The sequence below is a fragment of the Marinospirillum sp. genome (genome assembly GCF_035271045.1).
In the GTDB taxonomy this organism is placed as follows: Bacteria; Pseudomonadota; Gammaproteobacteria; order Pseudomonadales; family Halomonadaceae; genus Marinospirillum.
This window is the reverse complement of record NZ_DATESC010000030.1, coordinates 1-57,671: the sequence shown is the minus strand read 5'-3', so window position 1 is coordinate 57,671 and position 57,671 is coordinate 1. Positions and strand designations below refer to the sequence as shown.

48 protein-coding genes and 1 pseudogene (1 of these 49 running past the window's edge) are annotated in these 57,671 nt (G+C 43.4%); 30 read left to right on the top strand and 19 right to left on the bottom strand.

Annotated elements, in window-relative coordinates:
• From smc to ligA, 3 genes are all read left to right on the top strand, one after another.
• A protein-coding gene (gene smc / locus VJY63_RS10880; RefSeq protein ID WP_324050788.1) for a chromosome segregation protein SMC crosses the window boundary here: on the top strand, positions 1-3,084 show its 3' portion. Its footprint begins 471 nt before the window's first position; only the last 3,084 of its 3,555 coding nucleotides appear in the window; the start codon falls outside the window, past its left edge; its stop codon occupies positions 3,082-3,084.
• 70 nt (positions 3,085-3,154) lie between these two features.
• A complete protein-coding gene (locus tag VJY63_RS10875) occupies positions 3,155-4,423 on the top strand; it encodes a cell division protein ZipA C-terminal FtsZ-binding domain-containing protein (RefSeq protein ID WP_324050786.1) in 1,269 nt (422 codons plus the stop codon).
• A gap of 5 nt (positions 4,424-4,428) precedes the next feature.
• Positions 4,429-6,492, top strand: a complete 2,064-nt coding sequence (gene ligA / locus VJY63_RS10870; protein ID WP_324050784.1) for an NAD-dependent DNA ligase LigA — start codon at positions 4,429-4,431, stop codon at positions 6,490-6,492.
• Between the two features lie 8 nt (positions 6,493-6,500).
• Here ligA and VJY63_RS10865 read toward each other — a convergent pair whose 3' ends face one another.
• The 4 genes from VJY63_RS10865 to VJY63_RS10850 all read right to left on the bottom strand — a co-directional run bounded on the left by VJY63_RS10865 (position 6,501) and on the right by VJY63_RS10850 (position 12,025).
• Entirely contained in the window at positions 6,501-7,010 is a 510-nt protein-coding gene (locus tag VJY63_RS10865; RefSeq protein WP_324050783.1) for a hypothetical protein, read from the bottom strand.
• Between the two features lie 144 nt (positions 7,011-7,154).
• Positions 7,155-10,028 (bottom strand): valine--tRNA ligase, encoded by a 2,874-nt coding sequence (locus VJY63_RS10860; protein WP_324050781.1) that lies wholly within the window; start codon positions 10,026-10,028, stop codon positions 7,155-7,157.
• Between the two features lie 72 nt (positions 10,029-10,100).
• A complete protein-coding gene (locus VJY63_RS10855; RefSeq protein WP_324050779.1) occupies positions 10,101-10,529 on the bottom strand; it encodes a DNA polymerase III subunit chi in 429 nt (142 codons plus the stop codon).
• Complete coding sequence (locus tag VJY63_RS10850) at positions 10,526-12,025, bottom strand: leucyl aminopeptidase (RefSeq protein WP_324050777.1); 1,500 nt, start codon at positions 12,023-12,025, stop codon at positions 10,526-10,528. Before VJY63_RS10850 ends, VJY63_RS10855 begins: the two co-directional genes overlap by 4 nt.
• Before the next feature lie 121 nt (positions 12,026-12,146).
• Between VJY63_RS10850 and lptF the strand changes: the two genes are divergently transcribed.
• Genes lptF through VJY63_RS10835 form a run of 3 tightly spaced genes read left to right on the top strand, consistent with a single transcriptional unit; the run spans position 12,147 to position 14,757 of the window.
• A complete protein-coding gene (lptF, locus tag VJY63_RS10845; protein ID WP_324050775.1) occupies positions 12,147-13,205 on the top strand; it encodes an LPS export ABC transporter permease LptF in 1,059 nt (352 codons plus the stop codon).
• On the top strand, positions 13,202-14,269 hold the full coding sequence (gene lptG, locus VJY63_RS10840) for an LPS export ABC transporter permease LptG (protein WP_324050773.1): 1,068 nt from the start codon (positions 13,202-13,204) through the stop codon (positions 14,267-14,269). The genes lptF and lptG overlap by 4 nt, the downstream gene beginning before the upstream one ends.
• A gap of 41 nt (positions 14,270-14,310) precedes the next feature.
• Entirely contained in the window at positions 14,311-14,757 is a 447-nt protein-coding gene (locus VJY63_RS10835; RefSeq protein ID WP_324050772.1) for an RDD family protein, read from the top strand.
• Between the two features lie 7 nt (positions 14,758-14,764).
• On the opposite strand, the gene VJY63_RS10830 is transcribed toward VJY63_RS10835, so the two are convergent.
• Genes VJY63_RS10830 through VJY63_RS10810 form a run of 5 tightly spaced genes read right to left on the bottom strand, consistent with a single transcriptional unit; the run spans position 14,765 to position 21,645 of the window.
• Positions 14,765-16,426 (bottom strand): fatty acid--CoA ligase, encoded by a 1,662-nt coding sequence (locus tag VJY63_RS10830; protein WP_324050770.1) that lies wholly within the window; start codon positions 16,424-16,426, stop codon positions 14,765-14,767.
• Positions 16,427-16,475: 49 nt separating this feature from the next.
• Positions 16,476-17,663, bottom strand: a complete 1,188-nt coding sequence (bktB, locus tag VJY63_RS10825) for a beta-ketothiolase BktB (RefSeq protein WP_324050768.1) — start codon at positions 17,661-17,663, stop codon at positions 16,476-16,478.
• Positions 17,664-17,719: 56 nt separating this feature from the next.
• Positions 17,720-18,862 (bottom strand): acyl-CoA dehydrogenase family protein, encoded by a 1,143-nt coding sequence (locus VJY63_RS10820; protein ID WP_324050766.1) that lies wholly within the window; start codon positions 18,860-18,862, stop codon positions 17,720-17,722.
• Positions 18,862-20,397 carry a fatty acyl-CoA synthetase gene (locus VJY63_RS10815; RefSeq protein WP_324050764.1) on the bottom strand — a complete coding sequence of 512 codons (1,536 nt, stop codon included), beginning with the start codon at positions 20,395-20,397 and terminating at the stop codon, positions 18,862-18,864. The genes VJY63_RS10820 and VJY63_RS10815 overlap by 1 nt, the downstream gene beginning before the upstream one ends.
• A 30-nt stretch (positions 20,398-20,427) precedes the next feature.
• Positions 20,428-21,645: an ABC transporter substrate-binding protein gene (locus tag VJY63_RS10810; protein WP_324050762.1), complete on the bottom strand. Its 1,218-nt coding sequence runs from the start codon at positions 21,643-21,645 to the stop codon at positions 20,428-20,430.
• A gap of 197 nt (positions 21,646-21,842) precedes the next feature.
• Here VJY63_RS10810 and VJY63_RS10805 point away from each other — a divergent pair, with 197 nt between their 5' ends.
• The 3 genes from VJY63_RS10805 to VJY63_RS10795 all read left to right on the top strand — a co-directional run bounded on the left by VJY63_RS10805 (position 21,843) and on the right by VJY63_RS10795 (position 27,201).
• Positions 21,843-22,880 (top strand): AraC family transcriptional regulator, encoded by a 1,038-nt coding sequence (locus tag VJY63_RS10805; protein ID WP_324050760.1) that lies wholly within the window; start codon positions 21,843-21,845, stop codon positions 22,878-22,880.
• Between the two features lie 102 nt (positions 22,881-22,982).
• Positions 22,983-24,008 (top strand): efflux RND transporter periplasmic adaptor subunit, encoded by a 1,026-nt coding sequence (locus VJY63_RS10800; RefSeq protein WP_324050758.1) that lies wholly within the window; start codon positions 22,983-22,985, stop codon positions 24,006-24,008.
• Positions 23,998-27,201, top strand: a complete 3,204-nt coding sequence (locus VJY63_RS10795; RefSeq protein WP_324050756.1) for an efflux RND transporter permease subunit — start codon at positions 23,998-24,000, stop codon at positions 27,199-27,201. The genes VJY63_RS10800 and VJY63_RS10795 overlap by 11 nt, the downstream gene beginning before the upstream one ends.
• 110 nt (positions 27,202-27,311) lie before the next feature.
• Here VJY63_RS10795 and VJY63_RS10790 read toward each other — a convergent pair.
• The 4 genes and pseudogenes from VJY63_RS10790 to VJY63_RS10775 all read right to left on the bottom strand — a co-directional run bounded on the left by VJY63_RS10790 (position 27,312) and on the right by VJY63_RS10775 (position 30,808).
• Positions 27,312-28,539 (bottom strand): annotated as a pseudogene (locus tag VJY63_RS10790) (IS3 family transposase).
• A gap of 160 nt (positions 28,540-28,699) precedes the next feature.
• Positions 28,700-29,398, bottom strand: a complete 699-nt coding sequence (locus VJY63_RS10785) for an outer membrane beta-barrel protein (protein WP_324050754.1) — start codon at positions 29,396-29,398, stop codon at positions 28,700-28,702.
• Positions 29,399-29,441: 43 nt separating this feature from the next.
• Complete coding sequence (locus tag VJY63_RS10780; protein ID WP_324050752.1) at positions 29,442-30,545, bottom strand: hypothetical protein; 1,104 nt, start codon at positions 30,543-30,545, stop codon at positions 29,442-29,444.
• A gap of 113 nt (positions 30,546-30,658) precedes the next feature.
• Positions 30,659-30,808 (bottom strand): hypothetical protein, encoded by a 150-nt coding sequence (locus VJY63_RS10775; RefSeq protein ID WP_324050750.1) that lies wholly within the window; start codon positions 30,806-30,808, stop codon positions 30,659-30,661.
• 9 nt (positions 30,809-30,817) lie between these two features.
• On the opposite strand from VJY63_RS10775, the gene VJY63_RS10770 reads away from it, so the two are divergent.
• Positions 30,818-31,084 (top strand): efflux RND transporter permease subunit, encoded by a 267-nt coding sequence (locus VJY63_RS10770; protein ID WP_324050748.1) that lies wholly within the window; start codon positions 30,818-30,820, stop codon positions 31,082-31,084.
• Here VJY63_RS10770 and VJY63_RS10765 read toward each other — a convergent pair.
• From VJY63_RS10765 to VJY63_RS10750, 4 genes are read right to left on the bottom strand one after another with little or no spacing between them, the layout of a single operon-like run.
• On the bottom strand, positions 31,081-31,443 hold the full coding sequence (locus VJY63_RS10765) for a hypothetical protein (protein WP_324050746.1): 363 nt from the start codon (positions 31,441-31,443) through the stop codon (positions 31,081-31,083). The genes VJY63_RS10770 and VJY63_RS10765 overlap by 4 nt on opposite strands.
• 45 nt (positions 31,444-31,488) lie before the next feature.
• Positions 31,489-31,902: an alternative ribosome rescue aminoacyl-tRNA hydrolase ArfB gene (arfB, locus tag VJY63_RS10760; RefSeq protein ID WP_324050744.1), complete on the bottom strand. Its 414-nt coding sequence runs from the start codon at positions 31,900-31,902 to the stop codon at positions 31,489-31,491.
• Complete coding sequence (locus VJY63_RS10755; protein WP_324050742.1) at positions 31,899-32,792, bottom strand: hypothetical protein; 894 nt, start codon at positions 32,790-32,792, stop codon at positions 31,899-31,901. The genes arfB and VJY63_RS10755 overlap by 4 nt, the downstream gene beginning before the upstream one ends.
• Positions 32,785-33,018 carry a helix-turn-helix transcriptional regulator gene (locus tag VJY63_RS10750; RefSeq protein WP_324050740.1) on the bottom strand — a complete coding sequence of 78 codons (234 nt, stop codon included), beginning with the start codon at positions 33,016-33,018 and terminating at the stop codon, positions 32,785-32,787. The genes VJY63_RS10755 and VJY63_RS10750 overlap by 8 nt, the downstream gene beginning before the upstream one ends.
• A gap of 144 nt (positions 33,019-33,162) precedes the next feature.
• On the opposite strand from VJY63_RS10750, the gene VJY63_RS10745 reads away from it, so the two are divergent.
• The 18 genes from VJY63_RS10745 to VJY63_RS10660 all read left to right on the top strand — a co-directional run bounded on the left by VJY63_RS10745 (position 33,163) and on the right by VJY63_RS10660 (position 55,174).
• On the top strand, positions 33,163-34,506 hold the full coding sequence (locus tag VJY63_RS10745; RefSeq protein WP_324050738.1) for a DNA cytosine methyltransferase: 1,344 nt from the start codon (positions 33,163-33,165) through the stop codon (positions 34,504-34,506).
• A 95-nt stretch (positions 34,507-34,601) separates the two neighbouring features.
• Positions 34,602-35,651 (top strand): DUF2868 domain-containing protein, encoded by a 1,050-nt coding sequence (locus tag VJY63_RS10740; RefSeq protein WP_324050737.1) that lies wholly within the window; start codon positions 34,602-34,604, stop codon positions 35,649-35,651.
• Entirely contained in the window at positions 35,648-37,060 is a 1,413-nt protein-coding gene (locus VJY63_RS10735; RefSeq protein WP_324050735.1) for a DUF3482 domain-containing protein, read from the top strand. Before VJY63_RS10740 ends, VJY63_RS10735 begins: the two co-directional genes overlap by 4 nt.
• A gap of 89 nt (positions 37,061-37,149) precedes the next feature.
• Positions 37,150-38,775, top strand: coding sequence for an NAD(P)/FAD-dependent oxidoreductase (locus tag VJY63_RS10730; RefSeq protein ID WP_324050733.1), 1,626 nt, complete (start codon positions 37,150-37,152; stop codon positions 38,773-38,775).
• A 194-nt stretch (positions 38,776-38,969) separates the two neighbouring features.
• Complete coding sequence (gene glnA, locus VJY63_RS10725) at positions 38,970-40,376, top strand: type I glutamate--ammonia ligase (protein ID WP_324050731.1); 1,407 nt, start codon at positions 38,970-38,972, stop codon at positions 40,374-40,376.
• Between the two features lie 36 nt (positions 40,377-40,412).
• A complete protein-coding gene (gene glnL, locus VJY63_RS10720) occupies positions 40,413-41,519 on the top strand; it encodes a nitrogen regulation protein NR(II) (RefSeq protein ID WP_324050729.1) in 1,107 nt (368 codons plus the stop codon).
• 13 nt (positions 41,520-41,532) lie between these two features.
• Positions 41,533-42,951, top strand: coding sequence for a nitrogen regulation protein NR(I) (gene glnG, locus VJY63_RS10715; protein ID WP_324050727.1), 1,419 nt, complete (start codon positions 41,533-41,535; stop codon positions 42,949-42,951).
• A gap of 223 nt (positions 42,952-43,174) precedes the next feature.
• Positions 43,175-47,872 carry a glutamate synthase-related protein gene (locus tag VJY63_RS10710; RefSeq protein ID WP_324050725.1) on the top strand — a complete coding sequence of 1,566 codons (4,698 nt, stop codon included), beginning with the start codon at positions 43,175-43,177 and terminating at the stop codon, positions 47,870-47,872.
• Between the two features lie 15 nt (positions 47,873-47,887).
• Positions 47,888-49,342: a glutamate synthase subunit beta gene (locus tag VJY63_RS10705; RefSeq protein ID WP_324050724.1), complete on the top strand. Its 1,455-nt coding sequence runs from the start codon at positions 47,888-47,890 to the stop codon at positions 49,340-49,342.
• Positions 49,339-50,547 (top strand): LL-diaminopimelate aminotransferase, encoded by a 1,209-nt coding sequence (locus VJY63_RS10700; protein ID WP_324050723.1) that lies wholly within the window; start codon positions 49,339-49,341, stop codon positions 50,545-50,547. The genes VJY63_RS10705 and VJY63_RS10700 overlap by 4 nt, the downstream gene beginning before the upstream one ends.
• A 12-nt stretch (positions 50,548-50,559) precedes the next feature.
• Positions 50,560-51,825, top strand: coding sequence for a diaminopimelate decarboxylase (locus VJY63_RS10695; protein WP_324050721.1), 1,266 nt, complete (start codon positions 50,560-50,562; stop codon positions 51,823-51,825).
• 227 nt (positions 51,826-52,052) lie between these two features.
• Positions 52,053-52,340, top strand: a complete 288-nt coding sequence (locus VJY63_RS10690; RefSeq protein ID WP_324050719.1) for a hypothetical protein — start codon at positions 52,053-52,055, stop codon at positions 52,338-52,340.
• A 125-nt stretch (positions 52,341-52,465) separates the two neighbouring features.
• Positions 52,466-52,708, top strand: a complete 243-nt coding sequence (locus tag VJY63_RS10685) for a type II toxin-antitoxin system Phd/YefM family antitoxin (protein WP_324050717.1) — start codon at positions 52,466-52,468, stop codon at positions 52,706-52,708.
• Complete coding sequence (locus VJY63_RS10680) at positions 52,708-52,968, top strand: Txe/YoeB family addiction module toxin (RefSeq protein ID WP_324050715.1); 261 nt, start codon at positions 52,708-52,710, stop codon at positions 52,966-52,968. The genes VJY63_RS10685 and VJY63_RS10680 overlap by 1 nt, the downstream gene beginning before the upstream one ends.
• Positions 52,969-53,295: 327 nt before the next feature.
• Entirely contained in the window at positions 53,296-53,853 is a 558-nt protein-coding gene (locus tag VJY63_RS10675) for a GNAT family N-acetyltransferase (protein ID WP_324050713.1), read from the top strand.
• Between the two features lie 119 nt (positions 53,854-53,972).
• Positions 53,973-54,449 (top strand): GNAT family N-acetyltransferase, encoded by a 477-nt coding sequence (locus tag VJY63_RS10670; protein WP_324050711.1) that lies wholly within the window; start codon positions 53,973-53,975, stop codon positions 54,447-54,449.
• 89 nt (positions 54,450-54,538) lie between these two features.
• Positions 54,539-54,748 (top strand): hypothetical protein, encoded by a 210-nt coding sequence (locus VJY63_RS10665; RefSeq protein WP_324050708.1) that lies wholly within the window; start codon positions 54,539-54,541, stop codon positions 54,746-54,748.
• Between the two features lie 87 nt (positions 54,749-54,835).
• Entirely contained in the window at positions 54,836-55,174 is a 339-nt protein-coding gene (locus tag VJY63_RS10660; RefSeq protein ID WP_205341692.1) for a tRNA-binding protein, read from the top strand.
• 144 nt (positions 55,175-55,318) lie between these two features.
• Here the strand turns inward: VJY63_RS10660 and VJY63_RS10655 are convergent, their stop codons facing one another.
• Positions 55,319-55,801, bottom strand: coding sequence for an HPP family protein (locus VJY63_RS10655; protein WP_324050705.1), 483 nt, complete (start codon positions 55,799-55,801; stop codon positions 55,319-55,321).
• Positions 55,802-55,900: 99 nt separating this feature from the next.
• Here VJY63_RS10655 and VJY63_RS10650 point away from each other — a divergent pair, with 99 nt between their 5' ends.
• Together VJY63_RS10650 and VJY63_RS10645 are read left to right on the top strand one after the other, a co-directional pair.
• Positions 55,901-56,482 carry a TetR/AcrR family transcriptional regulator gene (locus VJY63_RS10650; protein ID WP_324050703.1) on the top strand — a complete coding sequence of 194 codons (582 nt, stop codon included), beginning with the start codon at positions 55,901-55,903 and terminating at the stop codon, positions 56,480-56,482.
• A 124-nt stretch (positions 56,483-56,606) separates the two neighbouring features.
• Entirely contained in the window at positions 56,607-57,083 is a 477-nt protein-coding gene (locus VJY63_RS10645) for a GNAT family N-acetyltransferase (protein ID WP_324050701.1), read from the top strand.
• A gap of 95 nt (positions 57,084-57,178) precedes the next feature.
• On the opposite strand, the gene VJY63_RS10640 is transcribed toward VJY63_RS10645, so the two are convergent.
• The coding region (locus tag VJY63_RS10640; RefSeq protein ID WP_324050699.1) for an EamA family transporter at positions 57,179-57,671 on the bottom strand (493 nt) is incomplete at its 5' end.

The window sequence follows — 57,671 nt, the reverse complement described above, 5'->3', positions numbered from 1 at the left end:
GAAGAGCTGCGCGTTTACCTTGAAGAAGCAGCGGGTATTTCTAAATACAAAGAACGCCGTAAAGAAACCGAAAGCCGCATTAAACGCACCCACGAAAACTTAGCGCGCCTTAGCGATATTCGTGAAGAACTGGGTAAACAGTTAGAACGCCTAAGCAGACAAGCCGAAGCAGCAAGGCGTTATCAAGCGTTAAAAATCAATGAAAGGCGGTTTAAGTCTGAACTGGCGGTATTACGTTGGCGTGAAATCGATCACCAATTAGCCAGTATTTTGAAGCAGTTGGCTGAATTAGAGTTGCAGCAAGAAGCCTGTTTAGCTAGCTTACGCCAAGGCGAAGCCCAATTAGAAGCCAGCCGTGAACGCCAAGCACAAGCCAGCGATACGTTAGCTAGTGCCCAAAAAAATCTAACTGAAACGAGTTTGCAAATTGCACGTTTAGAGCAAGGCTTACAGCATAGAAAACAGCGCGAAAGGCAGTTGCAAGTTGAGCTAGAACAGCTAATCCAGCAGCAGCGTAAAGCCCAAGATGATGAACAGCTAGATAAAGAACACCTTGCTGCTTTGCAAGAAGAACTAGCTGAAACAGAACCTTTGGTTGAAGAACTGACAGAATTAGAAGCCATACAGCAAGAAAGTCTTGATAGCTTAGAAGAAAAGCTTAACGTGTTAGAACAAGTTTGGGATCGTTTTGTGACGGATGCTGAAAAAAATCAGCGTGAAGCGGCTTTAGCCCAAGCAAGTATTCAGCAGCACGAACGTAGCCTAAAAAACTTAGCCGAACGTAAAGATCGCCTTAAAGAACAGCAGCTAAGCCTTACGGATTTAAACCAAGAAGAAGTGCAATTAGAAACGCTTAGCCTTGAACAAGCAGCCATTAATGAACGCTTGCTGCAAATAGAAATCACGGAAAAAGAGCAGCGTGAACAACGCTTTGAGCGCCAAGAAGAACAAAAGCAATTACGCCAAAAAATTAACCAACAAGCCACCCAACTGCAACAGCAGCAAGGACGTTTAGCGGCTTTACAGGCTTTGCAACAAGCTGAATTAGAAGGACAAGACGCTGAATTAGAGGCTTGGTTGAAAGCGCAAGGTTTAAATAGTTGGGCACGTTTAGGCGAAGTGCTACAAGTAGAAGCTGGTTGGGAAAAAGCCGTTGAAACGGCTTTACACAGCACTTTGTCAGCCCTGTTAAGCCAAGTGCCGTTAGATGAAAATTTATCGCAGCGTTTAGCCAGTTTACCCGTGGGTAACTTATTGGTTTACCAGCAAAACATTGATGCTTCTGACAGCAATTTATCCACAGTCAGTTCCTCAGTAATCAGCCTGCTAACTAAAATTAAAAACCCAAAACAACTGCCAACCAGCCTTGCTCAACAATTGGCTTTAATACAAACCACTGCCAGCCTAGAAGAAGCACTAAGTCTACAAAAAACTTTGTTAACAAGTGCTGCTCAGTCGCAAAGTTTAATAACCGCACAAGGCGAACAAGTTTTTGCTGATGGTTTATTATTGCAAGCAGCTACTGCCCAAAACACTGGAATGCTAGCCAGACAACAAGCAATTCGGCAACTAGAAGAACAACAAGCTTTATTAGAAACAGTCTTGGACGAATGGCAGTTACAAGAAACCGTTTGCCTTGAAGCCTTAGAAAAGTGTGAACAAACCCTGCAACAGTTACAAATAGAAGCCAGGCCGCTGCAAGCACAATTGGCAGAATTAAGCAGCAAGCAAGCTATTTTAGCAACCAAGCGCCAGCATAATCAGCAGCGTAGCGCCCAGTTACAAGAAGAGCTGGCTCAGTTAGCTGAAGAAACGTTAAATCTGCAAGATTATTTGCAGCAGGATAAAGAAGTTTGGCAAGTGGCGCTGCTGCAAGTTGAAGCTAATCTTGAACAACGCCAAGACCAACAGCAGGAACGCGATAATCTACGTCAAGAGCGTGAAACGGGTCGACAACAGTTGCGCCTGCGTCAACAAGCATTGCAAAACGCTAAGTTACGCCAGCAGCAGTTAATGACCAAAGAACAAGCCGGTCGCCAAGCGTTGCAGCGTCTAGCAGAACAGCGCCAAGTTCAAGAAGATAAATACCAAGATTTGTTATTGGCGCTAGAAGCAGCTTGCGAACCCGGTGATGAGCAAAGTGAGCAATTAGATACTTTGTTAGAAGAACACCAGCACCAAGAGCAGCAAGTACAAGCCTTGCGCCAAGTGCAACAGCTAGCGCAGCAAGAACAGCGCGAGTTAGAGCAGCAGCGCGGCTTGCACGATAAAGAATTAGACAGGCTAAGAAGTTTGTTAGAAGAACAGCGCCTTAAACAGCAAAGCTTTATGGCGAAGCGCGACAGCCATTTAGGTCAGCTGGGTGAGTTACAAATGACCTTGTTTGAAGTGATAGAACAGCTACCAGACGATGCGCTTGAATCACGCTGGCAAGCTGATTTGGATGATATTCAAGCTAAAATTCGTCGTTTAGGCGCGATTAACCTCGCCGCTATTGAAGAGTATGACCAGCAGGCGGCGCGTAAAAACTACCTAGATGAGCAAAATGCTGAGTTAGAAGATGCTTTAAATACTTTAGACGGGGCTATTCGTCGTATTGATAAAGAAACCCGTTTGCGCTTTAAAGAAACGTTTGAGCAGGTAAATCAAGGATTACAAGCACTTTTTCCGCGAATTTTTGGTGGTGGTAGTGCTTGGTTACAGTTAACTGGTGATAACCTTCTTGAGACAGGTGTTGCTATAATGGCGCGGCCCCCAGGTAAAAAAAATGCCACCATTCATCTGCTTTCTGGTGGCGAAAAAGCATTAACTGCTTTAGCCTTGGTTTTTTCAATTTTTGAATTGAATCCAGCACCTTTTTGTATGCTAGATGAAGTGGATGCACCGCTAGATGATGCCAACGTTGGGCGTTATGCGCGTTTAGTCAAAGAAATGTCGGAACGCATTCAATTTATTTATATTACGCATAACAAACAAGCCATGGAAAGTGCTGAACAGCTTATGGGGGTGACAATGCAAGAACCGGGTGTCTCCAGATTGGTAAGTGTTGATCTGGAACAAGCTTCTGCTATGGTTGCTAACTAAGTATTTTTACTGTAACCAATGACTATTCTTGGTAAGATTCGCAGCTTTATGGTTTAAGGGCTAAGTTTATATGGGTTGGCAAGAAGGCTTAATGCTGCTGGGTGGTGCTGTTTTGATAGCAGCTATTGTTTATAAAGTGCATCGTAAAGGGGTTCGTAGCCTTGAAGAAGACTATGACGACCTTGAAGAAGAGGCACGTAGAGCTGAATTAGCGCGTGAATTGCCCAGCATTGCCATTGATGGAAAAGAAGCATCCGTTCAACGGGGGCTTGATCCATTATTTGATGACATTGCTATTTTTGACGATGATCCAATTCCGGTATTGCGTAATAAGCAGCCGACTGCCGAAAGTTTGCAGGCAGCATTTGCAGGTAAATTAGAACTCGATGACGAAACGTCTGATGACGAGTTGGCTTGGGCTAAAATGCGGCGTATGTTTGCTGTTGACCCTGCTTTTGCTGAAGCCTCGCGTTCTTCAATAGAAGAGCAGCAAAAAGAGTTGCAGCAGCTTCAAGCAAAAAAAAACACTTTAGCAAAAGTACAGCAAGTACAAGCTCTGCTAGAGCAACAAGCACTAGCAACTCAGTATTTAGAAGAACAATCTAACAAGGATGCTATGGATAATTATAATAATGATGATTTAGTTGAATTGCAGCCTATAAACTTACAAAATCTAAGTTTAAAGCAACAAAAACAAGCGCTTGAAGAACAACTTGAAAATGCTTTAAATGAAGATTTCGACGATGTAGAACAACATTTAGAAAAGCAGTATTTGGAAAATATCGAGCCATTAGCACAGCCTGACCTAATGGTTGAAATTGACCCTGAAGAGCGAGAAAAAAACTTGCGTACAGCCTTATTAGCTAATTTAGAAAAAAATGCTTGGGGTAGCTCTGAAGTTTTCTTAACCATCAATGTTAATGCGCCCAGTGAACAGCCTTTTATGGGCGATCATTTGGCAAAATTTATGGACATGATCGGTATGAAGCTGAGCGAGACAGGCTTTTACCACTATGTTGAAGAAAAAGACGGCCAGCCTTATTTGGGTTTTTCGATGGTGAATATGTTTTCACCTGGCTGTTTTAGTGAGGATATGGACGAAGATTACACCACCGCAGGCGTTGTGTTAGTCATGCCTTTGCCTAATACACCTTTACCGATGGCGGTTTTTGAGCGAATGCTGGCAACGGCTAAAGTTATGGAACAAAACTGGGGTGCGGAGCTGCAAGACGAGCAGCGCAGCAATCTAACCCAGCAAACCATTGAACACTATCGCCAGACTATTAAAGATTTTGAATACCAAACGCGCGTGAATGCTAAAAAAGCTGGACGAATTTAAATATAATGAAACAATCGCTGCTGTTAATGGACAGGCTTGCTGATTTACGCCAGCAATTAAACGAACACAGCTACCGTTATTATGTTCTTGATGATCCTAGCCTGCCTGATGCCGAATACGACCGGCTGTTTCGGAAGCTGCAACAGCTAGAAGCCGAGCACCCTGAATTAGTCACCAGCGATTCACCGACCCAAAGGGTGGGTTCAACGCCTTTAAGCGACTTTCCTAGTATTAGCCACCAAGTGCCCATGTTGTCGCTAGGTAATGTGTTTGATGCTGAAGGTTTGCAAGCTTTTGTAAAGCGGGTAGAAAAAGAACTCGCTGATTTAGGTCGCGCCGTTGCCGATGGGAATGAAAGCGAAGCGCTAGAATTTTGCTGCGAACCTAAGTTAGACGGACTAGCTGTTAGCCTTATTTACCAAAACGGGCAGCTAGTGCAAGGCGTTACCCGTGGCGATGGGCAAACCGGCGAAGGCATTACTGAAAACTTAAAAACCCTGCGTTCTATTCCACTTAGTTTACGCTCTGCTGATAACCAGCCACTGCCAGAGCTGCTAGAGGTTAGGGGCGAAGTTTATATGCCGCGTGCCGCTTTTGAAGCCATGAATGAGCAAGCACGCCTAGCGGATGAAAAAACTTTTGCTAACCCACGCAATGCTGCGGCAGGCAGTTTAAGGCAATTAGACTCACGCATTACCGCAACCCGCCCTTTAGAATTTACTGCTTACCAAGTAGCGCAAATCAGCCAAAACTTTGCTGTAGAAACCCACGAGCAAGCCATGCAGTCGCTTAAAAGCTGGGGCTTTAAAATTAGTCCCGATTTAAAAGTAGTGAAGGGTTATACAGGCTTAAAAAACTTCTGTGATGAACTAGCCGCTAAGCGTGACCAACTGCCCTACGATATCGACGGTGCAGTTCTAAAAATAAATGATTTACGCCTGCAAGCAGAACTCGGTTTTCGTGCTAGAGAACCGCGTTGGGCAACGTCCTTTAAATACCCAGCGCAAGAAGAAATCACTCGCCTGTTAGATGTTGAGTTCCAAGTGGGCAGAACCGGCGCTGTTACGCCTGTTGCTCGCCTAGAGCCAGTACAGGTGGCTGGTGTTATCGTTTCTAATGCCACGCTACATAATATGGATGAAGTTGAGCGCCTAGGTGTACAGATTGGCGATACGGTAATTATTCGCCGTGCTGGTGATGTGATTCCACAAATTGTGCGTGTAGTTGTTGAACAGCGCCCTGCACAAACGCAAAGTATTGTTATGCCAAGCAGCTGCCCAATTTGTGCTTCGCACGTTGAACGTGCCGAGGGCGAAGCCGCTTACCGTTGCACCGGCGGGCTGTATTGCCCAGCGCAGCGCAAAGAAGCGATTAAACATTTTGCCAGCCGTAAAGCTTTTGATATTGAAGGTTTGGGCGTTAAGTTAATTGATCAGCTGGTTGAGAACGAACTGGTTAAAAGCCCTGCCGATTTATACCGCTTAACCTTAGAGCAACTAGCCAACCTAGAGCGGATGGCAGAAAAGTCGGCTAACAACTTGCTAGAAGCATTAGAAGTCAGCAAAAAAACCAGCCTAGCTCGCTTTATTTATGCGCTAGGTATTAGGGAAGTAGGAGAAGCAACCGCTGCTAATTTAGCGCGTTATTTTGGTCAGCTATACAGCCTAAAACAGGCCAGTGTTGAACAGCTGTTAGATGTGGATGACGTTGGCCCCATTGTTGCCCAGCACATTTATGCCTTTTTTAATGAACCGCATAACCTAACGACTTTAGATGATTTATTAGCTCAAGGCATTCACTGGCCAGAAACCCAAGTGAAACGCGAAGACCTACCGTTAACAGGGCAAACCTGGGTACTAACCGGCAGTATGCAAAGCCTAACCCGCGACCAAGCCAAAGAACGCTTAGAAGCTTTGGGCGCAAAAGTGTCGGGCAGTGTATCTAAGAAAACCAGCCAGCTAGTGGCAGGTGAAGCAGCGGGTTCTAAGTTAACTAAAGCAGAAAGCCTAGGTGTGCTAGTGATGGATGAACAACAACTGTTAGCGCTTTTGACTAGGCATACTCGTTAGATACTTAGCTAAAGCAGCAACTCAGCAAAAATTGCTGCTTGTTCTTGGGTTAAGGGTTCTTCTTTTAAATCTTTTTCTAAAGAATTAAGTGTAGAAACCAGAGCGTTATTCAAAGCATTTATCTGTTGTTGTAGCTGATCAGCTTGCAAATCTTTTTGCTCTTCTGAAATGTTGTTATTAGCCACCACTTTTTTAAGCGCTTGCTCCAGCTTACGCAACTCTTCTTTCAGCTCATGAATTCTTTTTAAATAGTCTTTAATTTTGGTGGGTAAATCACTTTTATCTATCGCTTCCTTCTTTTTTTCAAGGCGCGATTTGTTTTTAGCATCTTCAGATAGGTGAAGATAGACACTCTTATTTTTTTTAGCGGCACTGTCTTCGGGTGTTACTCGTGACCTAGTTAAAGAATCATTAGTAGCAGAGGCGTTAGCGCCAGCCTGCGTTTGATTGGTTTTACTGGTGTTAGCTTGGTTAGAATTAGCTAAGCCTAGTGAGTCAGAAGAAAAAGTTAAAGGCATCTTATTTAGCTCCCTGCTAATCATTGATTACCTAACCTATCGGCTAAAGCTGAAAATAATTAAGAATTCTATTCAGCACTCTAGCATTTCTACCCACGGCCACCTTTTTAGAGTCGCCGTGGGTTATTACGCTACTTTTATTGATTACAAGCTTTTAAGCTGCTGTTGCTGTTCCTTCAGCTTGTTAGCGGTTGCTTTGGCTTGGTCTATCTTCGCCTGTTCTTTAGCAACCACTGCTGCTGGCGCTTTGCTAACAAACGCTTCATTGCTCAGTTTTTTCTCAGTGCGTTCTATCTCTTGCTGCAACTTAGCAATTTCTTTATCTAAGCGAGCAATTTCAGCATCCTTGTCGATAAAACCAGCTAAGGGTAAATGCACTTCCATTTTGCCGACTAGGTGCATGGCGCTCATGGGTAGTTCGCTGGCTAGTTCAACGCTTTCTAGCTTGGCAAGTTTCTGTAAGAAAATGCGGTTATCGGCTAAACGGCGCTGGTCTTCTTCATCTGCGTTGTTAATCAAAATAGGCAGAGCAACGGCTGGTGAAATATTGTTAGTGGCACGCAGTTCACGCACCGCCAAAATCACGCCTTTCACCCATTCAATATCGCTAACCGCAGCGGCATCAATTTTTGCTTCATTTGCCACAGGCCAGGTTGCTAGCATCAGGGAAGCGCCTTCAACGCCAGCTAAAGGTTTAACCCGCTGCCAAATTTCTTCGGTGATAAAAGGCATCATAGGATGACCAAGGCGCAACAGAGTTTCTAATACTCTAACCAAGGTGCGGCGTGTGCCACGTAAACGTGCAGCTGGAGAGGTTTCATCCCAAAGCACGGGTTTGGAAAGTTCTAAGTACCAGTCACAGTAGTCATGCCATACAAATTCATAAAAGGCATTGGCAGCCAAGTCAAAACGGTAGTTTTCTAAATGGCGAGTTACGGTGCTTTCGGTTTCTTGTAAGCGAGAAATAATCCAACGGTCGGCTAGGGTTAGCTCAACTTCTGCTGCTTCATCTAAACCGCAGTCTTCATTCTCAGTATTGCTAAGTACGTAGCGTGCCGCATTCCAAATTTTATTACAGAAATTACGGTAACCTTCTAGGCGCTTCATATCCCAGTTAATATCACGGCCCGTGCTTGCCATGGCTAACAGGGTGAAGCGAAGTGCATCGGTTCCGTGAGCGCTAATGCCATCGGGGAAGGCTTTTTGGGTTTGCTTGCCAATTTTTTCAGCTAACTGGGGCTGCATTAAACCGCTGGTGCGTTTTTCTAACAATGCAGGCAGGTCGATACCGTCAATCATATCTAAAGGATCAAGCACGTTGCCTTTAGATTTTGACATTTTTTGACCGTTATCATCACGAATTAAGCCGGTGACATAAACGGTTTTAAAGGGTACTTGGTCAGTAAACTTCAAGGTCAGCATTATCATGCGTGCTACCCAGAAGAAAATAATATCAAAGCCGGTAACCAGTACGCTGCTAGGGTGAAAAGTTTCTAAATCAGGCGTTTGTTCTGGCCAACCTTGGGTACCAAAAGTCCATAAGCCAGAGCTAAACCAAGTGTCCAGCACATCGGTATCTTGTTCGAGTTTAAGTGATGCATCTAGCTTGTACTTGGTGCGTGCTTCTTCTTCAGAGGCTGCCACATAAATATTGCCTTCTGCATCGTACCAAGCTGGAACACGGTGACCCCACCAAAGTTGGCGAGAAATGCACCAGTCTTGAATATCGTTCATCCAAGAGAAGTACATATTTTCATACTGCTTGGGTACAAACTGAATATCGCCATTTTTAACGGCTTGAATAGCGGGTTCTGCTAAGGGTGCAATTTTTACAAACCACTGGTCGGTTAACAGTGGCTCAATAACCACGCCTGAACGGTCGCCGTAGGGAAGGGTATTGTTTATCTGTTCTACTTTTTCAAGCAGACCTAGTTCATTCATGGCTGCAACGAGATTTTTACGGGCAACAAAACGGTCTAGGCCATGAAAAGCTTCGGGTAGGCTGGCATCAACCTCAGTATTAGCGCTGCCATCCATATTATAAACTTCAGCTTCTTCACGAATTGCGGCATCTTGGGTTAGCACATTGATTAATGGCTGGTTATGGCGCTTACCTACCTGATAGTCATTAAAGTCATGTGCTGGGGTGATTTTTACGCAACCTGACCCCTTGTCCATTTCGGCATGGTCATCAGCCACAATCGGAATACGACGACCCACTAGCGGTAAAATAATGGCTTTGCCAATCACTGAAGCGTAGCGTTCATCTTTAGGGTTAACCGCAACACAGGTATCACCTAATAAAGTTTCTGGGCGAGTGGTAGCAACCACTAGGTAATCTTTGCCGTCAGCGGTAGTGACACCATCGGCCAGTGGATAGCGGAAATGCCAAAAGTTACCCTGTTGTTCTTTGTTTTCGACTTCTAAATCAGAAATAGCCGTATGTAAGGTTGGATCCCAGTTGACTAGGCGTTTACCACGGTAAATTAAGCCTTCATCGTATAAACGAATAAACACTTCTTGTACGGCTTTATAAAAGCCTTCATCCATTGTAAAGCGTTCCCGCTCCCAGTCGACTGAAGCACCTAAGCGGCGTAGTTGGTTGGTAATGTTACCACCAGACTCTTCTTTCCATTCCCAAACTTTTTCTAGGAATTTCTCACGGCCTAGGTCATGGCGTGTTTTGCCTTCTTCAGCAGCCAGCTTACGTTCGACTAGCATTTGCGTGGCGATACCTGCGTGGTCGGTACCCACTTGCCATAGGGTATTTTTTTGTTGCATACGCTGCCAACGGGTGAGGGCATCCATAATGGAGTCTTGAAACGCATGACCCATGTGCAGGCTGCCGGTAACGTTAGGCGGTGGAATCATAATACTAAAGGCTTCGCCCTGACCGGAGGGACGAAAGTAACCGAGTTGTTCCCATTCTTTAGCCCAACGCTTTTCTATTTCGGCGGGCTGATAGGTTTTATCAAGAGAGGCGTTATCAATAGAAGCTTCTGGCTTGTTAGTTGTCATAGGTGTTCCGTATAAAAATTAATAGCGGGGATTATATATAGCTTTTTTGCCGAGTATCTTTTTACCGTGAGCTTATCTGCCACGCATATCGTGTGCAGTGACTGGATACCCCCTTTCTTTGTAGAATTTCCAGTCAGCCCTTTTAGGTGTTTTTACTGCTTCATTGCCATCAATAATTTCTGCCACTCGCTGAAAACGAGAAAAATGACTGGGTATTTTTAAGTCGAGATTAAGCAATACATCATGGTGATTGCCGGGGTCATCTTGCCAGCCAATTTCAACGGGTGACGGTGGGTGGGCGTTTAATAAACCGTGAGGCACAAAGGCCTCCGGTTTAAAGCGCCATAGCTTTTTATCTAACGCAAGTGCTTGCTGCTCATTAGCCACATGAATGTAAAGTTTGTGGCCTCGCCGCCAGATGGTTTCTGCTAACTGACAAGCAAATTCTATTCGGCTAGTTTTAGCCTCTTCAGCTAGCAGGTAAAAATCAACACGGGTCATGCGTTAGCAGCTTCAATATCAAGTAGGTAGTTCACTAATAATCCAACAGGACGACCTGTAGCACCTTTTTGTTTGCCTGAATGCCAAGCAGTACCAGCGATATCTAGGTGTGCCCAAGGGTAGTTTTCTGCAAAGCGTGACAAGAAGGCTGCTGCAGTAATCGTGCCAGCAGGACGACCGCCAATATTTTGCATATCCGCAAAGTTAGAATCCAGCTGTTCGTGAAACTCTTCGGCTAAAGGTAATTGCCAAGCTGGATCGTTTGCATTAGTGCCAGCTTTTAATAGCGCTGCTGCTAGCTCATCATTATTACTTAACAAAGCGCTAATGTTATGACCAAGGGCAATAATGCAAGCGCCGGTTAGGGTGGCTATATCCACCACACTGGCGGGTTTAAAGCGTTCTGCATAGGTAAGCGCATCGCACAGCACTAAGCGGCCTTCAGCATCGGTATTTAGCACTTCAACGGTTTTGCCGGACATGGTCGTGTAAATATCACCCGGCTTACTGGCATTACCTGACGGCATATTTTCGGCAGCGGCTATCATAAAGACCAAGTTAAGCTTAGGTTTAATTTGGCGAACCACTTCTAACACACCGAGTACGCTAGCAGCACCGCACATATCAAACTTCATTTCATCCATGCCTTCGCCTGGTTTTAGGCTAATGCCGCCGGTATCAAAGGTAATGCCTTTACCAAGTAATAGATGTGGTGCAGCGTCGGAGTCTTTATTGCCTTTGTATTCAACAACAATTAAACGGGGTGGTTGTGCGCTACCTTTACCAACCGAAAGCAAGCTGTTCATGCCAAGTGCTGCCATTTGTTCTTCATCTAAAATACTGGTAGTAAAAGTAGAATCTTTCGCGGCTAATTCTTGCGCTACTTCAGCTAAATGAATGGGCGTACAAACGTTGCCTGGGCGATTACCTAAAGTACGCGCAAGGTTTTTACCCTGCCCAATGGCTTGACCCACCGTTAAGGCTTTTTCACCTTCAGTGCTTTGTTGATTGTCGGGCCAGTAAAAAGCCAGTTCTTCAGGAAAATCTTCAACCGCTGGTTTAGATTTGAATTCAGTAAAACGGTAAAAGCTGGTTTCAGCAACTTCGGCCATTAAACGTAATTTCCAGCTGGAATCACGGCCTTTTAAGGGTGTATCAGCAAGGGTAAGCAAAGCATCGTGTAGACTTAATTCGGCTAAATGACTGTAAGCTGCTTGGCACGCTTTACGAAACTTACTTTCGGTTAACTTGTCTTGCTCACCCATACCGACTAAAAGAATACGCTGCGCTTCAGCACCGGGTGCAAAAGGAATTAAAAACGTTTTGCCTAGCTTGGCTTTAAAGTCGCCGCGCTCAATAATTTGATGGATTAACGATTCTGTTGCTTTATCAACACCTTCGCCTGCTGGCGTAAGGCTACCATCCTGCAATACCGGAAGTACCACACAGGCAGTTTCCGTAAGGGCGGGGGATTGGGTAACCAGTTTGAAGTTCATAGCTGCTCCATAAAATACGTTAGATGGGTGTCATTTCAATGCGTTGGCAAGACAACCTTGATGTTCTTGTAGGATAATGGCTTTACTTGAGAAATGCATGGTAAGTTTGCAGGAGTTAGGTTTGATCCTTTATCGATATATTGCGCGTGAAATACTGATTTCAACCCTTGCTGTCGGCAGTATTTTACTGCTAGTCATCGTAGGTAGCCGCTTTGCAAGGTTTTTAGACCGTGTTGCTTCGGGGCGTATCTCTTTAGACATATTGGGCTATCTTACTCTTTTTTATACCCCTTATGCGTTGCAGCTGATTATTCCTCTCAGCTTTATATTGGCGTTAATGCTGACTTTTGGCCGTTTATACATGGATAGTGAAATGTCGGTTATTCAATCCAGCGGTGTTAGTCAGCGTCAACTAATGAAGCTAATATTTTTTTTAGCATTAGGCGTTGCTAGCCTAACTGCTTTTAGTAGCCTGTATTTAACCCCTAAAGCTAAGTTTGCCAGTGAGCTGCTCTTACAAGAACAGCAAGCAAAAACCGGCTTTGAATCCATTGCAGCAAGTCAGTTTACTCGGTTGGGTCAGCAGGCGATTTTTGTAAGCCAGTTAAATGACGATAAAACGGTATTAGGCCGTGTATTGATAGCGCAAGCCGAGCAGGATAAAACCACTTTGGTATTAGCAGAAAAGGGGTATCAACAGGTTAATGAAACATCGCTGAGCCGCTTTTTAGTATTAGAAGAGGGTTTGCGCTATGAGTTACCTACAATGGATTTAACCAGCAGCGTTTTAACCTTTGATCGTTATGCACTAAGAGTTGGCATTTATACCCCGCCCAGCGTGCAAGCGCAGGTTGCCATGTTGCCGCTTAATAAATTATGGGCAGATAATAGCTTGCCAGCGCAAGTGGAGTTGCAATGGCGCTTAGGTTTGCCGGCTTTGGTGATCGTGATGGTATTTATTGCGCTGCCATTAACCAAAGTGAATCCACGCCAAGGGCGTTTTATGGCGATTTTACCCGTGTTGTTATTAGAGCTGATTTTTTTAGGGGCGCTGATGTCGTTGCAAGGCATTATCAATAAAGGGCAATGGCCGATTTGGCCGGGTATGTGGTTGGTGCATATCAGCTTTTTATTATTAGGTTTATTTTTATGCTGGCGGCGTGGGGTGTTTCAAAAATGAGGCTTTTAGGGCGCTATATCGCACATTCTGTTTTGTTAGGTACTGTGGCGGTGTTGGTGGTAATTGTTGGTTTAGATATAGTTTTTTCGCTACTCGATGAATTAGATAATCTAAGGGGCGATTATGGTTTTGTTGAAGTTATCAATTACCTATTAATTCGCCTACCTGACCGTTTGTATTTGTTTTTACCTATCGCTATTTTAGTGGGCGTGTTAATTGGCTTGGGTAATCTAGCCGCAACCAGTGAGTTAACGGTCATGCGTGCTGCGGGTGTGTCTATTCCACGGCTAATTTTTCAAGCCTGTAAACCTGTGTTTATGTTGTTAATACTGGCGATGCTTGCCAGTGAATTTTGGTTGCCCAGCCTTGGACAGTTTGCCGATACTTACCGTTGGGAGAAGCTGAATGGTAAGCGCGAATCAACTTTAATGACATCGCATGATTTGTGGCTAAAAGAAAATAATAACTTCTACAGTATTAGCGTGGCGCGAGATGATGGTCAGCTGTTGGGCATTCGGGTGTTTGAGCTAAATGAAGATTGGTCTTTAAAAAAAATGATTACTGCACCGCGTGCTGATTACATTGATAAGCGCTGGCAACTCACTAATGCCCGTGCTATTACCTTTAATGCGACTCATTTAGATGAAACACTGCTTCCTAAATTAAGCATTAATTTGCCGATAGAACCGAAATACGTGGCGTTACAGGCTTTTGATGCGGCCGATTTACCGCCCAGTCAACTGTGGGCGTATGCAGGTTATTTAGCCGCCAATAGTCAGGCTAGTGGGCATTACTGGTTAGCTTTTTGGAAAAAAATACTTTTGCCCGTCACGGTTTTTGCGGTGGTTTTATTAGGTGCTTCCTTTACTTTTGGGCCGTTGCGCTCTGTGCCTGCCGGTACACGGGTTTTTCATGGTGTGGTAATCGCTTTGTCAGTAAAATTCATACAAGATTTGTTAGGTCCTATCGCTTTATTGTGGGGATTTAATCCCATATTAGCCATATTAATTCCCGCTGGATTTTGTGCTGCTTTTGGCTTTTGGTTTATTTATCGGGCTAGGTAGTTTGCTGTTTTATTTTTTAACAATCTGAATTGGAAGGATTTATGTCACACGTTTTTGCAGATTTGAATGAAATTTATTACGCCGGTTTGGTGAGACGTTTAGCAGCAATTATTTATGATGTGATATTGCTGGGCGCTATTTTTATGTTATTTGGCTTTGTGGGGGTGGCGATTACCAACGGTGAAGCTAACGAGCACTTTCTTTTTAAGTTGCTGGTTTGGGTTATTCCTTTTGTGTTTTATGGTTACTTCTGGCGGCGTGGTGGACAAACGCTGGGTATGTTGGCTTGGCGCATTCGTGTGCAAACGCTACAAGGCCAGCCGATTAATGCTAAACAAACTTTTTTACGTTTAGTGGGTGGTTTGGTGTCTTGGAGTTGTTTTGGCTTGGGTTACTTGTGGCTGTTTTTTGATAAAGAACAACGCACCTGGCCAGATTTGTTATCTGGAACGCAGGTGGTTGTTATTCCTAAAAAGAAAAAGATTTAAAGCAGAGCTAATCAGCTAGCTGTTGACGAATGACTTTTTTATTCAGTTTGCCAACGCTGGTTTTGGGTATTTCATCAACGATAATGATTTGTTGTGGAATGGCCCATTTGTTGATTTTGCCTTGCTCTACATAAGTTTCTAGGTGTTCTTGAATTGCACTGGTTTCAATCGGGCGAGAAGGGTCGGTTACTACCACTAAAGCCGCTGGGCGTTCGCCCCATTGCTCATCAACTACACCGACTACGGCTACTTCTGCAACACCAGGGCATTGGCTAATTAGGTTTTCTAGCTCTAAAGAAGAGAGCCACTCGCCACCAGTTTTAATCACATCTTTAATTCGGTCGCGAATCATTAAAAAGCCATGTTCATCAATCGTGGCTACATCACCGGTATGCAGCCAACCATCTTGCCAAAGCTCTTCACTGCGGGCTTCTTCTTTATAATAAGCTTGGGTTAACCAAGGTGATCTAACCCTTATTTCGCCAACACTTTCACCATCGTGCGGTAGCGGCTTGCCATAAGTATCCACCACTTCTAAATCAACAAAGGGCACTGCGATACCGGTTTTGCAGCGCCAAGGTAGTTGGGTTTCAAAATCGGCATCAGCTATATTTTTTGGCAGAATAGAGCCGGTTAATAGTGGACAGGTTTCTGACATGCCATAGGCAGAACGGGTATCTATACCTAAGTCCCAAGCCTTTTTAGCCAAACCTTGTGGTAAAGCACTGCCACCGATTAGTACCTTCCAGCCAGTTAATTTTACTTTGCCGGAAGTAATCGCATCGGCTGAAACCACCATATTTAACAGCGTTGGCACACAGTGAGAAAAATCGACTTTTTCTGTCACTAACAACTTCACCAGCATATCTGGTTCGTAACGCCCTGGATAAACCTGTTTAGCACCTAATAAAGTGGCGGTATAAGGAATGCCCCAAGCATGAACATGGAACATGGGGGTGATGGGCATATAAACCTTGTCGCGGTTTAGTAGTTCAAAGCCGGGGGCTTGTACGCTGGTTGCTTCGGTTAGCGTGTGTAAAACTAACTGGCGGTGGGTAAAAAATACGCCCTTGGGATTACCTGTGGTGCCCGTGGTGTAAAAAAGCGTGGCAACGGCATTTTCATCAAAAGTTGGGAAATCGTACTTGGCAGGTTGCTCTGCAAGCAGTGCTTCGTATTCGCCCTTTAAAGGCAGGCTGGTTTTTACTGCTTCATGCGTATCTTGACAAAGAATATAACCACGTACTTTTGGAAGCTTTGCTGCTAGTGGTTCTAAAAGCGGTAAAAATTCTTGATGCGTTAAGACAAACACATCTTCGGCATGATCCATCGTATAAAGCACTTGTTCCGGTGCTAGGCGCACGTTAACTGTATGCAAAACAGCGCCTATCATGGGTACAGCAAAGAAGCATTCTAAATAACGGTGACTATCCCAATCTAATACCGCTACCACATCACCGGCTTTAACGCCTTGGCTGGTTAGCAGATTAGCTAACTGGTGAACGCGTTTTTCAAAAGTTTTATAGCTATGGCGGCTTAAATCACGATAAACAATTTCGTTTTCACCCGCCATGCGTACACCGGCTTTTAAAATATCGCCAATTAGCAGGGGCGGATTAAGCGCCGACTGGGTAGCGGGTAGAATTTTAGGTTGTATAGGTGAAGTCATTTTTAGCTCCCTTGCTGCATCAATGTTTTTATAGTTTTGTTATTGATTTTTAGCTAACACGCTCAATGATTAAGGCTATACCTTGCCCACCACCAATGCAAAGGGTGATAAGTCCGTAACGTCCTTTAATGCGTTCTAATTCATAAAGTGTTTTTACGGTAAGCATACTGCCTGTTGCACCTACAGGATGCCCCATTCCTACTGCACCGCCGTTAGGGTTTAGCTTATCCGCTGGAAAGCCTAATTCTTGTGCTACAGCCATTGCCTGAGCAGCAAAAGCTTCGTTGGATTCAATGACATCTAAATCATTAATAGTAAGACCCGCTTGGGCTAACGCTTTTTTTACGGCTGTCACTGGGCCCATACCCATAAAGGCAGGATCAACGCCACAAAAGGCATTGGCAACTAAGCGTGCTCTAACTTTAAGGCCTTGTTGTGCGGCAGTTTCGGCACTGGCTAGTAGTAAAGAAGCAGCACCATCGTTAATACCCGAAGCATTACCTGCTGTTACTACGCCATCTTTTTTAAAGGCGGGTTTTAACTTGGCTAGGTCTTCTAAACTAACCTTGCCGCGAACGTGTTCATCCGTGGCAAACAACACTTCTTCACGGCCTTTTTTAACAAACATAGGCACTATTTGGCTGGTAAAATGGCCTGCTTCTATGGCTGCTGAAGCTTTTTGGTGGCTAGCTAGCGCGAACTCATCAAGCTGCTGGCGCGTAAGACCATATTTAAGGGCAATGTTTTCTGCGGTAACACCCATGTGCCCTGTACCAAAAGGGTCGCTAAGAATGCCCAAAGTTAAATCTTGCACGCTACCATCGCCCATACGCAAACCAGTACGCGCTTTAGGCAATAAGTAAGCGCCTTGACTCATGGATTCAGCACCACCCACTAAAGCCAGCTGGCTATCACCGACTTCTATCATTTGTGCAGCAGAAATAATCGCTTGCAAACCAGACCCACAAAGGCGGTTCACATTAAAAGCCGCAGAGCTTTCATCTAAGCCTGAATTAATGGCGATATGACGGGCAAGGTAAGCATCTTGTGGCGCGGTGGTAATAATGTGCCCATAAACAGCGTGATCGATTTTTTTAGCATCCACACCGCTGCGCTTGATGACTTCTTTAGCCGTGGCAATACCCATTTCAGCAGGGCTAAGGTTAGATAAACTGCCACCAAAACCACCAATAGCAGTACGCACACCTTCAACAATAACAACTGAATTAAATTTCATTTTGTATTCCTAATGTCTATTTATTTAGTATTTACTCAAAGCTATTTGCCAAGCATCTATTTGCCAAGCATGGAGCGAGCAATCACTTCTTTCATGATTTCAGACGTACCGGCATAGATGGTTTGGATTCTTGCATCCACATAAAAACGCGAGATGGGGTATTCCAGCGTGTAACCATAACCACCAAAGAGTTGTAGGCATTCATCAATGGTTTGGCACTGCATTTCGCTAAGTTGTAATTTTAAAATCGCCGCATCGGTGCCAGACATACGGTTTTCACGGTAGAGCGCCACACAATGATTAAAATAAGCCCGTGCCATATCAATTTTTGCGCGCACTTCAGCCAGTTTAAAACGGGTATTTTGGAAGTTGGCAATCGGCTGACCAAAGGCAGTGCGCTCTTTCACATAATCTAAAGTGAGCGCCAAAGCGCCTTCCATTGAACCTAGGGCTTGTGAGCCAACACCTAAGCGTTCACGAGGTAGTTCTTGCATTAGGTAAGCAAAACCAGAACCTTCTTGGCCTAAGAGTGCATCCGCTGGTAACAGCATATCTTCAAAAAAGAGTTCGGCAGTGTCACTGGCATGCTGGCCTATTTTTTTAATCGGTTTGCCACGAGAAAAGCCCGCTAGGTGAGCATCCACTAAAAATAACGACACGCCTTTAGCGCCGGCACTCGGGTCGGTTTTGGCACAAACGATGACCATATCCGCCATCATGCCGTTGGTAATAAAAATTTTAGAGCCGTTTAACTTCCAGCCTTCGGCAACCTTTTCAGCACGGGTTTTGATATTGGCTAAATCGCTGCCCGCACCCGGTTCGGTCATGGCAATGGCACTCATAACTTCGCCACTTGCCATGCGTGGCAACCAGTATTGCTTTTGTTCTTCGCTGGCTAGGTGCTCTATGTATGGAATAACGATATTGCTGTGAATATTGTAACCACTAGACAAACCACCAAAACCACGACGGGATATTTCTTCTATCACTAGCTGAGTAATGGCAAAATCTGCACCTGTGCCGCCGTAGTCTTCAGCTAGGTCAATGGCCAACATGCCTGCTTCACCTAACTTAAGCCAAAAATCACGGGGTACTTGCCCTGCTTCCTCCCAATCAGAATAGTAAGGATCGGCTTCTTTATCTAAAAAGCGGCAAATCATTTCGTAGAAAAGCTGAGTGTTTTCATCTTGTTCAAGCATTATTGAATATCCTTACGCAGGTGGCGCTTTAAAATTTTACCTGCGGTACTTTTGGGGAGTGAATCACTAAAAACAATTTTCTTAGGTAGTTTGAAGGGTGCTAGGTGCTGGCGGGCATGTTGAATAAGCTCAGCTTCAGTAGCTGAAGCGCCTTCTTTAAGTACCACCACAGCAGTAATGGCTTCAATCCATTTATCATCGGGCATCCCAATAACGGCTACTTCTGATACGGCTGGGTGAGTAAATAAAGCTTCTTCTACTTCGCGGCTGGCAACCACAACGCCGCCGGTATTAATAACGTCTTTAATACGGTCAACAATAAACAAATAGCCTTCTTCATCTAGGTAACCAACATCACCGGAATGAAACCAGCCGCCTTGAAAAGCTTCTTCAGACATTTCAGGGTTATTCCAGTAGCCAGTCAGCAGTTGTGGTGAACGGTGAACAATTTCACCCTGCTGTCCTGTTGGCATATCATTCATTTCTAAATCAACAATGCGTGTTTCTACGGTAATTATCGGGCGGCCTGCTGAAGCTGGGCGATCAGCATGGTCTTCAGGGCGTAAAACAGTAGCTAGCGGTGCTATTTCACTTTGTCCATAGCAGTTATATAGCCCAACACCGGGTAAGCGCTGCTCCATTTCTTTAAGAACAGGCACTGGCATAATTGAAGCACCGTAGTAAGCTTTTTTAAGACTGCTTAAATTGCGTTTATCAAAGTCTGGGTGGCGTAGCAGTGCTATCCAAAAAGTAGGCGGAGCAAAAAATGAAACAAGGGATTCTTTTTCTATCCATTCTAGGCACTGGTCTGGTAAAGGACTTTCCATTAAGCGCACGCTAGTACCTAAAAGTAATGCAGGCATTAAAAATACATGCATTTGAGCTGAGTGATATAAAGGTAAAGCAGCTAGCATGGGTTCGTTGGGTTTTAAATCTAGCTCAACCATACAAGCCATATACTCTGCCATTAATGCTTGATGTGTCATCATGGCGGCTTTGGGTGCAGCAGTTGTGCCTGAGGTATAAAGGAACTGAGCCAAGTCATCATTGGCTAGCGCAACTTCTGGCGTATTAGCGGGTAAGTCAGCTAAGGCTAGCTGTAAAATATCGGTTGCTTGTGCTTGGCTGCTATGAAAGTGCGCTTTAAAAACAAGGTTAGCGTCTTTAATTGCGGGTTCAACATGGGCTGCTAGGCTGAGATCACTAATGATGCCACGCGCTTCGGATTGCTGAACAACATAGCGCAGCTCCTCTGCGCTCAGTGCAAAATTAGTGGGTACATGAACCAGACCCGCGCGTAAAATGGCTAGCCAAGCTAAAACATAGGCATCGGAGTTTTTACCATAGGCGACAACCCTGTCGCCCTTTTTAAGACCTTGCTTAATAAGCTGGTTAGCAATTTTGTTAACTGCAAGGTTTAATGCTTGGTAAGTCCACTGCCTATCTAAAAATTTTAAGGCTACTGAAGTAGCATTTTTACGTGCACTACGACTAAGCGCAGCGCTGATAGTGTTGGCTTGAGGAGAAATTGTCATAATTATTAGGCCCTCTTAATTAAATTTTTCTTATTGCTTGGTAACCATTTTACAAACGCTTTCAGATAAAGGGCGGAAGGCTTTATCGGCAGGAATGGTGCGTACGATTTCAAATAAATCATCTTCATCTGTAGATTCTTGCGGCGTTTTAACACGCACTAGGTACATATCATGCACCATGCGGCCGTCTTCCCGAATGTAAGCATTTTTAGCGAAAATATCGTTGACTGGCGTTTCCATCATTTTTTTGCGAACCGTTTGGGTGTCATCTGTTCCAGTGTCTTTAACGGCTTGAAGGTAGTGGCGGGTACTTGAATAAAGACCAGCGTGAACCATGGTTGGCATGGTGCCAGTTATTTTTTTGAACTTTTCTGCCCAAGCACGCGCTTCAGGGTTAATGTCGTAATACCAGGCTTTAGTAAACTGTAACCCTTGGGCCGTTTCTAAACCTAGACTGCGAACATCGCTACTAAATACCACCATACCGGCTAAAATTTGTCCGGATTGGGTAATACCAAATTCGCTGGCAGTGCGTATGGCGTTAGTGGTATCTGTACCCGCGTTATTTAAACTAATAACCTTTGCGCCAGATGATTGAGCTTGCAGCATAAAAGAAGCAACGTCGGTACTAGGGAAGGGGTGACGAACCTTACCAACAATTTTACCACCATTGGCTTTGACTGCTTGCTCTACGTCTCGCTCTAAAGCATGACCAAAAGAGTAGTCAGCACTGAGCAAAAACCAGTCTTTGTTACCTTCTTGGGTAATGGCACTGGCTGTACCGTTAGACATAGCCCAAGTATCGTAAACCCAGTGAAAATGGTTAGGGCCGCAGTGTTCATTAGTTATAGATGAAGAAACCGCGCCATTAACTAGGCCTAGCTTGTCATTTTCTTCTAATAGTTTAATTGAGGCCAGAGTTACAGAAGAAGCAATTAAGCCAGTGACCATGTCCACTTTATCTTGGTCTATCCAACTTCTAACAATGCTAGAACCCAAGTCAGCGCTATTGCGATCATCGGCACTAAAAGTGACAATTTTTGCGCCATTTACTTGACCACCAAATTCATCAATCGCCATTTGAATGGCATCCATACCTTTGGGGCCAATAGGATCACGGTAAGGGCCAGACATATCGGCTAGGTAGCCAATACGGATTTCATTGTCATTCATCGCCGCTGCTGCTGTTGCAGAAAAGGCTAAAGAACTAGCTAAAGCTGCCATTATGAGTGTGGGTTTAAACATCATGTTAGTATTCCATTGTAATTTATTGTTTTTGTTTTATAGCGCAATCTATTGTTTTACTGACTTAAAATCGTGATGATTCTAGTTAGGTAAACAGATTTACTCTATTCATACTAGGCGGATTTAAAATTGTTACTTGGCGGTTTATGCCAAAAAATTAGCATTTCGTGCCAATCTTTAATTTGAAAAAAGGGGCGATAATGGACGCTGCATCAACAACAGTACCCATGCATTTTGTACATAATCTGTTTCAAGGTATAACGACGACCTTGGCACGGCGTAAATATTTTTTATTACAGGCGGGTATTCCTTACTTTTTATTAGAAGCACCGCATGGGCGAGTAACGGTTTTACAATTTGCACGCTTGTACCGTTTATTGGCGAATGAATACGATGATGAAACCCCCGGTTTTTTTAGTCGGCCCTTGCGTGGTGGTACATTAAAATACCTGTGTTTAAGTTTGTTAGATGCACCTAATTTACAAGTGGCTTTATACCGCTATAGCCAATTTTTTCGTTTGCTGCTAGATGATATTTCTTATCAACTTATTATTGATGATGATTGTGCTTCTATACGATTTATAGAAAATGCACCTTTGCAAGGTAATAGAGTGTTAGTGCATGAGTTGATGTTAAAGCTGATACACGGCATTGCTTCTTGGTTAATTGCTGAAAAAATCCCACCTTTAAAAATCAGTTGTGCCTATAACCAGCCGCAACACAGCCATGAATACCTGTATTTTTACCCTGGAGAAGTGGCATTCGATCAGCCTTGGACGGCTATACACTTCGATAAAAAGTTGCTGCGTAAACCCATCAGGCAAACCAAGCAGCAATTAAGCGCATTTTTGCAAAAAGCCCCTGCTGATTGGATTTACGTTTCTTTTGGTGAACGGTTGCTGGTGCACCGAGTTAGGGATTATTTAAGCGAAGAAAATCAAGTCGGTGCTGTTATTTATCAAGTTGCACAAGCGGTACATTTATCCGTTAGAACTTTATCACGCCGTTTAGCAGCAGAAGGTACGCATTTTCAAGCCATAAAAGATGAAGTGCGCCGCGATTTAGCGATTCAGCAATTAACCAGTAGTTCGGTTTCTTTGGCAATATTGGCAGGTCAGTTAGGGTTCGAGGATTTAGCCAGTTTTAATCGCGCTTTTCGTAACTGGACTGGCAGTACACCGGGTACTTATCGGCGTGGGCTGGCGCAAACGTCTTCTGATCAGCAGAAAATGGTTTGAGCTGGGTATATTAGTAGGTTGTAAATTACTACATTAAGATTTGCTGTTATACTGATTGGCATTTTTTTACTAACAATAATTTCTGATACTGGAGAGATGGGGATGAACAATTCTTGGAAGATGCTAGCTATCGCTATGTTGGCTGGTATCTCGCTGCAGGTGCTGGCGCTGGAAACCCAGCCGGTTCAGCGTGCTAGCCTAGTTGAGAAAATTCAGTTAGATGGTGTAATAGAGGCGGTGCATCAAGCCACGGTATCTGCTCAAACCAGTGGTCAGGTTCGTAAAGTGTATTTTGATGTGGACGATGCTGTTGCCTTGGGTGATGTATTGGTTGAATTGGATTCCACCGAACAAAACGCACGTCTAAACCAAGCTGAAGCGGGTCTAAGTGAAGCGCAAGCCAATTTAAAAGATGCCAAGCAAAACTTTGCACGTATCGAAGGCATTTATAAGCGTGAGCTAGCTTCTCAAGCCCAGCTAGACCAAGCCCGCAACCAACTCAGTGCTGCTGAAGCTAGAACTAGCCGCGCCCAAGCCAGTGTTGCTGAAGCGCGTAAACAGATGGATTACACCCGTATTGTAGCCCCTTATGGTGGCATTATGACTGAGCGCCACGTTGAAGAAGGTGCGTCGGTTAGTGCGGGTCAGCCGCTGATGTCGGGTTTGTCTTTAGAAGCATTGCGCGTCGTTGTGGCGTTACCCCAGCGCTATACAGCTAGCGCCCGTGAAAAGCGTGAAGCCCAAGTCATGCTAGACACTGGACGTGTACTGGAAACCTCTAGCATGACTTTTTACCCCTATGCAGACCCTGCAACCCATACTTTTCGTGTGCGTATGAATTTAGAAAACCCTGAAGGTGACTTATTCCCCGGCATGTTGGTGAAGGTTAATTTACCCGTTGCCGAACGTTCTGCTTTATGGGTTCCTGCTTCTGCTTTAGTTCAGCGGGGTGAATTACGTGCTGTTTATATTTTAGATGATAAAAACCTGCCACGTTTACGCCAAGTACGTATAGGAAGCCGTGAAGGTGAGCAGTTAGAAGTGTTGTCAGGTTTAGGCGAAGGTGAGCGTTTAGTGCTTAGCCCTGCCGCTGCTTTAGCCAGTATGGAGGCAAGCAATGAGCGATAGCAAGTTAAGGATTTCTGGTCGCATTGCGGCTGCTTTCCAAACGTCTAGGCTAACCCCTCTGTTAGCGATTGCTGGCTTATTAATGGGGTTGTTTGCTGTCGCCGTCACACCTAAAGAAGAAGAGCCACAAATAGACGTCACCATGGCCGATATTTTTATTGCCTTTCCCGGTGCTAGCCCTATTGAAGTTGAACACCTCATTGCTACACCCGCTGAACAGGTGATGAGTGAAATGGCCGATGTGGAGCACGTTTTTTCTGTTTCACGTCATGGCATGGCAGTAATTACCGTACAGTTTGATGTGGGTATTCCACGCCAAGAAGCTTTGGTCAGCCTTTATAATCAGGTGTATACCAACCAAGACTGGTTACCGCAGAATTTAGGCACGTTGCCGCCTTTAATTAAAGCCAAAGGCATTGATGATGTGCCGATTATGGCGCTGACGCTTTTTAGTGATGATGCTAAATTCACTGCTGAAAATTTAACTAGCGTTGCTCATGCGTTAGAAACTGAATTAAAGCGCATTCCCGGTACACGTGATATTTACACCCTAGGTGGTGCTAAGGATGAAGTGCAGGTGATTTTTGATACCTCACGTCTGCGTGGTTATAACCTAGCGTTAAATGATATTCAGCAAGCACTAGAAGCCGCCAATGCCACTTCTCAAGAAGCTTGGGTAGTGCAAGATGGCACGGCTTTACCAGTTCAGGCTGGCAGCTTATTAAGTGAAGTGAATGAAGTGCGCCGCCTAGTCGTAGGTATGCATGAAGGTGCGCCGGTTTTCTTAGAAGACATTGCTGAAGTAACCCGTGGTGGCAAGGTGCCAGCACAAAGTGTGATGACAGGTTTTGGTCCTGCAGGTGAGCGTCCTGTTGGCCAGTTAGCTCAGGCAGTCACTTTAGCCATCGCTAAACAGCCGGGTCAGAATGCGGTTGATATTACTCAAGCGGTTACTGAGCGTTTAGAGCTACTTAAAGACCGAGTGATTCCGCAGGGTGTTGAACTGCTAGTTACCCGTGATTACGGTTACACGGCGGCAGATAAATCCAACACTCTAATTACCAAGCTGCTGTTTGCGACGGGTTCGGTCGTTTTGCTTGTGTTAGCTGCACTGGGCTGGCGCCAAGCATTAATTGTCGGTATCGCCGTTGTTATTACCCTAGCCATTACCCTATTTTTCTCTTGGGCTTGGGGCTTTACGTTAAACCGAGTTTCACTTTTTGCGCTGATTTTCTCGATAGGTATTTTGGTCGACGATGCCATAGTGGTGGTGGAAAATATTCACCGGCATTTAAAAATGGGCACCAAATCGCTGGTTGAAGTTGTGCCGACAGCGGTTGATGAAGTCGGTGCGCCCACCATTTTGGCCACCTTTACCGTTATTGCTGCTTTGCTACCAATGGCCTTTGTTAGTGGTTTGATGGGCCCTTATATGAGCCCAATTCCCATTAATGCCTCTGCCGGTATGTTGATTTCACTGATTATTGCCTTTGTCGTGACGCCTTGGTTAGCTGTTAAGTTAATGAAGCATGAAGGCCATGATTCAGGTGATACTAAAGCTGAAGCTAAGAAAGATCGAGTGCTTAACTTCTTCGATAAAGTAATGCGTCCTTTCTTGGGTGAAAGCCGTAAGCGCCGTGTTATTTTAGGTGTAACGGTAGTGCTTTTAACAATAGGTGCAGCTTCGTTACCTGCTTTCCAAGCGGTAGTGATGAAAATGCTACCCTTCGACAATAAATCTGAATTTCAGGTGATTGTTGATATGCCAGAAGGCACACCCGTTGAGGAAACTCAAAGAGTACTGTTGGCGCTAGGTGAGTACCTAGAAACCGTACCCGAAGTGATGAGCTGGCAAACCTATGCTGGCACAGCGGCACCCATTAACTTTAACGGCCTAGTGCGTCAGTATTATTTACGTGCTGACCCGCACATGGGCGATATTCAAGTGAACTTAGTTGACCGTCGTGATCGTAAGCTAGCTTCTCACCCCATTGCCTTGTCGGTTCGTGCGCCTTTGCAAGCCATAGGTGAACGCTTTAATGCCAACGTAAAAATTGTTGAAGTACCGCCTGGTCCGCCCGTATTAGCCCCTGTGGTTGCAGAAATTTATGGCCCAGAACCTGCGATAAGAGCGGCGATGACTCGCAGAGTAGAAACGCTACTTAAAGGCACTGATGATGTTATTGATGTGGATACCACGTTAGAAGCCAGTGCTAACCGCTGGCTGATTCAGGTAGACCGTGATCGTGCGGCACGTTTAGGTGTAGCCCAAGGCCAGCTAGTTGAAGCTTTATCCATAGCTTTAGGGCAGGTTGAACTGAGCTACCTACACGATGAACGAATGAAATACCCAGTCCCCATACGTTTACAGCTATCAGAAGGCGATAAAGCCCAAGCTTCGCAGCTGCTGTCGTTAAGTGTGCGTAACCGTTCAGGCCAGCTAGTGAGCTTGTCAGAGTTTGCTAAAGTAACAGCTGCCGATTGGCAGGGTTCTATTTACCACAAAGATTTACTGCCAGTGAATTATGTAATGGCGGATATGGCCGGTAAATTAGACTCGCCACTTTACGGTATGTTTGATGCAGTGTTTACCTTGGCCGATGAAGTAGATGCACCAGAGCAGTACTTTATTAACCAACCCACTTGGCCAGATACAGCCGCCATTAAATGGGATGGTGAGTGGCAGATCACTTACGAAACTTTCCGTGATATGGGTATTGCCTATGCCGTGGGGATGATCCTTATTTATATGCTCGTTGTCGCGCAGTTTAAATCTTATTTAGTACCTTTGGTGATTATGGCACCCATTCCTTTAACCATGATCGGCATTATGCCGGGGCATGCGTTGCTTAATTCACAATTCACCGCAACCAGTATGATCGGCATGATTGCCCTAGCAGGAATCATTGTGCGTAACTCAATACTGTTAGTCGACTTTATTAACCAGTCGATTCGTGAAGGCGCTTGTTGGGAAGATGCAGTGATTAAAGCAAGTGCCGTAAGAGCCCAGCCAATTATTCTAACCGCCGTGGCAGCGATGGTGGGTGGCTTCTTTATCCTAGACGACCCTATTTTTAATGGCCTAGCCATTTCACTAATCTTTGGCTTGTTAGTTTCAACTATACTAACGCTAGTGGTAATACCACTGCTTTACTACTCGATTTATCGCAAGCGTGGCATTCCACACGATTAAGTTCTGGAAGTTTTAAAGCGGTAGCTTTTTAAAGAAGTATGTTTTAGAGATGCAATAAAAAAGCCCCGAGCTAGCTGAACTGACCCCCATTTATTGGACAGGTTAGTTAGCTAGGCAACCAAGAACTGGGTTCGATAGTTTATCGGACTCAGTCCTTTTAGCTTTAATTTAATGCGTTCATAATTATAGTAGTTTATATACTCACCAATCGCTTTTTTTAGAGCATCAACTGATTCCCACTTTTGAAGATAAAATAATTCTGACTTCAATAATCCAAAAAAACTCTCCATCGCCGCATTATCTAAGCAGTTACCCTTGTGCGACATGCTTTGTACAAGGTTGTTATCTTTTAATAAAGCTTGGTAAGAACGGTGCTGGTAATGCCAGCCTTGATCTGAGTGAACCACTGGCTTTTCATTTGGTTTTAACTTGGTTTTTGCACGGTTCATCATCGCAATAACCAAAGATAGAACAGGTCTCGATTGCATTTCATACGCAATAACTTCTCGGTTAAACAAGTCCATAACCGGCGACAAATAGAGCTTTTCACCCGCCACATTAAATTCAGTAATATCAGTGACCCATTTTTTATTGGGTTGTTCTGATTCAAAGTCTCGTTGCAATACATTCGGTGCAATGCGCCCCTCATGCCCACGGTAAGAATGGTACTTCTTGACTCTAACAACGGATTTAAGACCGACCCGCTGCATCAGACGCTGTACTTTCTTATGATTAATGCATTCGCCTAGGTTGCGTAATTCAGCCGTAATACGGCGGTAACCATACCGACCTTTATGTTGGTGGTAGATCGCTTTTATTTTAGTGTTGAATAACACTCTTTTGTGACTGCTCTTTTTGGTAGAGTAAGTCGTCTAGCTTTTTTAAATAAGCATTCTCAGTCTTTAAATATTCATTTTCTTGGCGTAGCTGCTGTTCTACGGTCAGTGGCTGGCTTGTTGTTAAAGTTGTTGATTTTTTAATCATAGAGGTGCGTCTCTTTCTTCGGGGTTCAAGTGCTGCTAGACCACCCTTATTATACAGCTGTTGCCACTGACTCACGACGCCAGTGCCACCTCTTATATCAAAGTAAGCGACTGTTTGACGTTTTGAAAGGTTATTTTTAGCCATGTAATTCAACACATCGAGTTTAAAATGCGCACTGTAGTTGCTATGTTTTTTTATGAACGCTTGCGCCCCGTGACACTTAAATCGTTGGCACCAAAACAAAAGTGTACCGCTATCAATCGCATAGGTATCTTTAAAGAAGCTTAGGCTTCTTTTTTCTTGCAAATACAGCTTCACACTGTTCAGTTTAAACTCTGGACTAAATTTAGACATGAAAAACCCCTGAGAAATTGGGTGTCCAACTTTCAGGGGTCAGTTCAAAATTCAGGGTTTTTTTAATGGATATGAATTATTTTTAATAAATTTTGTCCTTCTAATTTTTTCTGTAAAATAGTCTTATGTCTATATCGTTAAGTTTATATTTATTGAAAACTTATTTAAAATAATATTCTAGTGTTATATTAGTGGATTCTAGGTCAATTGACCCTAGGTTTTCTTTTATCCACTCTGCACCAATAGAAAAATTGGGTGTTAATAGATAACGGGTACCAACACCATAATTCCAACCATTTTCATAAGTCTTATCTATTAATGGATCAGCGGTGGTATCAATAAATGTTATCTTACTTTTTTGAAGTAAATATCCATGCCCAATCAAGCCAGAAATAATAAACTGATCCATTAGTGGGTAATCTAATCGTACTCTTATTAGTAAGGATTTGGCATCAATCTCTGTTTGAGCTTTTACAGGGGTGAATGCAGGTAAGCCAATCGTAAGGTCACCACTTGGCTGGCAAGCACCTGACGAAGGTTTATAAACAGTAATATTGTTCTTCAATCCAGATAGACTGCTGTATCGCAACTGTAGCGATAAATAGGGGTTGAATTGATAACCACCTATTAAAAAGGCCTGCCCCGTCTTGTCTTCAGAAATAGCACTGCCATTTGATAGCTCTGGCTCTGTGCTCAGAGTACAGTGATTGCTGGTGTAAAGAATATTGGGGGTGTAACTGTGTTCTGCCTGCCCATACCCCGATCCCAGATAAAAGTTGGCCTGAACCAAGCTGGGTAGCATTACAGCCGATACAGTTGTTATTATCAGGGGCGCGGCTTTATTTAAAAAAGTTTTCATAATATTTCCTTATTAAATAATAGATTTAATATTCATAGCTGCATCAAAAGTTAGTGCTTTGAATTAGGCTAGTGCTGCCGATGGGTTTGTTCAGCATGACACTGAAAATGCGTTTGTCTGCATTTTTGTACAGCTTAACCAGTTGTTCAAAACTCAGCCTGCCAGACATATAACCATGATCAGCATAAAACCGGAATTGATCTACACTGATTGATGCATCAGCAAGAATTTCTTGCAGCGCCAGTTGGTTAGCCTGACTTTGTCTTGCCCAGGCCAGCTGGCTCATATAACCGCTGGATGGTGAGAAAAACTCTCCACCACGCAGGCTGATTAATACTTCAACCGCTGCGTATTCAGTGTCCATCAGCGCCAGGGCTTCATCCAACACTTCTTGCGGCCATTGTGCCTTACGTGGGTCTTGATAACCGACCGGGCGTATCGCTCTTACCCGTTCACTCTCTCTGAGTCCGTAAAAGGCTTCACGATCCAGGGTGACCATCACTGAGGGTTTGATTTTTTCCAGAGCCTGCTGACTATTCAGTCTTGACGCACCTCGTGTAAAGGGCTTTGCGATCAGGTATTGCAGTGTTTTCTCAACCTGCTGTTCGTAACCTGGTAGAAAATGGTACTGGTCTTCCTGTCGGGTTTGCCCCAGCCGATATTCAAAGGTCTCAATATTTAGAAAAACCTCTACACTGGCGCTGCCTTTTTGATCCAGTTGAGCTTCAATGGCATCTAGGCTGCCATCCTGACTATAAACCTTGAACCTGCCCTTGCGATTGGTATCGAGTGAAAACTTTAAAGCCAGATCTGTTTTTGCCAGTATATCCAGCCCTTTTTCCGTTACGTACAAGGCCACTTGACCCAAGCCGTTTTCATGGTAACCAGCATTCCAGGCTTGTTCACCCAGAGCCATGCGCAGTTGCTGGGCTTCTTGCTGCAAGGTGGCCCGTTTGTTTATTGCACCCTTTTTGAGATTGCTGAGTGATAGAACACTGGGTAGTGTCACCACAACACTGGTCACACCCTTGGTTTTGGTTTCTTGTCGCAATTGTTCCAGTTGTTGCGGATGGTAGTTAGCTGCCAATAAAGCAGTGGAAAAAAGTAAACTGCTACTTAGCAGCAATAGTTTTAATATATCAAACATCCTTATTACCTCATATATATTATACTTGTTTAGAGGAGGGTTAGTGATTAATAATCACTTAAATGAGTGTAAGTCATGGATTCTATATATGTCAAATATGTAAAATAGGGCAGCTACAGGTTTTGTAGTGCAGTGGTACCTAAGAGTAAGGCAGGTATTAAAAATACGTGTATTTGTGCTGAATGGTATAAAGGCAAAGCAGCGAACATGGTTTCATTGGACTTAAAATCTAACTCAATCATGCAAGCTAAATATTCAGCCATAAGTGCTTGGTGCGTCACGCCACTTTAACTATGATCGGCATGATTGCCCTAGCGAGAATTATTGTGCGTAACTCGATACTGTTAGTCGACTTTATTAACCAGTCGATTCGTGAAGGTGCCTGTTGGGAAGATGCAGTGATTAAAGCCAGTGCGGTAAGGGATCAGCCGATTATTCTAACCGCCGTGGTAGCTATGGTCGGTGGCTTCTTTATCCTAGATGACCCCATCTTTAATGGCCTAGCGATATCACTAATCTTTGGCTTTTTTAATAACTAAAGCTCAAGCTTTAACTCTGGCCTTGGCTTTTTATTATCCTTTAAAACACAAAATTCTTGCTGCCGCCCGTTGGCATAAGTAATCAGTACATTAAACCCAGCGCCAAGTGGGTGGTTTAAATAAAGTACCCTAGATTCTTGTGGGGCTAAGCGAAAAGTTTGAATGCTGGATTGGCTATTGGAGCTGCCAAAATCTAACTTAATTGAGGTGATTTGTTGTTGGTCAGCATTGGTAAACTTGACTGCAAAACCTTCATCGGCTGTAAGCCAGCGGCCTAGTAAAATGCCAAGAATTAACAAGGCAATTGCTTTTAACCACCAAGGTTTATTATTAAATAAGAAGTTGTTTTGCTGGGTCATTTTGTTGCCTTTTTAACTACCATTCAATTGGAAATAAACTAAGGGTTATAGATCAACCTTACCACGCAACACTTTTGTTTGGCCGCGCTGGGTTTTTTGATCGGTACGTTTGTGCTGGGCATTTTTGCTGGGCTTGGTCGGTCTTCTGGTTTTATTAACGTAAGTGCCTTCTAAGATAAACTGCTGCAAGCGTTCGATTGCGGCTAATTTATTTTTCTCTTGGGTACGAAATTGCTGCGCCTTAATCACCAGTACACCTTCTTTAGTCATGCGACTGTCTTTACTGGCTAATAAGCGTTCTTTTTGAAAGTCGTCAAGGCTTGAAGCTTTAATATCAAAACGCAGATGAATGGCAGATGAAACTTTATTAACGTTTTGCCCACCCGCACCTTGGGCGCGTATCGCGCTAATGTCTACTTCTTCGTCATTTAAGCTAAGGGTGTTACTGATAAAAATCATGGCAGTTTTTTTATAACCAGTAATTTATTGATTTCTTTTTTCCATTTTTCAAGATCAAACCAAGGGCAGCCATAACATCCACTACCAATATTGCTATTTGGTTTCCAATCTTTGTCTCCAGAATAAAACCAATCTATACCAAGAAAACTGGGTCTTATTGCTGTTCTAAAGCATTCATCACAAACTCTTGATTTTAACATATTTGTTTGATTTGTAAGGAGTTGAAATTTATTTCTTATATATTCTGGTGATAAATTAACATTATCACTTTCTGGTTCAGTCCACCGTTGACTAGGGAATTTATGATCTATAATGAATTCATTTTCTGGTCTAATAGAGTTAAAAAAAACATCTTTTTTACTAAGCTCACTAAATATTTTCTTTTTAGTTAAGTTTGATATAGGTTTTCTGAACTCGGTTTTTATTTTTGAATTCACTTCAAATACTAATAAAATATCATGATACTGTTTCTTTTTACACTCTATACAGTATTTGTTTTTTGTAGCCACAATAAATCCATTTTTTTTAATGTCTCTAATACGAGCAGCGGGTTGATTATTGATTTTCCCGGCACCACAAGTTCTACATTCCCATTGAGCAGATAGAAGAGATTTAAAAACTTTATAAGTTTCAGATGTATTATTTTTACTCCATCTTTTTTTTGTTTTTAAAATATTTCCAGCTATTTTTTCAGGCGATAATTCATCGTATGCATGATGTGATAGCTCCTCTATTTCTTTATCATTAAGATTGATAGACATTGGAGAGTAATGAATAGGAAGGCATCCGCTCCAAATTATTCCTTTCGGATAACTGAATGTCACTTCTAAAAATTTATTTTCTGTTTTAGATACAGTAAAAATCTCACCAATTTCTATTTTTTTATTCATTTTTTAAATTTAATCCTTTTATTAGCTCTTCAGCTTCAATGTCTAAGCCTTTTGCAACTCTAAATATACATGCAAGGCTAGGGTTTCTTATACCTCGCTCTAAACCAGAAATGTATGTTCTATCTAGTTTGCAACGATCAGCTAAAGATTCTTGAGTTATGTTTTTTATTGTTCTTATTTCTCTTAGCCTTAATCCAAATTTATTTAAAATTTCTTTTTTTTCCATTATTATTGCCAAATTGTATTAAAGTAGTTATATTATTCAAATGTAGATTATCAGTCCACGGACTATCGGTAACATTAGCTATGACTTTTAAGAGTTTTTTTGTTTTTCTATGATTTTATTGATTGTTATAGGTTAGTATTTTTAGTGAAAAAAATAACAGTAGGTAGTATTTGTTCGGGAATTGAAGCCGCTTCCGTTGCATTTGATGAGTTAAGCTATGAAATGGCTTGGTTTTCTGAAATTGCTGATTTTCCTTCAAGACTTCTAAAAGAAAAGTATCCAAATATTCATAATTATGGAGATATGTGCAATTTATCTGATTTAATTACCTCAAAAAATATTGATGCGCCAGATTTAATTTGTGGGGGAACACCTTGCCAAGCATTTTCACTTGCTGGCTGGAAAAAAGGTTTAGAGGATGATAGAGGTAATTTAACTTTAAAACTTGTTGATATTATAGAAAAAAATGATAATGTAAGATCAATTAATGGGAAACAAAAAACCATTATGCTTTGGGAAAATGTTGAAGGTATATTAAATGATAAGACTAACTCTTTCGGATGTTTTTTATCTTTATTACTTGGATTGAATACTGAGATAAAAATAAACAAATGGCCATCTGCTGGCATAATACATGGAGTAAAACGTAATGTAGCATGGCGAGTTTTAGATGCTAAGTATTTTGGCTTACCGCACCAAAGAAAAAGGCTGTATGTTGTTGCTGGTGGAAAAGACTTTTATCCTGAAAATGTTATTTTTGATGGTTTTCCTAAATCTGTTAAAGATTATAAAAAGGATAATTTAATTTTCAACAAAAATGGCTATGAGATAGAGGTTTTTCGTAGTTATACAGATTGCTTATATTCTGCTTATGGTACTAAATGGAATGGCAATGCTGCTGCTTATAACGGTTCTTTATTTATTGTACAAGATAAAAAAATTAGAAGATTAACCCCTTTGGAATGTGAGAGGTTAATGGGGTTTCCAGATGGTTATACTAATATTGAAGATTCAAAGCGTACAAATAGGTATCAGGCCGTTGGGAACTCGTGGGCTGTTCCTGTTATTAAATGGATTGGTAAAAGAATTGAAGAGGAAGTATTTAATTCTAAAGAAAGTATAGTTAAAATAAATAATTTATCTAACTATGCTTTAGATGGCTTGGATTATACCAGTAAATTTTTTGAAGTTTTAATAAATAAAAATAACAATCAGAATTCATTGTTTGGTAATGTTAATATTAATGGGACAGTGATTCCTGAATTTCCAGTCATTGGAAATATAGAGAATATTATTGATACTAACCCTGATGATAGATTATTTATATCTCCCGTTGGTTGTAAAGGTATACTAAGAAGAAAAGAAGAGCGAGGGATAAAAATAAATGAAAGGCTGGAGTATTTTTTATCGAAAATATCTTCTGCTATGTCTGACGACGATATTGAGGCTTTATCCAGAGTGCAAACAAGGGGTAGGTATAGTCGTTAGTATCAATTGTATTTTTATCTGTCTTCCTGCTTATTTTATAAAAACTGTTAATATCAGGCGCTTAGGAATAAATCTTTAAAGTGGTAGGAGGCAGGTTGCAAACAGTTCAAAAATTAAAACTACCCCAATGGCTGGCTTGGTTGGCTTTTGCTGGTGGTTTGCTGTTGGGCGCAGCAGCGCTGGCTTATACGCCGCAAGGACGTATTAACTTATTGTGGCTTTGGTGGCTTTGGGCTGGTTTACCTTTGTTAGGTAGCCTGTTAGCTTTGGGTGGTTTTTTGTTACCAAACCAACCGCTATGGCTTAAATCAGTATTAAAACTTTCACCCTATTGGCAACCCTTGCCACATCAACGCTGGTGGTTGTTAGCACAAATTAATCGCTTATGGATTTTTTTAGCGCTGGGTATTTTACTGGTTTTTTTACTGCTATTACTGTTTTCTGATTTAGCCTTTGGCTGGAGTTCTACCCTTATTACTCAGCCGCAAGTGGTGATTGAAATTACTCAAATGATTAGCGCGCCTTGGCAGTTTTTTTGGTCACAAGCTGTGCCTGATTTGCAATTAATTGAACAAACGCGCTTTGCACGTATTGAAACCAGTACGGGTGACTTTCAAGAAGCCAGCCGCTGGTGGCCATTTTTACTGGCAAGTTTATTATTTTATAACCTGTTACCCCGTGTGGTGCTAACGCTGTTTTGTGGTTGGAAAAGTCGGCAACTGCAACCTTGCCATGTTGAAATTCAAGCCACTAAAACGCATGAAGTTTCTATACTTAAACCAACAACAGCGCTGCAACAGCCTGCTGTTGATCAGTGGCAAACAGCAGTAAAAATTGGCTGGCAGTTGGGTGAAACTGCTGCAACGCCAACGCAACCATTGAACTTGGGCGAGGGCGATTGGCAGAAAGAAGAAGACTTATGGCAAGCTTGGCTGCAAACCCCACCGCAACACTTGGTTTGGTTAGTTGTGGCGCAGCAGCCACCTTTAAATGAGTTGGCAGATAAAATTAAACAAGCCGCAGAAGCCGGTTGTTACCAAGCGTTGCAACTGGTGAGCCAAGGCGACCTTGAAGAACGCCATTTAATGAGTTGGCAAGCTTTTGCGCGTAAATATCAATTGGTTTGGCTGGAGAGTGCTGCATGAACAACTACCCACATTTTTGTGTAGTGGGTCATCCTAACCAAGGCAAGTCGTCGATTGTTTCTACGCTGGTTGAAAATGATTCAGTTGAAATTGGCATTGAGTCTGGCACAACACAAAAAAATGCCCGTTTTGAGTTTACTATCGACGGCAAGCTGTTGCTGGCACTCACCGACACACCCGGTTTTCAGCGTTCACGGCAGGTGTTGGCTTGGTTGCAGCAGGACGATGTTAGCCCAGCGCAACGCCCCAATCGTATACGTGCTTTTTTAGCTGAGCCAGAACACGCAATACGTTTTCCTGATGAAGTGCAGTTGTTAACCCCGATTATGGCCGGGGCTGGGGTGATTTATATTACCGATGCGGCGAATCAACCCACCGCTGCTGATGAAGCTGAAATGGAGATTTTACGCTGGACAGGGCAGCCACGTATGGCAGTGATTAACCCGATTAGCCAGAATGTTGCGCACCAACAATGGCAAATGACGTTAAATCAGTTTTTTCAATGGGTACGGGAATTTAACCCTATGACTGCGACTTTACCTGCACGGCAAGTGCTGTTGCGGGCAATGGCTGAGCTATCCACTGATTGGACGTTTTTGCTGGATCAACTCAGCCAGCGTTTAGCCGAAAGGGATCAGCAACGCTTAGCAGCGGTCAGTTTGCAACTAGCGCATTATTGGTGTGAACAGGTGAACCGCCGCGAACCCTTGTCTAAATTAACGGCTTTATTTAGTCAAACGAATAGCCCAGAAGATTATCTACAGCAGCGTTTAGACAAGGCAGAAGGTGAACTTTTTCACCAGCTGGCTAAAAATTGGGGGCATGGCAATACGCCATTGGCTTTGAATGCGGCATGGGATTTAGACAGCGATACGTTAATGAATACTGAAAATTGGTATTTATGGGGATTAAAGCAACAAGATTTATTACTGGCAAGTGCTGCTGCTGGTGCTGCGGCCGGCTCGTTAATTGACTTAGGTTTGAGTGGTGCTTCTTTTATGCTGGGTGCTGTGTCGGGTGGTATTATTGGTTCAACCACTGGTTGGTTAGCCAGCAAGCAGCTAACTGGCAAACGCTTAGGTTGGATTCCTTTAGCGGGTAAAAAAGATTATGTTGGCCCTGTTCGCCATCCAAATTTTCCTTTGGTGCTGATGGCAAGGGCGTTAACTTTTACGCAGTTGCTGTGGCTGCGCCCCCATGCTCAACGCACCCGGTTAACGCTGCAAGCACAAGCTGATGATTGGTCAAGACCACAGCAAGTGCAGCTTTTAAACTGGGCTAAAGCTTTGCAGCAAAATAAGTGGAAAGCTAAACAGCAGCAAGCATTAAGCAGCTGGATTAGCGAACAACTCAGCACTCAACTAACCGCTGCGCTTAACGAAGAACAGCGCAGTGCTTGGAGACTCTAATGTTTAAAAATACTAATGTTTAAAAACACTAATATTTAAAAACACCAACTTTTTTAAATAAGCTTACTGCCCGCTTTTGGAAACTTTTGATGATACGTTTAACTAATATTCAATTACCGCTTGACCACGATGAACAGGCTATTTTTGACGCTATTTTGACGCGTTTATCCATTCATCCCCCTGAACTGCTTAGCTATCAAATTCACCGTCGTGCTTATGATGCGCGTAAAAAAACGGACATTCAGCTAATTTATACGCTTGATGTTAAGACAAGCTGTAACGCTGTTCTGCTAGACACTTTTGCTGCCGATCCGCTGATTAAAGTAACACCCGATATGCGTTATAAACCCGTTGCACAAGCGCCGATAGATTTAAAGGAACGCCCCGTTATTATCGGTTTTGGACCTTGTGGTTTATTGGCAGGTTTAGTGTTGGCGCAAATGGGTTATAAGCCGATTATTTTGGATCGCGGTAAAGAGGTGCGAGAACGCACTAAAGATACGTTTGGTTTTTGGCGCAAGAAAATCCTAAATACTGAATCCAATGTTCAGTTTGGTGAAGGCGGCGCAGGGACTTTTTCTGACGGTAAGCTGTATAGCCAAGTTAAAGACCCTAATCATTACGGTCGTAAAGTGCTAAGCGAGTTCGTTGCAGCAGGCGCACCAGAAGAAATCATGTTTGTTAGCAAACCGCACATTGGGACGTTTCGTTTGGTGACTATGGTCGAGCAAATGCGTGCAACCATTATTGCGCTGGGTGGCGAAATACGTTTTAGCGCTAGGGTTGATGATGTGTTGTTGAATAATGGACAAATAACGGGTGTGGTGCTGGCAGATGGTGAAGTGATTAACTCACGTCACGTTGCCTTGGCGATTGGTCACAGTGCGCGTGATACTTTTCAGATGCTCTATGACAAAAACATTTATATTGAAGCTAAGCCTTTTTCAGTGGGTTTTCGTATTGAACATCCACAAGCGGTGATTGATAAAGCACGTTTTGGTCATAATGTTGGTCATCCTATTTTGGGTGCTGCGGATTATAAACTGGTGCATCACTGTAATAGCGGCCGTTCAGTGTACAGTTTTTGTATGTGTCCGGGTGGCACTGTGGTGGCGGCTGCTTCTGAAGAATTTGGTGTAGTCACCAATGGCATGAGCCAGTATTCACGCGCCGAACGAAATGCTAATAGCGCCATTGTGGTGGGTATTGATCCTTCAGATTATCCAGAAAGCCCTTTGGCAGGCATTGATTTTCAACGTGCTTTAGAAAAAAACGCTTACCTGTTGGGTGGTTCTAATTACGATGCGCCGGCTCAAAAAGTGGGTGATTTCTTAAAGGGTGTTTCATCTGTAACACTGGGTAGTGTTGAACCTTCTTTTAAACCAGGTATTAAACTGACGGACTTATCGCAAGCGCTGCCTGATTTTTGTATTGAAGCCATTCGAGAAGCAATTCCCGTATTTAATAGAAAAGTTAAAGGTTTTGCTTTAGATGATGCGATATTAACCGGCGTAGAAACGCGCACGTCAGCACCGATTTGCATAAAACGCGGTAAAGATTTTCAAAGCATCAGTACACAAGGTTTATACCCTGCGGGCGAAGGTGCTGGCTATGCTGGCGGTATTTTATCGGCGGCTATTGATGGCATTAAAGTTGCCGAAGCAATGGCGCTTAGCATAAACCACGCCCATTCTTCAGTCCTTGGTTCGGTTTGACGTATGAAATGATAAATATGCGTTAGCTTGGTGCTAAAAAGGTGGCTTATGCACTGTTATGGCGCATATTTTTAAGCTTTTAGGCTGTATTTTCCTGTATTGGCTCAATTTTTTCTTATGGCATAGAACTTGCTGACTCCTCTGTAATACAGCATTTAGCTGTGGTTATAACTTTGACTTAGAGGAGTCATTTTATGTCTACTAAGACCCAATCACTCATTCAAGAATATCAAGCTCGGTGGGTGGATTTACGTTTTACTGATACTTTAGGTAAAGAGCATCACATTACTTTTCCATCTGAAGCTTTAGATGAAGAAACCTTCGAAGAAGGAAAAATGTTTGATGGTTCTTCTATTCATGGTTGGAAAGGTATTGAAGCTTCAGATATGGTGCTGATGCCTGATGACTCCACTGCTGTTATTGATCCTTTTGCAACTGAATCAACCGTTATTTTGCGTTGCGATGTTGTCGAGCCAGCCACCTTGTCAGGTTATGATCGTGACCCTCGCTCTATTGCACGTCGTGCTGAGTTATATTTACAGTCAACGGGTATTGCTGATACGGCTTATTTTGGTCCTGAACCTGAATTTTTTGTATTTGATTCTGTCACTTGGAAAGAGTCAATGCATGGCGTAAGCTTTGAAATTAATTCTGATGAAGGTGCTTGGGCTTCAGAAACATTGGTTAATGGTAGTAATTCAGGTCATCGCCCACGGGTAAAAGGTGGTTATTTTCCTGTTCCTCCTGTTGATTCCCTTGTTGATGCGCGTGTTGCTATGTGTAATGCCATGACTGCTATGGGTTTAGGTATTGAAGTGCATCACCATGAAGTTGCCAATGCTGGACAATGTGAAATTGGTGTACCTTTTAATACATTGGTAAAAAAAGCAGATGAAGTACAGTTACTAAAGTATTGCGTACACAATGCGGCCCATGCGATGGGTAAAACAGCTACCTTTATGCCTAAGCCATTAGTGGGCGATAATGGTTCGGGTATGCACGTTCACCAGTCTTTATCCAAAGATGGCAAAAACTTGTTTGCTGGTGATGACTATGCCGGTTTGTCTGAAATGGCATTGCATTACATTGGCGGTATTGTTAAGCACGCTCACGCCCTTAATGCGATAACCAACCCTAGCACTAACTCTTACAAGCGCCTTGTGCCTGGCTATGAAGCGCCGGTTATGTTGGCTTACTCTGCGTGTAATCGTTCAGCATCCATTCGTATTCCTTGGGTGAAAAGTGCAAAAGCTAAACGTATTGAATGCCGTTTTCCTGACCCAATGGCTAACCCTTACTTGGCTTTTTCAGCCTTAATGATGGCTGGCTTAGACGGTATAAAAAACAAGATTCATCCTGGTGATGCAATGGATAAAAACTTGTATGACTTGCCGCCTGAAGAAGCGAAAGGCATTCCACAAGTTGCTTATAGCCTAGACGAAGCCTTAACCGCTTTGTGGGCAGATAGAGCATTCTTATTGGAAGGTGGTGTGTTTTCTGAAGAGATGTTAGAAGCCTATATTGAATGCAAAAAAGGAGAAATTTCACGCTTACGCGAGTCAGTTCACCCTGCTGAATTTGATATGTACTATAGTCTGTAAATACTTATGCCCCTTTTTGGGGCATAATTGTTATCTATGAACCTACCTAATTCTTATTCGCCTAGTTTGAGCCATACGCTACTAGAACAGCTATCCATTGCGGTATTGCTGCTTGATGAAGATTTGTGTGTGCTCTATGCCAATTTGGCAGCAGAACAGCTTTTTGAAACCAGTCGTGCTCACTTGTTGAATCGTTCTATTACGCTATTTTTTTGGGAAGATGACGATTGTTTGGATGCACTTCACAATGCCTTGTTAGATCAGCGTCCTTATACACGCCGTGAAGTTCATTTGCATTTTCCTAGTAATGCCCAAGTGGTTACTATTGATTATACCGCTACGCCTTTTAGTGACGTTAAACAAAAAGGTAAACAATTACTGGTTGAGTTACTTCCACAAGACCGTGTATTACACCTTAGCCGCCAAGATAGTTTATTTACTGCTAATCAAGTAACGCAAGCTTTGGTACAAGGTATGGCGCATGAAGTTAAAAATCCTTTAGGTGGTATTCGTGGTGCAGCACAATTGCTGGCGCGTCAATTACCTGATCCAGAATTAAAAGAATACACCGATGTGATTATTAATGAGGCTGATCGGTTAAGCCACCTTGTTGATCGTATGCTGGGATCACATCAATGTATGAACTTTGAAAGAATTAATATTCATCAGGTGCTAGAGCGTGTTTGCCTTATTCTACAAGCAGAAGTCGGTGATGCTATTACTTTAGTTCGTGATTACGATCCAAGTTTGCCTGAACTGACTGCTGATTTAGACAGCTTGATTCAAGTAGTGCTTAATATTGTGCGTAACGCAACGCAAGCTTTATTAGAGAATCCTAGTTATCGCCCAGCCACCATTACTTTGCGCTCACGCGTATTACGACAGTTCACGCTAGGCAAAAAAAGGCACCGTTTAGTGTGTTTGGTTGAGGTAGAAGACAATGGTCCAGGCATTGATAACAAATTGATTAAGGCTTTATTTTATCCAATGGTAACAGGTCGCACTCAAGGAACAGGGTTAGGTTTGCCGATAGCACAAGCCATAGTGCAACAGCACAAAGGGCTGATTAAATGTGACAGTAGCGTTGGTTGTACTGTTTTTCGTATTTTAATTCCCTTTGATTCTTACCTAAAAAATCACTAAGGAGCAGCAAACCATGACTAATCAAGTCTGGATTATTGATGATGATAAGTCGATGCGTTGGGTTATGGAAAAAGCCTTAACACAAGCCGGTTTTTTTATTACTACTTTTGCCAGCGGTGAAGCAGCCTTAGCGCAGTTGTCTAATACTAAGCCAAATATTATTGTTACCGACATCCGTATGCAGGGCATGGATGGTTTGGCAGTTATGGTTGAAGTGCATCAGCGGTATGCCAATTTGCCAGTGATTATAATGACAGCGCATTCAGATTTAGACAGTGCGGTGAAGTCTTATCAAAATGGTGCTTTTGAATACTTGCCTAAACCTTTTGATTTAGATGAACTTGTTGCACTAGTGCGCCGCGCCTTAGCCCATGCTCAAGAACAGACAGCAATAACTGAATATCAAGCCACAGGCAGTGCAATTATTGGTGAAGCACCGGCGATGCAAGAAGTTTTTAGGATTATAGGGCGCTTGTCACATTCAAGCATAACCGTACTCATTCATGGTCAGTCAGGGACAGGTAAAGAATTGGTTGCTAATGCGCTGCACCATAATAGTCCACGCGCACAGCAGCCTTTTATTGCCTTAAATATGGCGGCTATTCCTAAAGACTTAATTGAATCTGAATTGTTTGGTCACGAAAAAGGGGCTTTTACGGGGGCTGCTAGTATTCGTAAAGGCCGTTTTGAACAAGCCAATGGCGGCACATTATTTCTTGATGAAATCGGTGATATGCCGTTAGAAACTCAAACACGGTTATTGCGTGTTTTATCGGATGGTACTTTTTACCGTGTAGGTGGCCATCTTCCTATGCAGGTTGATGTACGCATTGTTGCTGCTACTCACCATGATTTAGAAATTTTGGTTGCTGAAGGGTTATTTCGTGAAGACCTTTATCATCGGTTGAATGTTATTCGTATTCATTTGCCTAAATTAAATGAGCGACGTGAAGACATTGCTAAGCTTGCCGCTCATTTTTTACAAAAAGCAGCGCGTGAACTGGATGTAGAGCCACGAATTTTGTTGCCTGAAACCGAAGCTTTTTTAAGTCATCAAAAATGGTCAGGCAATGTACGCCAATTAGAAAACACCTGCCGCTGGTTAACCGTTATGGCTTCTAGCCGTGAAGTGATGGTTAGCGACCTACCGCCCGAACTTTTAAATGCAGAACCCACTCAAGGTAATTCTCAATCGTGGGAAGTTGCTTTATCTCATTGGGCAGAACAAGCCCTGCAACAAGGCCATAAAGGTTTGCTTAATCAAGCCTTGCCTGTGTTTGAGCGCATTATGATAGAAGCTGCTTTAAAACAGGCTGCCGGTGGGCGACGTGATGCAGCCGAATTATTAGGTTGGGGGCGCAACACCTTAACCCGCAAAATTAAAGACCTAAATATAGAAGCTGCTGCCTTGGATAGTGAGGGTGATGAATAAGCTTGCCCATCTCTTGATGCACAGCTTTGGTGCATGGCTGCGCGTTTATAGCGCAAAGTTTTTTAATTCTCCTTTCTTGAAAACTAATGAGTTAGCTGTAGCGCCCATAAAGCTTAGGTTTTTCTAAGGTTGGCTTAATCCTTGCAGAATAAAAATAAAGTGAAGCAGTCTAGATTAATAAAACTGCCTTTTTATTTTAATTCAGATGATAGGGAGCGCCTCTATGACTCAAGCAAATTTTGGAGCTAGAACTTCAGAAATTCAAACCGCGATAGATACTGGGCTTTATGCCAATGCAGAGCATGATGCCTGCGGTGTTGGTTTTGTTGCACAAATTAAAGGCATCAAGTCACACAGCATAGTGCAGCAAGGATTAAACATTCTTGAAAATATCGATCACCGGGGTGCTGTGGGTGCTGATCCATTAATGGGTGATGGTGCAGGTTTATTGATTCAAATACCCGATGCTTTTTACCGCAGCGAAATGGCTAACCAAGGTGTTAGCCTGCCACCGCCGGGTGATTATGGTGTGGGTATGGTTTTTTTACCCAAAGAAGCAGCTGCTCGCCAAGCCTGTGAGCGTGAGCTAGAAAGAGCAGTTGCAGCAGAAAAACAAGTGTTATTAGGCTGGCGCGATGTGCCGGTTAATCGTGATTTACCTATGTCAGCCGATGTCCGTGCTAGCGAACCATTCATTCGACAAGTGTTTATTGGTCGTGGTACAGATATTCTGGTTTCTGATGCGTTAGAACGTAAGCTTTATATTATTCGTAAAACAGCATCGTCTAAGATTGCTCAGTTAAAACTAACGCACGGTTTTGAATATTATGTGCCCAGTATGTCGTGCCGCACGATTATTTATAAAGGCTTGCTACTGGCAGATCAGGTAGGCAAATACTACCTAGATTTACAAAGCGAGCAGCTGACTTCTGCCTTTGCGCTAGTGCATCAGCGCTTTTCTACGAACACTTTTCCTTCTTGGCCCTTAGCGCACCCTTATCGCATGGTTGCCCATAACGGCGAAATCAATACGGTTAAAGGTAATTTTAATTGGATGCGCGCCCGTGAAGGTGTGATGTCTTCACCTGTTTTAGGTGATGATTTAAAGAAACTTTATCCTATTAGTATGGATGGGCAATCAGACACGGCAACTTTTGATAACACGCTGGAACTGTTAGTGATGGCCGGTTATCCCCTAGCGCAAGCCGCGATGATGATGATTCCTGAAGCTTGGGAACAACATAGCTTTATGGATGCACAACGCCGTGCTTTTTATGAATACCACGCAGCCATGTTAGAACCTTGGGATGGCCCAGCGGCGATGGTCTTTACCGATGGTCGTCAAATTGGTGCAACCTTAGACCGTAATGGTTTACGTCCTGCACGTTTTATTGTGACCGATGATGATGTGGTTGTTTTAGCATCGGAAACGGGTGTGTTGCCGATTCCCGATGAGAAAATTGTGCGTAAATGGCGTTTACAGCCGGGCAAGATGTTTTTAATCGACTTAGATCAGGGTCGCATTATTGAAGATGAAGAACTTAAACGCCTTCATGCTTCCGCCAAGCCTTATCGCCAATGGATTGATAATGTACGCATTTGCTTAGAAAACTTGAGTACTGATGCAGCGCCTTTAGCGTTTAAAGAGTCTTTATTGACGCGCCAGAAAGCTTTTGGTTATAGCCAAGAAGACATTAAAGTTCAGCTTGCGCCAATGGCGATTAAAGGTGAAGAAGGTATTGGTTCGATGGGTAATGATGCACCGATTGCTATTTTGTCGGCTAATCATCAGCCGCTTTATCACTACTTTCGCCAGTTGTTTGCACAAGTAACTAATCCACCGATTGACCCTATTCGTGAAGCGGTGGTGATGTCTTTGGTTTCGTTTATTGGCCCACGTCCTAACTTACTGGATATTAATGCCACCAACCCTTCTTTACGTTTAGAAATTGCTCAGCCCATTTTAGATGTGGCTAATATGGCGCGTCTACGCGATATTGAACAGTTAAGTGGTGGTAAATTTCGTAAAACTGAAATTAACATTACCTACCCAAGCTTGTGGGGCAAAGAAGGCATTGAAGCACAAGTTGCTTATTTGTGTTCAGAAGCCGTCGAAGTGATAAATAATGGTTGTAACATTCTTATTTTGACTGACCGACACATGGACCGTGACCACATTGCGATTCCTGCTTTATTGGCCTTATCTGCGATTCATCAACACCTTGTAAAAGTTGGCTTACGTACTTCTGTTGGTTTAGTGGTTGAAACAGGTAGCGCTCGTGCGGTGCATCATTTTGCTGTTCTGGCTGGTTTTGGTGCAGAAGCTGTTCACCCTTATTTAGCCTTAGAAACCTTGACTGATATTGCACCCAACTTGGGCATTTCAGCAGAAGAGGCTTCTAACCATTTTGTTAAGGCCATTGGTAAGGGCTTAACAAAAATCATGTCAAAAATGGGCATTAGCACTTATATGTCCTATTGCGGTGCACAGATATTTGAAGCCATTGGTTTAAATGAAGCATTGGTCAAAAAGTATTTTACCGGTACGCCGTCGCAAATTGGTGGGCTAGGTATTTTTGATATTGCAAAAGAAGCAATACGCAGCCATACCACCACATTCAATAATAATTCACAACTAAACCAGCAGCTAAAACTGGGTGGTGAGTTCGCTTGGCGAGCCAAAGGTGAAGAACACGCTTGGACACCGGATGCTATTGCAAAACTCCAGCACAGCACGCTAACCAATCGCTATGAAACTTTTGCTGAATACGCAAAAATTATTAACGATCAATCAAAGCGCCACACAACCTTGCGGGGTTTGTTTGAATTTCGTACCAATCCTGAAAACAGCATTGCGATCGACGATGTAGAACCCGCCAGCGAAATTGTTAAGCGCTTTGTTACCGGCGCTATGTCGTTAGGTTCTATTTCTACCGAAGCGCACATGAACCTTGCCATTGCCATGAACCGTATTGGTGGCAAAAGTAATACGGGTGAAGGTGGAGAAGATCACGCCCGTTACCGTAATGAGATGCAAGGTAAGCAGATTAATGCTGGTACAAAACTCAGCGAGATAATGGATAAAGATACCGTCGAAGTGGACTATATCTTGCGTGAAGGCGACAGCCTACGTTCGAAAATTAAGCAGGTTGCTTCAGGTCGTTTTGGTGTAACCACTGAATACCTAGTTTCAGCCGATCAGATTCAAATTAAAATGGCGCAGGGTGCTAAGCCAGGTGAAGGTGGGCAATTACCGGGTGAAAAAGTAACGAACTACATTGGTAAGTTGCGTCATTCTGTGCCGGGTGTGGGACTGATTTCACCGCCACCTCACCATGATATTTATTCGATTGAAGACTTGGCTCAGCTTATTCATGACTTAAAAAACGTCAATCCCGTGGCTGATATTTCCGTTAAATTAGTTTCAGAAGTGGGCGTAGGTACTATTGCTGCAGGTGTGGCTAAAGCCAAAGCCGATCACATTGTAATTGCTGGTCACGATGGCGGTACTGGTGCTGCGTCTTGGAGTTCCATTAAACACGCTGGTACGCCTTGGGAATTAGGTTTAGCCGAAACACAGCAAACGTTAGTGCTTAACCGTTTGCGTGGTCGAGTGCGTATTCAGGCTGATGGTCAAATGAAAACCGGCCGCGATGTAGTTATGGGTGCTTTGCTGGGTGCTGATGAATTTGGTTTTGCCACAGCACCGTTAGTGGCTTCTGGTTGTATTATGATGCGTAAATGCCACTTAAATACCTGCCCTGTGGGTATTGCCACACAAGATGCTGTTTTGCGTAAGAAGTTTTCTGGTAAGCCTGAAGCCGTGGTGAATTTCTTCTTCTTTATTGCAGAAGAAGTGCGTCAAATTATGGCGCAACTCGGTATTCATCAATTTGATGATTTAATTGGTCGGGTTGATTTATTAGATATGCGCGAAGGTGTTGAACATTGGAAAACCCAAGGCTTAGATTTTGCTCGTGTGTTTGCTCAATCTACAGCACCAGCAGACGTTGCTCGCCTCCACACTAGCCAGCAAGATCATGGTTTAGAAAAAGCCTTAGATCAATCTTTGATAGAACAGGCGCAAGCAACTCTATTGCAAGCCAAGCCAGTAACAATTCAGACTCAAGTTAAAAACATTCACCGAACTGTGGGCGCTATGCTTTCTGGTGAGTTTATTCGCCACTTCCCAGAAGGTTTAGCGGATAACACTTTACAAGTGCAATGCACAGGTACAGGCGGTCAGAGCTTTGCAGCTTTTCTGGCTAAAGGCATTACTTTTGACTTGGTGGGCGAAGCCAATGATTACACCGGCAAAGGGCTTTCGGGCGGGCGGTTAATTGTTCGTCCAAGCGTAGACTTTAAAGGACAAGCCACTAACAACATTATTGTAGGTAATACCGTGCTTTACGGGGCAACCTCAGGTGCTGCCTTCTTTAAGGGTGTAGCTGGTGAGCGTTTTGCTGTACGCCTTTCTGGTGCTAGTGCGGTGGTTGAAGGTGTGGGTGACCATGCTTGCGAATACATGACTGGCGGTACAGTGGTGGTATTAGGTAAAACAGGCCGTAACTTTGCGGCAGGTATGTCGGGTGGTGTGGCCTATGTTTATGCTCCAGATCAGCTATTTGCACAAAGCTGCAATACTGCCCAGGTGACATTAGAGCCAGTCTTAACAGAAGCAGAGCAACTTGCAGCAGCTATACCTTTGCATGCAGGCAAGTCAGATGAAGCTTTATTAAAAGCCCTACTAGAAGAACATTTACAGCTAACCGCTTCGCCACAGGCTGAAATGATTTTGACTAATTGGGAAACGACTCGAGGCCACTTTATTAAAGTTTATCCCAATGAATACGGCCAAGCTTTAGAGCAACTTAATAAAGCAACGCAGCCTAACACACCCGCCATCGCTAACATCCACTGATTGGAGGATATAAAAATGGAACATACCAAAGGTTTCCTCAACTACCAGCGCATTGAAGAAGATTATGAAGCAGTGGAGTTACGGATTAAGGATTACAAAGAATTTGTACATGAATTAACGCCTGAACAAGCTAAGCAGCAAAGCGCACGCTGCATGGATTGTGGCACGCCTTTTTGCCACAACGCCTGCCCAGTGAATAATGTTATTCCAGATTTTAATGATTTGGTGTACCGCCAAGATTGGCAAAATGCCAGTCAGGTGTTGCATTCCACCAATAACTTTCCTGAATTTACGGGAAGAATTTGCCCAGCGCCTTGTGAAGCCGCTTGCACCTTAAATATCAACTCCGACCCAGTGGGCATTAAGTCGATAGAACGCGCCATAGTTGAACGCGCCAGAGCAGAAGGCTGGATTAAGCCACAAATTGCCCAACAAAAAACCGGCAAAAAAGTAGCCGTGGTGGGTTCTGGCCCAGCAGGTTTAGCCGCAGCGCAACAGCTAGCCAGAGCAGGGCACAGTGTCACTTTATTTGAAAAAAATGACCAAGTGGGTGGTTTATTACGCTTTGGTATTCCTGACTTTAAGCTAGAAAAGGAAACCATAGATAAGCGAGTAGAACAGCTTAAAGCCGAAGGCGTGGAGATTCGTACTAATACCCTAGTTGGTGAACTGCCTGAAGGTACTAAAGTGACCAACTGGGCCACAACCAGTGTAACGCCTGCTAGTTTATTAAAAGACTATGATGCGGTATTGCTAACCGGCGGTTCAGAACAATCCCGCGATTTGCCTGTTCCCGGTCGTGAGCTGGAGGGTGTGCATTTTGCAATGGAGTTTTTACCCCAGCAAAACCGCGTTAACGCTGGCGTTGCTATGCCTGAGCAAATTCGTGCAGCTAATAAGCAGGTTATTGTTATTGGCGGTGGTGATACTGGTTCAGACTGTGTGGGTACATCCAATCGACAAGGTGCAACCAAGGTAGTGCAGTTTGAATTGATGCCTAAACCACCTGAGCAGGAAGACAAGCCATTAACCTGGCCCTACTGGCCTTATAAATTACGCACTTCTTCTAGTCACCAAGAAGGGTGTGAACGTGAATTTGCCATAGCCACCAAAGAATTTATCGGCAGTGAAGGCAAGCTAACCGGCCTTAAAACCGTGCACGTTGAAATGAAAGACGGCAAGTTTGAAGAAGTGCCTAACAGCGAAAAAATTTGGCCCGCCGATTTAGTTTTATTGGCGATGGGTTTTGTTAGCCCAGTTGCCAGTATTTTAGAAGGCTTTGGTGTAGAAAAAGATGCGCGTGGCAATGCCAAAGCTTCAACGGATGCTAAAGGTGGTTATGCCACCAACGTACCTAAAGTATTTAGTGCTGGCGATATGCGCCGTGGTCAATCGCTGGTGGTTTGGGCTATTCGTGAAGGGCGCGAAGCAGCCAGTGCCGTGGATGCATTTTTAATGGAGCCATCATGATTCGTATTAATGAAAATTTTCAAAAACTACAAAACAGCTATTTATTTGCAGAAATTAGCCAGCGTATTCAGGCATTTCAACAGCAAAACCCAACACAGGAATTAATTCGTTTAGGCATAGGTGATGTAACCCAACCCTTGCCAAGTGTTTGTGTGCAAGCCATGCACCAAGCCATTGATGAATTAACCGCAAGCGAAACTTTTCGGGGCTATGGCCCCGAGCAAGGTTACGACTTTTTGCGAGAAGCGATTGCTGAACACGACTTTCAAGCACGTGGCGCTAACATAACAGCCGATGAAGTGTTTGTAAGCGATGGCGCTAAGTGCGACGTGGGCAACTTTCAAGAGCTATTTGCCCAAGATATACGCTTAGCTATTCCTGACCCTGTTTACCCCGTGTATTTAGATACCAATGTAATGGCAGGACGTACTGGCGTGGTTTATTTAGAGTGCAGGGCGGATAACAACTACCTGCCAGACTTACCCAAAGAACCTGTCGATTTAATTTACCTGTGTTTTCCTAATAACCCAACAGGTGCCAGTATCACCCGTGAGCAGCTAACCCTTTGGGTTAATTATGCCCTTGAAAACAAAGCCTTGATTTTGTTTGATGCCGCCTACGAAGCCTTTATTCAAGACGAAGACTTGCCGCATTCTATTTATGAAATTGAAGGTGCAGATAAAGTAGCGGTTGAATTTAGAAGCTACTCAAAAACCGCTGGATTTACCGGCGTACGATGCGCTTATGCGGTTGTGCCTAAAACTTGTACAGCCTACACCGCTGCGGGTGACGGAGTATCGGTGCGTGATTTATGGATGCGCCGCCAAACCACTAAATTTAATGGTGTTTCTTATCCGGTACAACGTGCAGCAGAAGCCACCTATAGCCCAGAAGGTAAGGTGCAAGTAAAAGCGTTGATTCAGTATTATCTGAACAATGCAGCGCATATTCGTGCGGCTTTGCAGTACATGGGTTTTCAATGCGTGGGTGGTGATAACTCACCTTATATTTGGGTTCAAGTGGAACAAGATGCGTGGCGCTTTTTTGATTTCTTACTGAATGAAGCTGGCATCGTTTGTACGCCGGGTGTGGGTTTTGGTCCTTGTGGTGAAAACCATGTGCGTATTAGTGCCTTTAACCGATTTGATAAAGTGCAAGAAGCCATGCTGCGTATTGAAACGGCACTAAAAAACTCACCACTTTAACAGGTTACTTTTATGCCCATTTCTAATAATTTTTCTCAACGCCTCTACCCTAAACTGCCCGATATCGCCGCGCATTTTGGTACACCTTTTCATCTTTATGATGAAGAAGGCATTCGTGAAACTGGTCGCCAGTTACAACAAGCTTTTTCTAAAGTTGAAGGCTTTCGTGAATACTATGCGGTTAAAGCCCTACCTAACCCCAGCATCTTACGCATTATGGCGGATATGGATTTTGGCTTTGATTGCAGCTCCATTGCTGAGCTTATATTGTCTCGTCAAGCCGGTGCTAAAGGTGAAGACATTATGTTCACCTCAAATAATACGTCGTTAGAAGAGTTTATGGTTGCCCAAGAAGAAGGCGGCTGTATTCTTAATTTAGATGATATTAATTTAATTGATAAAGTACCTGAAATGCCTGAGCTGGTTTGCTTTCGCTATAACCCAGGTGCTGCACGTAGTGGTAATAGCATTATTGGCAAGCCCACGGAAGCCAAGTATGGCGTAACGCATGAACAAATTTTTGCTGCCTTTGAAAAAGCCCGTGCAAGAGGCGCTAAGCGTTTTGGTTTACACACCATGCTTGCCTCTAATGAATGCAATGCTAGCTATATGGTACAAACCACCCAAATGCTGCTAGACCTAGTCGCACAAATTGGTCAAACACTTAACATTCAGTTTGAGTTTATTAACATTGGTGGCGGGCTGGGCATTCCTTACCGTCCTGAAGAGGCTGTGTTTGATGTGGCATTTTTGGGTGAAGAAACGCATAAGTTGCTAGAAGAATTTTCAGCAAAGCAAGGTTATAAGCCCAAGGTTTATATGGAAAGTGGCCGTTATATTACCGGCCCACATGGTGTGCTAGTGACTCAAGCCATTAACAGCAAAGAAACCTACCGCAACTATGTAGGTGTCGATGCCTGTATGTCGGCTTTAATGCGCCCAGGTATGTATAACGCTTATCACCACATTGCTGTGTTGGGCAAAGAACCTAGCCCACAAGACCCACTGGTTGATGTTGTTGGTTCTTTATGCGAAAACAACGATAAATTTGCAATACAACGTGCCTTGCCCAAGGTTGAAGAAGGCGATTTGCTAATAATTCAAGATACCGGCGCACACGGGCAGGCAATGGGCTTTAACTACAACGGCAAACTTCGCCCACAAGAGTTATTGCTTAAAGCCGATGGCAGTGTAGAACGGGTTCGCCGTGCAGAAACGCTAGAAGATTACTTTGCTACGTTAAGTTTTGAGCCAAAAACTTGGAGCGGCTCTTTATAATTTAAAAAACCAAGCCAGCAGCAAAACCAATACAAACCACCCTAGTTGTAATAGCTAGGGCGGTTTTTTATGGAATACCAGCCAGCTCGTTTTTACCCTAAGCTGTACAATGGGTGAATAGGTTTTTTCATAAAAATCGGTAGGTTGGGTTAGAGTACTAGAAAATAAGATTTTGGCAGCAGTGGTAATATGAGATCACTAATAAATGTTATGTGTCAGGAGTTTTTATGAGTGTTGAGTTAACAAAAAGCGGTAAACCCGTTTCTGAAAAAACTTTTGGAAGCATGGTGTGTGCAGATAAATCATGTAGGCATTCTGCGGTAGAACTTGGGTTATTCGATCCAGATTTGCGATTGTTTGGGCGTTATTTACATTTTAATGGTTACAAAACTGTTACAGAAGCAATAGTTGTTATGGCCGATCTAGTTGAAAAGCAAGCTAATCCATTTGTTGATCTTAAGCCCAAACTAGGGAAAGTTATTAATTTTCAACAATGGAAAAGTAAAAATATATAACAAGAAACTATGGTGCCAACAGTTGGCTATTAACCAACCATTTTTATCCGCTTAGCAAGGCGTTATAGACTAGGATTGAAGTTGCGAACGTATAAGCGTACGCTCTGGGTTCTGGAGGTTAAAATATGACTATACTAAATGTAACAGAAGCACGTTCAAAGCTCTATAGCTTAATTGATGAAACTCGACAAACACACCAGCCTATTGTTATTACAGGAAAAAGAGGTAATGCAGTACTGCTGTCTGAAGATGATTGGACTTCTATAAACGAAACGCTCTTCCTACTTTCTGTTCCGGGAATGAGGGAGTCTATTCGGGAAGGAATGGATACTAATCTTAGTGACTGTGAAACGGATCTTGATTGGTAATGTGGCAAATTTACTATACCAAGCAAGCGAAGAAAGATGCAAAGAAGCTGGCTTCGGCAGGACTTAAAGATAAAGCTATTAAGCTACTTGAAGTCGTCCAAGTAAATCCCTATCAAACCCCGCCGCCTTATGAAAAATTAGTAGGTGATCTCGATGGTGCTTATTCACGAAGAATAAATATTCAGCATCGGCTAGTGTATCAAGTTTTTGAAGAGGAAAAGGCTGTCAAAGTATTAAGGTTATGGATGCATTACGAATAAAAAAGCCTATAATCGGGTAGTCAGAGGTGTCTAGCCTCCAGCCTCAAATAAAGGGGCAGTGTCAATTAAACCCTTTCCTCTTAGTGATTTTGCAGCATTTATGCTTTGCTGCCTTTAGCTGGATACCTACCTCACGCTAAAACGATCGTTTCAGCCATGCTTGGCCTGTAACGTTGCAATAAACTCTTCTGCATTTTCTACGTTAAAATAAATTGCCAGCTAAGATGGGCAAAAAAGTACAAATAACAAAGAGCGAGCTGCTACTAGTAAAAATGGTAAAAAAATTTCTACAGCTCAGTTAGGCTTCAGGAATAAGAGTATCTTGTCATGGCAGAGTTATTAGAGTTTGAAACCGAGCGGCTATATTTGCGGCAATGGCGTGAAAGTGATTTCGAGCCGTTCGCTGCCCTTAACGCTGACTCACTGGTTATGGAGTTTTTTCCCGAACAGCTAAGTCGTCAGGCAAGTAATGAGATGGCGGATAGAATCTACTCGCTCATTGAGCAGCGCGGCTGGGGATTCTGGGCAGTAGAGATTAAGGGCGCTGAGCCTTTTATTGGTTTTTGTGGGCTGCACGTACCCACAGCAACATTGCCTTTTTCTCCGTGTGTCGAGATTGGTTGGCGTTTGTCGTCAGTCTACTGGAGAAAAGGCTATGCAGCAGAGGCTGCTCGTGGTGTGCTAAATGTTGCGTTTCAAAAGTTAGATCTCCCCGAGGTTGTCTCTTTTACTACAGTTGAAAATCAGCGGTCGCGTCGGGTCATGGAGCGCATTGGTATGAAGTGCAGTGATGAGTTTGAGCATCCCAGTTTACCCGAGGATAGTTTGTTGAGGTCACATGTGCTTTATCGTTTACGGCGAGAGCAATGGGACGTAAAAGCCTAATAATTAGCTCTAGTTCGTTCTGAACCTACGGGCTTCACTGGACGACCTTTTCATTGTGGTTTTGCCTATACTAGAAAGTTACACTTGCTGGCGGCGTTAAATTAAAAAGGATGGAATCTATGTTTACTCGAGAAGTAACAGAAGATGATATTGAACAAATCTGTAAGTTAACAGAAACACGAGAAGAGCTTTTTTACTGTTTTCCTAGAGCAACTTTTCCGTTAACCGTAGCTGATGTGCGCCTTAGCATTCAAACGCGTGCGAGTGCAACTGTGGTGGAAAAAGATGGGCATGTTGTTGCCTTTGCAAATTTTTATCGCTGGCAAGAAGGGGTATGCTCAATTGGCAATGTTATAGTTTCTTCTGACTGCAGAGGCGCCGGTGTAGGCCGTTATTTAATCTCGTATATGACCAAGCTAGCCTTTGAAAAGTACCATGCAGAAACTGTAACTGTGTCATGTTTTAACCGAAATGTAGCGGGGCTCCTTTTTTACCCAAAACTTGGTTTTTGTCCTTATGAGACTGAGTCGCGAGTAGATTATAATGGAGATCAAGTTGCTCTCATCCACTTCAAGGTTGAGCCGGATGCAATTTAAGTCATTGCACCATCTTTGACGATGAAACGCTCGCAAGCGTGCACTCATACGCTAGGCGTTATGCGGTATCGAGGATTTGAGGTTTATATATGAATAATGCTAAGGCGGATGCGGCACTCTATCTTTTAACAGGTCTCCTGCAGCGTCTGGAAGTTGATCGCCCAGGGATGCTTCAGGAAATGATTGAAGGTGTCGCAAGTGATCGTGCTTCACTTCGGGAAAATACCGAAAATAGGCAACATATTGATAAAGTATTTGATGAGGCTATGGAACTGCTAACTCGTGCCAACATTGCATAGTCAGTCGCACAGTACGCGGCCGTCGAACACTATTGGCGTGACGCCGCGATGGTTGGCGTTATGCGCATAAATCGTACAAGGTGAGTTATGGAATATATTGATTGGAGCGACTTTCAGAAAGTCGATATTCGTGTTGGAACTATCGTCGATATTGAGGACTTTCCAGAGGCTCGGCGGCCTGCATACAAGCTAAAGGTGGACTTCGGGCATGAGCTGGGTATTAAAAAATCTAGTGCCCAGATTACAGCTCTATATACAAAAGAAGAGCTGCTCGGTAAGCAGGTGCTAGCAGTAGTAAATTTTCCACCAAAACAGATTGGCCCCATTATGTCTGAGTGTTTAGTTACTGGTCTGCACCGCCCTGATGGTTCTGTAGTGCTATCAGCTGTTGATATGGAACTACCCAATGGAACAAGGTTGGCATAACAAGTTCAAATGGTTTCGGCTGCAAAAAAGTCTGACTTCCACCGGACTCATTAACGCTTGCGGTATAACGAAGTGTTATGCAAATGAACAGCTGGCTTCGGCATGAATGCCGTTCCAGCTGTTCAAGTCGGCTGGTAATGCCGCTTAAAACCATCGCTTCGGATATTGTTTCCCAGAAATAACTCGATGGTATAACACCCCAAACACCACAATCAGAACAGCTCCTGCCGCAACAGGCATCAATAGAAAACCCCAGTGTTCACCCGCGAGCATAACAACTAGTGGATTGGCCCCTGCTGGGGGGTGAATGGTATTGGTTAGCATCATCAAACTTACCGCTAGCCCTACTGCCAACCCTAAAGTCCAAGGCGTAACGCCCACCAAGGTCGAGACGGAAAGCCCAATCGCAGTGGTTAACAGATGTCCCACGATAATATTTCTTGGCTGTGCTAATGGACTTTCGGGCAACCCAAAAAGAATCACCATGGTCGCGCCAAAGGGAGCCATTAACCAGACGGAGGACTGAACTGCGCTACCTAAGCTGCTTAGAGCGGTAATACACAGCATTGCCCCAAAGCCTGCTAACAAAGGGACAAAATGACGTGAAGTGATCAAACGTTGATACATAAGGTTATATCTCGTAGTAGACAGAGTGGTCTACAATGATAGACAGACTGTTCTACCTGTGTCAAGATTCAACTATATGGTCAGAATGTGTGGATAGTTATGGATAAGAAAGAGTTGCTAGTTCGTACCGCTTTTAAATTATTCTATATTCACGGCATCCACGCTGTGGGTGTGAATCTAGTGTTGGCAGAGTCCGGTATAGCCAAAAGAACGCTTTACCATCACTTCCCCAGCAAGGAGCATCTAATAGAAGCGGCAGTTCGTCATCGCGATCGTAGTTACCATGCATGGCTTGTATCTAGACTAGACGCTGTGCCTGCTGGCAAGCCCGCTTTACTAGAATTATTTAATGCCTTGAATGATTGGTTTCACAGTCGGGTGCCAGATCTCGACCACTTCAACGGTTGCTTCTTCATCAATGCTAGCGCCGAATTCGGTGACCGAGACAATGCTATCCATCAGGCTTGTGCTGAACATAAAGCTGGTATATCGGCGCTGATTCGAAAGCATGTTGACGAATTATCCCTTTCAGATGGAATAATAGTGGAGATTACAAACTTGGTTGTTCTACTTAAGGAAGGATCAATATCGCTGGCTCATGTTCAGGGAAATCTTGACGCAGCGTTAGAAGCTAAAGCAATACTGGAGAGTGTTTTACAAGACCGTATTGCTGATAAGTAAGTTGGGATGAAAAGTACTTCAAAATTTACGTAGAACTGCTATTTTTAGTATAAAAAATGATCAGTTTTTTGGTTGAGATTTTTCTACAACCTCGTTATTTTTCCGAGTTACTGAGATTAGAGTAATGATGAATTTAGATGGATTAATTGTGCGGGAAGCAAGAGGTGACGACTATCGTTCTCTCATTGCACTGGAGCAAAAAGTGATTGACGCTGAACGGCCGTATAATACGTCTCTGAAAGAGAAAGATGCCTATTACTACGACATCGAAAAGCTGATTTCGGATTGTAATAGTAGGTTGGTTGTTGGAGAGGTTTCTGGCGGCATTGTCGCTACAGGATACGTTCAAGTGCGCCACTCAAAGCCTGCTTTGGACCACGACAACCATGGGTATTTGGGCTTCATGTATGTGGCAGAGGAGTACAGAGGGCTTGGGCTAAATAAGGTTATCTTGCAAGATTTGGTCGGCTGGGGCCGTCAACGAGGAGTGACTGATTTCTATCTTGACGTGTATGCGGAGAATAATTCTGCGGTTCGAGCGTATGAGAAGTTTGGCTTTCGAGGCTCTTTGCTAGAAATGAAGTTGAATCTTGAGAGTTAACCAGTGCAGGTACGGGGATGCCCACTACATTACGCCTTTGGCTCCATTCCGCAGGCGCGCATGCTGCATGTAGCTCAAAGGCGATTATTTTAGCGTTAAGAGAGTTGGCTTGTTTTCCATTGCACGATTAAAACACTAACTAGCACAATTAGTAGCCCTGCTAGAGCGGTGCCGTTAATATTTTGTCCTAGCAATGCCCAACCTAAAACAACAGCAGTGATTGGGCTTAGTAAACCTAGAGAGGCTACAGCGACAGGTGGTAGCGCCTTGATTCCTTTGAACCACAAAAAATAAGCCAGTAAAGCTCCCGCTAATGATAGGTAGCTGTAAGCTAGACCTTCAGACAAACTAATTTGGGTGAGTGGTGGGTCAATAAAGTAGGCAAATGGCGCTAAAAAAATAGCACCAATAAAAAGTTGCCATCCAGTTAAGCCCAATAATGACAGTCCTGTTTGCCAACGGTGTGTTAGGTAGGTTCCACTTGCCATGAAAATGGCTCCCATTAACGCTGCAATAATACCTATTGTGTCCCATTTTGCTTGTGGAGTTATTAATAAAAGTGTAATGCCTATGACGCTCGCTATACAC

Coding starts and splice junctions, on each gene's coding strand:
- VJY63_RS10875 (WP_324050786.1), top strand. CDS start 3,155: ATGGGTTGGCAAGAAGGCTTAATGCTGCTGGGTGGTGCTGTTTTGATA.
- ligA (WP_324050784.1), top strand. CDS start 4,429: ATGAAACAATCGCTGCTGTTAATGGACAGGCTTGCTGATTTACGCCAG.
- VJY63_RS10865 (WP_324050783.1), bottom strand. CDS start 7,010: ATGCCTTTAACTTTTTCTTCTGACTCACTAGGCTTAGCTAATTCTAAC.
- VJY63_RS10860 (WP_324050781.1), bottom strand. CDS start 10,028: ATGACAACTAACAAGCCAGAAGCTTCTATTGATAACGCCTCTCTTGAT.
- VJY63_RS10855 (WP_324050779.1), bottom strand. CDS start 10,529: ATGACCCGTGTTGATTTTTACCTGCTAGCTGAAGAGGCTAAAACTAGC.
- VJY63_RS10850 (WP_324050777.1), bottom strand. CDS start 12,025: ATGAACTTCAAACTGGTTACCCAATCCCCCGCCCTTACGGAAACTGCC.
- lptG (WP_324050773.1), top strand. CDS start 13,202: ATGAGGCTTTTAGGGCGCTATATCGCACATTCTGTTTTGTTAGGTACT.
- VJY63_RS10835 (WP_324050772.1), top strand. CDS start 14,311: ATGTCACACGTTTTTGCAGATTTGAATGAAATTTATTACGCCGGTTTG.
- VJY63_RS10830 (WP_324050770.1), bottom strand. CDS start 16,426: ATGACTTCACCTATACAACCTAAAATTCTACCCGCTACCCAGTCGGCG.
- bktB (WP_324050768.1), bottom strand. CDS start 17,663: ATGAAATTTAATTCAGTTGTTATTGTTGAAGGTGTGCGTACTGCTATT.
- VJY63_RS10820 (WP_324050766.1), bottom strand. CDS start 18,862: ATGCTTGAACAAGATGAAAACACTCAGCTTTTCTACGAAATGATTTGC.
- VJY63_RS10815 (WP_324050764.1), bottom strand. CDS start 20,397: ATGACAATTTCTCCTCAAGCCAACACTATCAGCGCTGCGCTTAGTCGT.
- VJY63_RS10810 (WP_324050762.1), bottom strand. CDS start 21,645: ATGATGTTTAAACCCACACTCATAATGGCAGCTTTAGCTAGTTCTTTA.
- VJY63_RS10805 (WP_324050760.1), top strand. CDS start 21,843: ATGGACGCTGCATCAACAACAGTACCCATGCATTTTGTACATAATCTG.
- VJY63_RS10800 (WP_324050758.1), top strand. CDS start 22,983: ATGAACAATTCTTGGAAGATGCTAGCTATCGCTATGTTGGCTGGTATC.
- VJY63_RS10795 (WP_324050756.1), top strand. CDS start 23,998: ATGAGCGATAGCAAGTTAAGGATTTCTGGTCGCATTGCGGCTGCTTTC.
- VJY63_RS10785 (WP_324050754.1), bottom strand. CDS start 29,398: ATGAAAACTTTTTTAAATAAAGCCGCGCCCCTGATAATAACAACTGTA.
- VJY63_RS10780 (WP_324050752.1), bottom strand. CDS start 30,545: ATGTTTGATATATTAAAACTATTGCTGCTAAGTAGCAGTTTACTTTTT.
- VJY63_RS10775 (WP_324050750.1), bottom strand. CDS start 30,808: ATGGCTGAATATTTAGCTTGCATGATTGAGTTAGATTTTAAGTCCAAT.
- VJY63_RS10765 (WP_324050746.1), bottom strand. CDS start 31,443: ATGACCCAGCAAAACAACTTCTTATTTAATAATAAACCTTGGTGGTTA.
- arfB (WP_324050744.1), bottom strand. CDS start 31,902: ATGATTTTTATCAGTAACACCCTTAGCTTAAATGACGAAGAAGTAGAC.
- VJY63_RS10755 (WP_324050742.1), bottom strand. CDS start 32,792: ATGAATAAAAAAATAGAAATTGGTGAGATTTTTACTGTATCTAAAACA.
- VJY63_RS10750 (WP_324050740.1), bottom strand. CDS start 33,018: ATGGAAAAAAAAGAAATTTTAAATAAATTTGGATTAAGGCTAAGAGAA.
- VJY63_RS10735 (WP_324050735.1), top strand. CDS start 35,648: ATGAACAACTACCCACATTTTTGTGTAGTGGGTCATCCTAACCAAGGC.
- VJY63_RS10730 (WP_324050733.1), top strand. CDS start 37,150: ATGATACGTTTAACTAATATTCAATTACCGCTTGACCACGATGAACAG.
- glnA (WP_324050731.1), top strand. CDS start 38,970: ATGTCTACTAAGACCCAATCACTCATTCAAGAATATCAAGCTCGGTGG.
- glnL (WP_324050729.1), top strand. CDS start 40,413: ATGAACCTACCTAATTCTTATTCGCCTAGTTTGAGCCATACGCTACTA.
- glnG (WP_324050727.1), top strand. CDS start 41,533: ATGACTAATCAAGTCTGGATTATTGATGATGATAAGTCGATGCGTTGG.
- VJY63_RS10710 (WP_324050725.1), top strand. CDS start 43,175: ATGACTCAAGCAAATTTTGGAGCTAGAACTTCAGAAATTCAAACCGCG.
- VJY63_RS10705 (WP_324050724.1), top strand. CDS start 47,888: ATGGAACATACCAAAGGTTTCCTCAACTACCAGCGCATTGAAGAAGAT.
- VJY63_RS10700 (WP_324050723.1), top strand. CDS start 49,339: ATGATTCGTATTAATGAAAATTTTCAAAAACTACAAAACAGCTATTTA.
- VJY63_RS10695 (WP_324050721.1), top strand. CDS start 50,560: ATGCCCATTTCTAATAATTTTTCTCAACGCCTCTACCCTAAACTGCCC.
- VJY63_RS10690 (WP_324050719.1), top strand. CDS start 52,053: ATGAGTGTTGAGTTAACAAAAAGCGGTAAACCCGTTTCTGAAAAAACT.
- VJY63_RS10685 (WP_324050717.1), top strand. CDS start 52,466: ATGACTATACTAAATGTAACAGAAGCACGTTCAAAGCTCTATAGCTTA.
- VJY63_RS10680 (WP_324050715.1), top strand. CDS start 52,708: ATGTGGCAAATTTACTATACCAAGCAAGCGAAGAAAGATGCAAAGAAG.
- VJY63_RS10675 (WP_324050713.1), top strand. CDS start 53,296: ATGGCAGAGTTATTAGAGTTTGAAACCGAGCGGCTATATTTGCGGCAA.
- VJY63_RS10670 (WP_324050711.1), top strand. CDS start 53,973: ATGTTTACTCGAGAAGTAACAGAAGATGATATTGAACAAATCTGTAAG.
- VJY63_RS10665 (WP_324050708.1), top strand. CDS start 54,539: ATGAATAATGCTAAGGCGGATGCGGCACTCTATCTTTTAACAGGTCTC.
- VJY63_RS10660 (WP_205341692.1), top strand. CDS start 54,836: ATGGAATATATTGATTGGAGCGACTTTCAGAAAGTCGATATTCGTGTT.
- VJY63_RS10655 (WP_324050705.1), bottom strand. CDS start 55,801: ATGTATCAACGTTTGATCACTTCACGTCATTTTGTCCCTTTGTTAGCA.
- VJY63_RS10650 (WP_324050703.1), top strand. CDS start 55,901: ATGGATAAGAAAGAGTTGCTAGTTCGTACCGCTTTTAAATTATTCTAT.
- VJY63_RS10645 (WP_324050701.1), top strand. CDS start 56,607: ATGATGAATTTAGATGGATTAATTGTGCGGGAAGCAAGAGGTGACGAC.